Here is a 57,671-nt window from a genome sequence, read left to right on the forward strand (position 1 = left end):
GTTACTACGCGTCTCGTGGGCTGGGAGATGTGTATAAGAGACAGGCGCGGGTTAGGTTTTCAAAAGGCTGCTTGGAACGTAACTGGGGTCTTGGTACTCGAACAATTGGATCCTTCCGACCGAAGTAAGTTGCTGGCCGAGAAAGACCGAAAGTGCGAACGGCCCATAGAAGAACAGCCTGGTCGTGCGGAGCTGACGGACCTTCAGCAGCTTGCCAAGCTCTTCCCGGACGGCCATTGCCATAGCGACGGCGTCGCCATCGCCGCCGATGGACTGCGCTCCCTGGCTCGGCGGTGCCATGAATACGAACGCATTAGGCGTCTGACCGGTGGACTCAACGTACCGCATGACATCCATGCGGCCATCGCCACGAATGTTCAAGCCAAGAACGAGATCGGCACCACTTGGGTCGGCCTCGGTGATTTCCGTCTGCAGGACGTAACCGGGCGTCGGCGTCGCGTCCGAGCGCCAAAAATCCTTTGCGGGCGGCTGCGGGATTTCGAACGCCCAGCTGCCCACCGCCGGGAAGGTTGCGCCGAGAGCGATGCCGGTTGAGAGGGCACATTTTCCGCGGAACCGTATGGTACGCACGGCGCCCGCTGCCATAATCTGTTTCCTCAAGGCATCGAGTTGCGGGACAAGTTCATTTGTCCAGGCATTGGGCGAAGGCACTTTGCGCGACCCGCGGTCAAAGAGAGGCGTCCAATCCAACTCGTAGTCCGCTGGCGGTGTGAATGCTTCCTTCGTCCAGTTGTGGACCCAGAGCGTAACGCTGGCTTCTGCGGACAAGTCAGTGAGAACCGCAGAACGCAACAAAGTCTCGAGCGACGACTTGTCCAGGACGACGCCTTTGCTGGCGCCAATCTTGCGCAGCAAAGCATCGTAAGCGGGCAGAACCATCGCTCGAATCTTACTTGCGAATTCAGGGTGGTCGAGGATCCTGCCGATGAAGTGATCAAGCGCCTTCTCATCGTGCGCCAGATAGCCATAGCCGACGTCGATGTAAACTTTCGCGTGGATGAAGGCGATGTCCTCGTCGCTCAGACCCACGTTCCGCATGCGCTCGTCGACGCCGTGCTGAGTCTGCGCGAGTGCCGAAGGCTCGTCGTCATAGAAAGGCTTGGCGTTCCGGAGGCGAGAAAGTCCCGTTTCAACAGGCCGCATCTGCGGCGAAAGACTTGGGCACGCCAGCCGGAATTCCTGATAGACGCCCGGCATATCCGCCTCAAAACCACGAAACGTCGCGATGACCTCCTTGAATTCGGCGGGCGCGACGTCGTGGTCCTTGGTCTGAATGTGCTTTCGGCGCGACTTTCCGTTTTCAAGATAACGGATGTCGATGTCGCCCGTACCTTCCGTGAAGAGCTGGTGAAAGGTGCCATCCTGTAGCCACATCGGCAGGTGGCACACCGTATAGCGGGTCTGGAAATCAAAGCCCTTACCAGCATTAATCCCGCCCATCGCCTCGGGCGAGAGGAGCGATCCCTTATCATCCGGCGATCCAGAGGTGGTTTTGCCCATTCGCCACTCCGCCTATTACTTGTCGCCGCGCAATCTCGATACCATCGCATCAGCCATTATTAACTCCGAGCCGATTGTGCGTCATGCAATCTCACGAGATCGGGAACTTAGGACCAAACAATGCTCGCCAAGCCTTTAGCGAGTCGCCCTGGCGTCCTTTGCGACTCAGATCAATAGCAAATGCAGCATCCCGTTCGGCTGCACGCAGGAGCGTACGTGCGCGCTCCTTTCGGGCCTGGTCCATGCCGTCGCTAATCGGCGGCCCCAGCCCTGCCGGATCCGGCCATGTGTCGAAGATGCGGTCGGCGAGCGTCGCGAAGAAGCCTTGAATCTCGCGGTCGAAGCTCCCACCGAAACCGCCGTGAAGCACTTCGAGGGCCATCACCTCGATCAAGAAAGACGGCTTAACCGGCTTCTCCCCGTGCTTGGGGTTGTTGTTCCAATACTTTACCATGCGAACGAGGCCCTTCCACTCGCTGGAATAGGCTTGATGAGCCGCTGTGGCTTTTTCAGCATGGGTCTTTGGGTTGGTCTTGATCCACCTGCCGAGATCGTTATCCGGAATCTCGTAATCGCTACCGGCCTCAAAGGCGGGCACGGCGTCCACGCTCATAATCCGGTAGTCGGTGTTGTCCTCCGCGTCAACATGCACACCGAAGTCGATATTGATCGAACGGCCTTGCTTCTTTGCGGCTTTATCCCCGTATTTCGTGACAAGCGCGTCGTGGAAGTCGGCGAGCACGACTGAAGGCGACTTGGAACGATAGTCGTGCTTATTCGGGTTAAGCACAAAGAAAATGTCGACGTCCTTGAGCGGCTTAGTCTTGGTCCAGCGCGCGTAGGAACCCGTTAGGAAGTCGCTGCTGATGGAAAACTTCGTGTCCAGGTAGTTGCGGACTTCCTTTTCACGAGAGGACGCATTGTCCTGTTCGCGCTGGTTCAGCTCCAGCTTGCTCTTGAACTTGCGAAACGCTTCGTTGGTCGTGAGCATCAGGCCCTCCTCAAATACGACGTGCTGCCGCTAAGGCCGCTATGCTCGACGGTCGTCCCCACACTTTGGCGAATCATGCCTTCGGTAGACCGCACGGTCCCCTTGCCCCAGCCGGCGATGTCGTGCCGGCCCGGCTTGTTTTGTAGCCATAGCTCGTACTTCGCTTCGCTCGGAGCCAGCCCAGCTTTGCGAATTGCGTATTTGAGTGCTTCCGCGTCAGTCCAGAAGCTCCCATCGCCGCCGGTCCAGCTATAGGAAATCTCGATCTTCCATTGGAACAGGAGTTGGCCATTCTTGGGGTTATAGATGTCAAGCATCACGCTTTGAAGATCACCCGACTGCAGCCAGCCATTGACCCCGCGCATATACAAGTCCCAGTCCTCAACAAAGGCGGCCGGGTCGAGCCCGCTAAGGCGAATGATGTCTTTGAGGCTTTTGAGGATATTTTCGGCCACATAAGTGACCGAGTGCGTGTAGGAGTAAACGGATACGGCGACTGCGGTCATGATTCGAGCAATCCCTTGAGGTCAGGCACAAGCGAGACCTGTGCGGTCACCGCCGCCGGCTCGTCTTGGTCAGCGGCTACGCTGGCGTTGAGTTCACGCGCGGTGATACGCGAGCTATGCTTTTTGAGCGCGCGCTGCACCCAGTCGAGTTCGTCGGGATCGCACGGCAAGGAAACCGCCCAATCGCCCTTCAGGGCATCGTAGCCGAGCGCGGCTTCGTTCGCGTCCGAACCATCCACGGCATCATCATCGAAAAGGCAGTAAACGCGTGTGCGTGGCCCGTCGCAGGTCGCGACGATCGCGTGATCTTTCGGCGACCGATCCGAGATGATACTGGCAGCGATGCCCACAACATCCAGCAATTCCTTGCGTGCGGGGTGCGTGGCGCCAGGCGCCAACAGGTCGACGACCGCATGCCAGGTTTTGGTAGAATCGCGCGCCGGTGTGCTGACAAAGGTGCGGCGGGAAACGGTACTCATGGGTCAGCACTCCGCGGCCGCGCGGCTCGCCTTCGCGGCTTTGGCAGCCGCGAGGATTTGCGCGAGCGTCAGGTTCCCGGGCGCGGTAGCCGTTTCAAGGTTCGTGGCAATGGCGCTACCCACCATCTTGCGGATCGCCCGGCCATCCAGGCCGACGCATGCCGCTGCGCAGTCCGCAAATTCCGGCGCGTTCACCAGCTTGCCGATCGCGGGGTAAACGGCGCCGAGGCCGATGAGACAATCCTTCAGGATGTCGGCACAGGCTTCCTTGTTTGGCAGCGGGATTTCGAGGATCAAGTCGCAGCGGGAGGTAAACGCGCTATCTACCGCACGCGGGAAGTTGCTCGTTGCGACAAACAGGAGGTTCGGATAGCGCTCGGCAAGCGCATCGAGTTGAACTAGCACCGCATCGGTGGCACGGTGCACGTCGACGGGGTTGGCATCCATGCTCAACTTGGCGCGATCGGCGGCCAGGGTCTCGACTTCATCCAGGAGCACAACAACAGGCCCGCCGGCAGCAGCTTCGGCGATGGCTTGCGCGAACAACTCGGTCACGGCCCGCTGGCTCTTCCCCAGCGATGAGCTCGCGAGCTGGTGCGGCTCGACCTCCATCAGCCGGAATTTGTCGTCGGGGAACGCTTTGGCCACCCGATGCGCAAGGCCGCGCGCCAGCGAGGTCTTGCCCGTGCCGGGCGGCCCCACCAACAGAATCACCCCATGCAGCGGGAGCACGTTGCGGCTGACTTTGCTCCGCATCGAGAAATTCAGGACGGCCTGAGCCAACAGCTTCTGCTTGACCGCCGGATCAAGGATGATCGAGGTCCAAAGCGCGCCGAGGCCGTCGTCTGGGAGAGGAAGTATGCGCTGGATACCCTTGGGCAGCTCGATTTCAGCGGCGAGAATTTTCAACTGGGCCGTCACATTTGCCTCCGGTTGCGGTTGCGGGTTCTCGCAAGCGAGAGGGCCCAGTTGGGAGTCGCCAACCCGTCGAGGGTCAGCCCAAGGCTCGTATTGACGCATAATTCGAACAACCCGCTCCCAACAAATCTGCTGGGAACCATAAATCGCGAGTTCTCGATTCGCAAGGCTTGCCAACAGATTTGCTGGCATGTATTCTCCGTGCAGTGTGCACCGAACCGTGGGAGCGCATAAAATGCCCGCCAGTTCAGTCACTTAGATGCCATCGACGTACAGATTCAATCCCGGCTTCCAATCGGACGACGAGTCCGTTCAGAACTTCATTGTACGCAAGGCAGACCTCGCTCAAGTCCTCGGGCCGCTTCGGGAAGGCGCGACAATCCCGCCTCGCGTGATGATCGTGGCGCCGCGCGGCGCCGGCAAAACCACCCTGTGCCGCCGCGTGTTGGCAGAAGTAAATCGGGATCCGGCTCTTCGCGCGCGCTGGCATCCAGTCTTCTTTGGCGAAGAGAGCTACGCCATTACAACACCGGGCGAGTTCTTTCTCGAATGCCTTTTTCACCTTCAGGATCGATCGGATGATCGGACCATAAAGGATGCCTACGAGCAGGCTCTGTCTCCCCAAAGCGAGAAGGATCTGATCGATATTGCACTAAAGACATTGCGTGCTTTTTCTAAGCGCGTTGGAAAGCGCCTTTTGATCATCGTCGAAAACTTCCAAACTATCCTTGATGATCAAATTGGCTCCGGCGCGAAAGATTTGCTGAAACGTCTCTCCGACGCAGATTGTTTTGGTGTTCTCGCAACTTCGGTTTCCCAACTTGTTACGGAAGAAAACGTCGCCCTACCGAGAGATTTCCTGCGACTGGATTTGAAGCCTCTCTCGCGCGAAGAGTGCCGCGCGCTTTGGAATGCACTTACTCGGCAAGACATAAAAACAGAGCGCATTCGCCCGCTGGAAATCCTAACTGGCGGCAGCCCGCGCCTGCTTCACATTCTTGCGGATTTTATGCGATCGCCTTCGCTTCATAATTTGATGGAGAACTTAAATTTCCTTATCGACCAGAATACCGAATATTTCAAAAGCCAGCTTGATAGCCTCCCTCCAACCGAGCGAAAGATTTTTGCGGCGCTATTAGAAGCGTGGGACCCAGCCACTGCAAAACAAGTTTCTGATGCCGCTCGCGTGACGACGAATACGGCATCGGCGATGCTCTCACGTCTAACAGAGCGTGGCGCCGTCATTAAGAGCCCTGGATACGGCAAAACGGCGCTCTATTCAGCCTCCGAGCGTCTCTTCAACATCTATTACCTCATGCGGCGCCGAAGCCACCCCTCCAGCCGCGTGCGTGCGCTCGTGTCATTTATGACGGATTACTACGATCGAGATGAGCTCATCGACACGGCCACTACCCTCGCCCGCGAAGCTTGTTCGGTTGGTCCTGACAGCCGAATGGACTACCACGCTTTTTATGATGCCATCCTTGCACGCGCACCGGTTTTAGTCCGCACGAGTATTCTAGAGCGAACGCCTCCCGATTTTCTAACTTCTTTTACTGCACATCAAAAAGCGACGGCGGAAAGCGCCCGGGCGAATGCAGCGTTGCCCGCAACTGAATACAGGGGCGTCGACAACGCCCTGCAGGCACTCTTAGGCAGAGCTCAACAATCCACGGATGACGGCGACCTTGAGAGGGCCATTGAGCTTTACTCCGAAGCCACTCAACTCCGTCCAGAGGCTGTTGCGCCCTGGATGAAGCTTGCTGTTCTCTACATAAGCGAAGATCGAGCAGAGGAAGCGATTAAAGCATCTCAGGAAGTCATCCGGCTGCGCCCCAAGAATCCGTGGGGGCCCACGATCAAAGGCATGGCTCACGTTATCGCCGGCGAGACGGATTTGGCTGAAGCTTCTTTTGCGATGGCTCTCGATATTGAACCTGAGTATGGCATGGCCATTGCGGAGCTCGCCGCAATTAAAGAAAAAAAGGGCCAGCGCCAATTAGCGCTTCAACTTTATGAAAAGGCCGCCACGCTCGATGCGCTGACAGACACTACTCGCGCCGGTTATGCACGTTTCTTGCAGGAGGAGAATCGCGCCAGGGAAGCCGAAGAATTATTGCGCGCGGCTATCGACGAGGACGAGGAATTCGTAAGCCGACGGGCGCTCGTCGAACTGCTGAGCGATAGTGGCCGGCAGCAGGAAGGTTTCGACGTGCTTCGTCGCGTCGCCATGCGGTCGCAGGATTGGCGCCACTGGGCTGATCTCGGTTCCTTCCTCCTTGCGCGGGATAGCCGCGACGAGGATGCTGCCGAGGCGCTCGCGAAATCCATCGCGTTCGGTGCAGAAGATCCTATGGTCTTCGTTAGTTACGCTCGTGCACTGCAGCGGAGCGGCGAACCGCCCGCACGCATCATTGAGGTAGCCAAGGACCTTGTGGAGCGGCTCCACGACGATCGCGATGCGTGGACAAGTGCGGGCTTTCTTGCAAGCGCGGCTGGTGACAAGACGCTCGCGGAAGCCTACGCGCGTAAGGCAATCGATATTGTTGACGATGCTCACGGCTGGCTCACATTAGCCGTACTCCTCCAGGAACAGCCCAAGCGTTCCTCTGAAGCCGAAGAGGCCTTCCGCAGGGCCGTCGCGCTTGTTCAAAAAGATCGCTTCTGTTCGCCCGTACGTCTCCTTGCCGAATTTCTCGTCCACCGGGGCGAAGAAACTGCTGCCCAAGAGGAAATTTCGAAGTGGTTTGCTGGCGATACACGCTGCTACTGCTGTTCCGTGCTTGAGGGCGACATCGCGGCACGAAGTGGCAACTCGGACAGCGCGAGACGCGCCTATCGAAGCGCACTCGAACAGCGAGAGGATGGGATTCACGCGCTTACCGGTCTGTCGCGCTTCGTAGATCGGGAAGAGGGTGAAGACCTTATCGCTCGCGCGATGGCATCTGATCCGTCCGATCACCGTTGCTTGCTAGCGCGCGCGCGCCTACGGCAGGATGACCTAGAGAGTCAGATTGAAGACGCGTCGGAAGCAATACGTTTGTCATCGTCCTACGCAGAGGCTCACCTTTTTCTAGCCCGGACATTGCTCAGCCATAACGAGGCAAATCGAGCCCAGATGCACTTGGAACTTGCTTTGAAAGAGCTGCCTAAGCAGCGCGAGCTTACCCCCATGTTCGTAGACGCGGCCATGGCTGTGGCCGAGGCTGGTCACGGGGATCGCGTAAGAAGCATTCTTGAGAATGACGAGTTTGGGTCAACCATGGAACCTTTGATTGTCGCGTTGCGGATCAGGCGCGGTGATACTCCCATTGTGGCCAAGGAAGTGATGGAAGTCGCCATGGACATCGCGAACAATGCGCCAGCATCGAAACGTATAGCGGCCAAGCTCAATCCCAATTGAAACTCGTGACTGAGCACACAGCCGTGCCCAAAGCAATTCTATCGGGCACGCGCCGTTCGGGCGTCGAAATCGTGAAAACAGTTCCGACGACCGTTCGATCGCCCGACTGTCACTGCTCCCTTGTGCGCAGAGGATCGCCGTACACGCTCATGGCCATGCAATCACGAAGCTCCGAGCTGAACGCGTCCCGGACGCGAGCATTGGCATCGAACGCAGCATCGATCACCGGCGGGAAGGTTGGGAGCCAGTAGGACGGATTCGGGAATCGATCGGCCACGGTGAGGCGATGACGGTCGTGCACCCCTTGCCGAGGGCTTGCCGCGCGAGACCTAGCGTCGTGTTGGCCATGGGATGCGGATCGAGCCTGCCACCGCTGCATATGAATAGAACGGCAACACCGACGTTTTTCAACGCGGAGCCAAGGTCTGCCCCCGCCATCCTTAGCTCGGCATCGTCTCGGACCACTTGAAAATACCGGTTGCCGGGCACCAATCCGCCGTGGGCGGTGACAATGACCAATTCGGCTCCTTCAAGATTGGACGGCACGACCGAGGCCGTGTCGAGGCTTACGCCATGAGCGGCGAGCGGCTCGGACACACGATCCACGACGGTTTGAAGTGTCTGTCCACCTTCATCAGAAGCCTCCTTCGGCCCGCCGATCGGTCGATTTACGATGTCTCGCCGCACTCAGCCAGGCAAGCGAGGGAGCTGCGGCTAGCTTGCACGTTTGGCCCGCAAACCCGCCCCCGAGACGTATGAGGTTTGGCGGCCAATGCTGAATGTTCGCGGCCGTCACCAGGATCGCGCGCGGGGGTAGCGCTTCGACACCGAGGCCTTCGGTGCTGGTGTGAAACAGGTTGAGCGCATCTTCGTCAACGCCATACCGAAAAGGAAACTCCCTCGACCAGCGCCTGAGGCGCTCCTCCGAGAACACCTCAGCGCTTTCCTTCAAAGTTGGACCGAGCTTTCCGTTCTCGGCGACACAGCGAACGAGGTGTCCTTCGGCATCGACCCCCATCAATACGACAGGCAGTCGCATCGATCGCGACAATTCGACGGCACGTTCGCCGGAGGACTCGATGGTCGGAGGTATCCAGCCCTGATCGGGCGCCACGCCAAGCGATGGGATCGCGTGGTCCGCCAGGATGTCGATGGCGAAAGCGGCAATATCTAAATTCGTTTGCGCTTCCGCGCTACCGAGCAACTGCCGCGCGAGCACGGAGATTTGCCGGACATCGTAGCCGACGTCGTTCGCATCTCTCGCTTGTTCTATCTGCTTCAGGACTTCGAGGACCTGTGCCGCGGTTGGGTGTGGCAGCCGGCTGGCCGCGATGATCCCTCGCAGAGGCGCATGTGCTTCGTCGAGAAGACGTTCGAAGGCTTCGATCGCCTCGGGAGGCGGCGTGACGCCCGCAAGTTCGGCTGCCCGGAGAGCTTCCGCCATGCTCGCGGCGGCAGGAGCAGGCTCATCTCCCTGCGTCAGTACCGTGGGGGCGTTCTGGATGAAGTCGGGGATCAGCGCTTCCAGCCGTTCGCGCGCGTGCGCGGGATCCTGGCGGGCCTGGATAAACCGGGCCTGCAATTCAAGTGTCTGAATCCGGTGAACGTATTGATCACGTGCACCGAAGCTTTGAAGAGCCTTCCGCGCCGCATCAAGAAATGACAGTCCGGCATCAATCATGCGAAGATCGCGCATGAGCCGATAGAGCAACACGCTTTCGTAGAAGACCTGATCCGGCATAGCGCTGTTGTCCGCTGCGAGGCAGCAAAGGGCGCCGACCATGCCGTCGATTGTATTGCCGGTCCGCTGGTAGACGTCGCCATAACAGAGCCAGGCGAGACGCGAACGCGCTTTGGACTCGCCTGCGACCTGAAGCGCATGTTCCGCGTAATCCCGGGCCGCCTGGAAACGGCTCGCCAAGGCCAATCGTACCGCCAGCACGCGCACCAGCGACAAATCCGCATCCGGCACTGAACCATGTCGAGCGACTGCCATGCCTATCGCAAGGATGTTTCTGACGTTCTCGATATCGGCGGGCGTGTCGAGCGGTTCGTAATGCTCCAACAGCTTCCGTATGCCAGCGACGAGCTTGTCCGCGTCTTGCGTCAAAAGCTCCTTGGGGATGTCGATCCGGCCGACAAACACGGGGCTCGCGGACTGAAGCCAAGGCAACGCCACCAGCAAAAAGGCAGCGAGTCGTCCGCAGGCGGCGCCGTCGTCCATGCATCGAGCGCTTCGATCTCGCGCAGGGCAAGGGGCGCGCTGGCGAGCTTCAAGGCCGTATCGACCAGGAGAGCTATCCCGAACAATCCCATCGACTCGGCTGATAGCGCATCGACCAGACGCACACGCACCCGGGCGTCCGCAGGATGGCTTGTGAGGTATCGAAGGCCAAGCAAGACAGCGGCTTGCAAAAGCTGAGGCTCGATGTCGGCTGCCTTGTCACCTCCAAGAACAGCTCCCTCCAGTGCCGTGAGCATGGCAGTGACCATGCTCGCCGTCACATCGGTCTCCGCATCCTCCGTTATGACCGAAAGCGCGTCAGCATAGCGTTGCGCACGAATGGCCTCCCTCGCAATGAATACCCTGGCACGGACCGTCTGCCGCGGATGAGCAGCGATCACCGCTCTTGTCAGGACCTGATAGTCCAATTCGGAAGAGGCGAGGCCTGCGGCCAACGTTTCGTAGAAGCCCGCCATCCGGCGGTCGTCCTCAACTGGCGAAGTTGCCAGGAGCCGGGCCAGCTGAATGAATTCGCCGGCCTCGAGCATCGCGTCGCCACGATGGTGCATGAGCGCCAGGGAGGTCGGGTGTCTCTCCTGAAGAATTTCCTCGCATTTTTGGATCGTCCTCGGCTCGCCAATGCGTTTAGAGAGCGTCAGCGCAGCTTCGATGGACTCCAGCGGCAATCGATCGAAGGCGATCTTCTGCACCAAGTTGCGGGCGATGTCCGTCGCACCGGCTTCCGCGGCCATTTCGGCCACCTGCAGGGCAGGCACGGGCGCAAGATTTTCGATCAATCCCAGTTCGGCTCGAAGCGCTTGCTCCACCATGGGCTGCAGGCCCGCCTTGTGCATCATCTGCACTTGGAGAAGGGGTTTTATTCCGTCCAGCGAGCTTGGAAGCGTATCGATCTCGGCGAGGATCGGTCCCATGACGCCGCGCGCGATCGCTGTGGACCATTTTGCCAGATGCTGCGCGAGGATTGCATCCGGGGCGTCCGGATCGCCACCGGCGAGCACAGCCATTCCGTCAATCGCAAGAAGCCGCTCCTGGTTCGCCTCCTTGAGCGGCCAGTCCTTGTTCGCATCAACGGCAACGTAGCTCGTCGAGGCTCTTGCAGCCAAGACGGCCCCCTCGCACAACGCCGCAAAATGCGGGACCTAGGAATCTTCGACCATTCCAAGAACGGGCCGGGCTCCATAAGGGCCAGGCTCCACGCCGCGATAAAGAGCTCCCTGATCTACAACGACAGCGGCATGCTGCTTGGCAGCTTCAACGATCGAACAAACGGACGCTACCTGAAGGTCTGGCGAGACGGCGATGTTGATGCGGCGCGACAGGACGTCGAGTTCTGCGGTCTCCAGCGCCGTGCCCCGGGATCGAACCACCGCCTCGCCAAGATGGTGAAACAAGGCACTCTTCCGCTCGTCAGGGCCGGCGCTTCCAGGCGGCTGAACGACGATGATCTCGGAAAAGACAGGCTGGCCGTCCTCAGTGTACGAAGATGCGAGGATGGCCAAAATCTCCGCGATGCGAGTGGACGGATTCCCGCCGGCCACCACGAACATGTCGCCGGCTCCCCGGGCGAGCCCATTTTTCCCATACCATTCATGGAAATCGACACCCGAAGATGCGTCGATCGATGATTTCATCTCGCTCAAGCCGTTCACCCTTTCCGTCGTCCTGAACATCACTCTTGTCGGCAGTCAGGTGGTGATGCAACCTGACTCAAGCAACGCGCCGCCCATATCTAGCAGAATGGCAGCGATGTCCATCGAGGCCAGCGACAGGCCGGCCTCTTGGCCGGCTTAAAAAAGAAGGCACCCGCAGGAGGGGCAGCATAGCGCCGCCGGGACGGCGTGACCCGGGACCGAGTGCAGTCACGAGACCGATTAACAAGGCACCCGCGCTATGGGCAGTGATAGCGACGCTGGAATGGAATGACGGCGGGCCCCTCGCGCGAGTGCCTCCGGCGAGCGACACCTTATTGTTCGCATTTCCAAGGCGAAGGCAGCAGCGCTAACTCATGCGATAAACGTCGTCTCGCCGTCGTTTATGGTCTCTCAAGCCGCCTCCTGACGGAGCCGTTTCATGTTGGTGCCGATGAGGCGATCGAGCGAGTCAAGCGCCGGGCTCACCTTTTGGCCAAGGAGCACGAAAAAGGAAATGGTGTTTCGCATGAGGGGGCCAAGGAGCCGTCAAACTCGTCTCACCCAGCCCGCCGCCGTGCGTATTTTCGCCCGGGAAGCGTATCGATATCCACCTTCCCGCGTCTTTTCCCACCGAGCTTCACCCACGTTTTCTTCCGCTTCTTCACGGCCAGCAGGGAAATCCGCATCAGATGCGCAACGGCCATCTCGGACTTTCCAAGATCAAAGAGCCGATAGCAGATTTCAGCGCCGCGCTTGGCGAGGCGTTTCGTCGTCTTGATGGTTGCGGGGATGACCGGGAGCATATTCGTCTTCAAGGCCGGTCCCCGTTAGAGACATCTCCGCATTGATCTTCTTCATGGCGGCGTTCCGCTTCCTGAGCTGCCGCTTAATCTTGCCGTCGAGCCGCTTGATCTCCGTGAGAAATGTCTTTTCGGCCGCACGGAACAGCATGGAGTTGAAATTCACTGTCATGATGTAGTGGTGCGTCCGGTACATCTCATCGAAGAGCTTGTGATAATGCTGCAGCCGCTTGACGGCCTCATAGTTATATTTCGGAGCGTTTGACCCGAACAGGGCGAGGTCGCGCGTATATCGTGTCGGACTGAGGTCGCCCAGCATGTTGTGCATTTGATGCGCGACCATGTTGCGGTAATCGATGAGTTCAACGATTTCTTTCTTCTCGCTAGGCTTGATTTCGCCATCGGCAATAAGGGCGTTCGGCGCCTTGTCGACCGGGTTCTTGATGCCTTTCGGGACACGCTCGGCCTGTCCCTTCACCAGCCATCCGTCGGTGGCCTGGATGCGGTCTAGAATTTCCCGCTTCAACTCCTCGGCATAGAACATGACGAGCAGCATCTGTATGGCCCGGTATTTCAGGATGTTTTGTTCAAGGGCTGGGAGGGCTGAACCAAGAGGATCGGTGAAGCGCGGCTTGTGCATGAGCTCGATTGCCCGAGTTGAGGGAGTAGCCGGATGCAAGCATAGGTGATTGCAATAGCTGGCGAAATGCGGTCGGAGGCGCGGCTCTTTCGGGGAAAAATCCGACATTGCCTGCTTGTGGTTGGAACATATCGCTCGGCGCAAGCGAGGTGTGGCTGCTTTATAGTGAGGGCCTGGGAACGGGCGAGGGATTAGTTGAGACAATGCGCTTTGCAACACTGATCGTCGAACAGCTTGATCGCGCAGTGACGGAGATTGCGGTCGATCATCCGCTGAACGCACGTATTGCGCTCATTCTCATTGATAACGCAGCTGAGCTAATCATCCATCGGCGATGCGAGCATCTCGTGCGGGCAGATCAGAGACGTGGCGCTCCAACATTGAGTGCCGCAAAGCGCCGATCCATCCTTGGGCATTATTTTGCGGAGAAGATCAAGTTTCTCGAAAAAGCCTCTGACCTGTCGGCTGAGGAGCGGCATTTCATTGGCGAACTGCACAACCATCGCAACACGCTGTATCATGTGGGCTTGGAGAATGATGATATCATACGCGCCTTGGCTACGGCCTATTTCCAGTTAACCTGCGACTTGTTGGTCCGGCTTGACAACAGGACCCTCGGTTGGCCCAAAAACTTGGTCATCGCCGCTTCACTTCATCAGTATTTCCCCGAGGCGGCCAAGGGGCTCCGCTTCCCCGGCTTCGATACGGGGCATGTTGCGAAAGAGCTTATCGACCATGTCCCAACGGATGCACCGGCGCTTCCGGCGGCGCTCAGCCAACACAGCATGGCCGCTGTCGATCGATTGGAAGCCATGTTTGAAAGCATCAAGCTCGGTCTCGATCGAAAGAACGATCCGGATGATACGTTCCGGCAGCTTCAACACGACATGGACTTCCAGGTCATCGTGCGTGAGCGGATGCGCCAGGCTAACAGGGAGGATGATTTTGTTCCGTTCGGCCATCCCGCGTTGCGGGAGCTTGCCGCAAAGCTCATGCCGGACTGGAAGCCCCGTTATCGTTCGCGGCCCTTCGCCAAATGGCGGACCAAGGCCAAGGCCATCGCAAGCTGTGCTGATGCGCTCTCGGCCGTCGGTAAGTTCACAGATTTGCGTGGCGAGATGTCATATCTGACCGAGGCGGTAGACGACGCTCATGAGACCTTCTGTGGCTGGGTTCAGCAGCAGGAAGACGCGGCCCAGGACGCGCGGGGGCGCTAGTCCGCCAATGGGCGCAGAGGAGCGGAGCCATTTCTGCGGTCGGGAATACTGCCAACGGTCCATTTGAAAGATGCCGGCGACTCAGCAATAGTGGATGCAGCGAGGGTTCGGGCCAGCGTATCGCCGCTGGAGTACGACCGGGCGTCCTGCCGACGAACCACGCGTTAAAGCGGATTTTCGATTTCAATTGGCGTTCTGACCGCGAGATCGACTGGCGTGTAGATGTCGAGATCGACATTGGCCGTCTTGAGCGTGACGACCAGCCCATACCTCGTCATACGGTTACATATGGTCCGGTTTGACCGCTTGCGGCACCAGCCGTTCACGGGCTTGATGCAAAGCCATTCGCGCTGGAGCAAATCCACAGCCCGTCCAGTCCACACATCACAATGTAAGGACCCTGCTGAAATGCTATCGTCTCCCAAGATCCATCTTGGGTCCGAACCTTCATGCCTCAATTTTCCGCCCCCTTTGGGACGCTCCGCTGCATTAACTCGCAATTTGAACCGGCCAAATGACTCGTTGCGCCGTTGCAGGTCGAACCGCAAACCGTGCGACTGATAGCGCTGCGGGTCCACATTGGCAGACAATCCGGGGTTCGGATCGATGAAATATGACAACGTAACCTTCAGCTCGACCGGTTCGTTGTCCAGTTCTTCAAGCATCGCAGCCGGTATCGGCAGACGATAATAGTGGCACTGGTTGAACTCCCGACCACCTTCGAACTGATACGGCTGAATTTCCGCCTGAGCGACCATCGCCAAGTGATTTCGAGCGCAGGCCGTCGCGCGGTCATAGCTGGCGACGCCATAGCCAAAACGGCGGACCAACGCATAGCGATCGCGCTTTGCTGGCGTGCGGTCGATAAGCTCCCGCATCGGGGCGGTCCATTCAGCGCTGTGGACCATCAAGGCGCGAATGGTTTCCGGCCAGCAGTCCGGATGATCAGCTATAAGCTGCGCGGCCAAGCGTCCCGCTTGGGCCGTGGCGGCACTCGTCGCGTCAAAGGCTACGAGAGGCGCGTTGCCGACATCCTTACCGGTTGTCAGGAGAGACAACGAGTCGACTGTCAAAATCTCTGTACGCGCCGGGTTGACCGCGCGATTACCGCCTTCCATCAAGATTTCTGGCTTGATTGGCGCGATCCCGTGTTGCCAACGCGTGCTGTTGCGGGAGTGCGGGCTGAGTTCTCCTGCCTGCACCGCAGGCGACCAGTCAGTGTAGCCGTCATCGGTGATGTTAACGAGATCAGTGTACCCGCCGACTGTGAGCGCGTTCCAAGCCTGTGCCGGATCCTCAATCGGGTATTCGTCTTGCGAACGGAGCGCTAGGAAGTCGGTATCGGCGGGAACATTTCCCGCTGATACGATGACAAGGCGCTTGGGACGCTGGGCATCATCTTCCGCATTGTCATCGTCGGCAATCATCCGCCCAACGGCGGCTTGGTCGATGGCCGCGCTCCACAGGGACGCGAACGCACCGGAGATGTTGTCGTTCGTCACCGCCATGCAATAGACGCGCTGGCGTTCCGGAACCTCGATTTCCGGGAGCACAATGGCGGCTTGCGTAAATACGCCGTAGCTTTGCGGTTCGTTGGGGTCGAATCCATCCGGTGGCAGAACCTTTACTGACTCTAGCCGGTGGGTCAGAACCTTCTCAGACCTGTCTGACAGCGCCGCCGTTAAATCGCCGTGTAATGCCAATCCTGCCATAGCCGTGCCGTGACCATCATCATCGTGATCGTCCACGCCCCATTCGTCAGGCTTCAGCGCATGCATATCCTGCGGCGTGAGTGCAGGCTCGATAAGCGAATGACCGCGATTGATACCCGCATCGAGTATGCATACCGCCGGAGCTTCAGCTCCCGGCCATGTAATACGCTCGGCAAGCCCATCCACCCAGTCGTGCTCTTCGCCTTCGATATCGTCGATGAAGAACGTTGGGGTATCATTGGCCAAACGCAGCTCGGCAACGCCTTCGCTTGCGAACATCATCAGCTCGATGGTCACGCGGTTCGCGAGCACCGGTACTACGGTGACTTCCGGAAATTTCATGCGCCGTTCTTCATCCGCGACGCGCACATTCAACCGGGCACAAAGATCTAGAACGCTGTCGACGCTGTCGGCATGACACCACAACGCCCACCACATCATGGCCTGGGTATCCGCCGGGATCGGTTTGGGATCAGTCCATCGTGTGCCGATATGAGCGACGCGGATGGATTCAATCGCCTCGACCTTTGTCTTGTTTTTCGGCTTCTGGCCTATGGGCGTCAGTTCGCCATTCAAATACTCATCGAGTATTTGCTCGAACGCAGGCCGAGCATGGTCAGGGACATAGAGTGAGATGGTACGACGGTTGGCGGCATCGACCTTGGAAGCGCCCATCCGCACCCCTTGGGTGGATGAGTCGAGAATATCCGGCTTCTTCCCCCGATCCAGTTCGACTTCCAGATACAGCCCGGTGGCCTGAGGCAAGCGCGGGTCCTGCGGCCGCAGGCGCTCCGCCGCCTGGAGCGCCACCCGCAATTCATTCTGTACGCGCCTGCCGTGCTCTATGCGGTCGCGCGGGGTGCCCTGAATATTGGATGAATCCCCTTTGTACCGTTGCGAGGTGGAACGCGCAGTGATGTCAATGTGAGGGAGCGTAAACCGTCCAGGCATTCATCAGGAGCTTTCCGCATGAAGAAATGCCGTCCGCATCGCATGCCGCTCTTGCAGACGCTCAATTATATCTTTGCTAGTCAATTGTCTGCGCTCATCGAGAATTGCTGTTTTCACGGCATCATCCGCGGCTCGCACAATCTCGGATTGGCTCAGCCCCTCCGCGACATGCACAATCTCGGACCATGCCGGGCGAACAATCTTCATCGGCCCGACATTGGCGTTGATAAGCCGTTTGACTTGATCCGCTGACGGTGTGTCGAATTCCAGCACCTGATCGTAGCGGCGCAACAGCGCGCTATCGAGCAGCTTCGGATGATTGGTGGAGCAGATAATCACACTGTCGGTCGAATTGGGTTCTTCCATGAATTGAAGAAAGGAATTCAGCACCCGTCGCATCTCTGCAACGTCATTGGTCGCCGTGCGGTGGCCGCCAACGGCATCGAACTCATCGAACAGGTAGACGCCACGGCGCTTCGCCGTTTCGTCAAAGATCAAACGCAGCTTCGCCGCTGTCTCACCCATATACCGGGTGATCATGGCTTCGAGCTTGATGATGAACAGCGGCAAATGAAGCTCCCCCGCCACTGCTTCCGCTGACATTGTCTTTCCGGAGCCCGGAGGCCCAATAAAGAGAATGCGCCTGTTGGGAATCTTTCCGTGCTCTCGCAACCAGTCGCGCTTACGCTGCTGGCGTAGTATGTCCTCGAAACGCGCGAGCAGCCGTGGATCGAGCACTACATCCTTAAGCTTGTAGCGCGCCTCGCGCATCTCAAGGAGACCTTCGAGACTACCGCGCGGCGCTGAGAAGGCGATTGGTACGGATGCGCCACGCGAAAAACGTGCTCGGGCCTTGTTTATTTCGTCACGCATTTCCTGCGCTGTGTCCCGGCGACCTTGGCGCGCTTCCGCAGCCGCCACCTGAAGGGCGATTGAGAAGAAAGCGTCTTCATCACCCTCGGCGCGGCTTCTGAGCATTGCCAGAATTTGTTTAGCGTTGGACACAGCAGGCCTTTCCGTACGTCAAAATCTTACACCGGCGCCGGTTGCAGACGAACGGGTTTATGGAACCCGCACGGATCTGTCCCCGCATATCTCTAAGACAACGCTCGTTACAGGCAGGTTGACGCGGCGCACAAACCAAACGGCGGCTCGGCCCGCCAGCCTCTCGGGATTTCCCCAGAAAGATCAGGCTTTACAACAACGGGCCAAGCGTCGAATATTTGTAACAGAAATTCGGTGGTGACGCTATGAAAAATCAATGCAGAGGACCGGGAAGACCAGCAGGTGAACCGACCGTCGTGGTTCGCCTGCCGGTACCCATTGCCGAGTTGGCAAAGCGCTTCGCGCGCCGTCCCGTTCGCGCTGGCGACATCAACGAATTTCTCGATGTACAGGTCCGCGTGGCGCGCAGCGTCCCCCTCGTGGGCGCGAAAGTCCCGGCAGGCTTTCCATCGCCGGCCGACGACTACTTGGACCGCGCCCTCGATTTTAACGAGTTGTTCATCCAGAACCCGGCAGCGACATTCGCCGTTCGCATCGCGGGCGACAGCATGATCGGCGCTGGAATTTTCCCCGACGACATCGCCATCGTGGACCGCTCACGCTCGCCTGTAGACCGCAACATCATTCTTGCGCTGGTGGACGGTGAGTTCACACTTAAGCGCTATCGCCGCCGCAGTGGGCGGGTTTGGCTTCAAGCAGAAAATCCAGCTTACAAGGACATCCAGGTTACCGAGAAGATGACATTTGAGATCTGGGGTGTCGTTTCAAAATCAATCCGTATGCTCTAGACCACATGCCTGCGCCCGTCGCCCTTGTCGATTGCAATAACTTCTACGCGTCGTGTGAGAGCGTATTCCAGCCGCAGCTTCGTGGCGACTGCGAGCTTGCGAACGTGCTGAGCAACGCCGCGCTTGGGCGACGCCCAGTCGAAGGCTGGAGCGCGAACGCCTATGAACAGTTCACCCTATCGCTCGCCGACCTTCGTCGGAAGTTATTCGGGCTTGCATTGGCGAATGACGCGCAATCGCGACTGGGGGAAGCATGCCTGGTTGAGATCGAGGAACTGCGGGATGAGCATGGCCGGATCGATGACGAACCGCGGCACCCCGATATCTCTTCGGTACAATCTTGGCTGATCGTCCGGTAGGGCTTACGATGCAGCCACCGCACCAGTTTCGCACCAGAAACAACCTGAACGAACCACCACAAACGCGATCGAAATCAAACGGAAACGCAGCAAAATCAACCAAGGCAACCAATATTCGGCCGCTCATAACGGTCTGGTTGCAGGTTCGAGTCCTGCCGGGCCCACCACGCTTCGCCCTTCGGGCTACGCGCGGCCCAGCCAAGCGGAGAACGAGGGGCGAAGCGCGGTGTCGTAGCCGGAGCGCAGCGGAAGCAAAGACGGACTGGCGCGGCAAGCTTCGGCTCGGCAAGCCAACGCCACACATCAAAGTAAGCATGCGAAGGTATTTCTCGCGTCCGTTCACTCGACGGTGCACTCTCGATCTTTCGCGAGCAGGCGAAAGCGCTCCCCGCTCGTTCAAGGTGAAACCAGCCGCTTGCGGACAGCATACCGAACCAGCTCGGCGGTGGAGGACATCCTGAGCTTGCGCATGGCCGAGGCGCGGTGTGTCTCGACCGTCTTGACGCTCAGATTCAGGATCGCGCTTATCGACCTGTTGGTGTGCCCCTCTGCGATCAGCTGGACCACGCTCTCCTCGCGCGAGGTCAGCAGCATGTCGGCCCGGTTCTGCTTGTTCGCCTGGTAGTCGCGGAGCAGCTTCTCCAGCAGAACACTCGTGAAGTAGGGTCTGCCGTCGAGCAGCGCTTCGACCGCGGAAATGAGATGGTTGCGAGCGTCGGACTTGAACAGGAAGCCGCGGATTCCGGCCAGAATGGCCTCTGTCAGCAACTCCTCGCTTTCATGCATCGTGAGGATAAGCACCTCGGTTTGAACGTGAAGCGCTCTGAGGCGGCGGCTGACCTCCAGGCCGTTGATGATCGGCATGGAATAATCGACGATCACGATGTCTGGCCTGGTTTCCAGCGCAAGCGTGACCGCCTGCTCACCATTGGTCGCCTCGCCGCTCACGATCCAGTTGGACCGCGTTTCAACAATCGCGCGAAGTCCGGAACGCACGATTTCATGATCGTCCGCAATCAAGATGCGTTTCACGGGTCGTTCCCGTTTGCCTACCCTCGGCCAAGCCAGGTGGACTAGAGCGGTCATCGGCGGTCAGGTCGAACGATGATACGGCGTCCCACAAGAACGGTTATCCAGCAAAACCCTGAGAGATGCAGGCGAAGGTACTGACAGCCACGGATCGCCACGGCTTGCGATCAGGCCTCGACGAGTCCGCTCCGCACCGCGTAACGCACGAGGCCCGCCGTCGAGTTTACCTCCAGCTTGCGCATCGCCGCTGCACGATGAGCCTCCGTCGTCTTAACGCTCAGGTCGAGGATCGCGCTAATCCCTTTGTTGCTGTAGCCCTCGGCTACCAGCTTGACGACGAGTTGCTCGCGCGAGGTCAGCCCATGGTGGTGTCGTTCGCCGTGGGGGCCCGGCCCGCCATCGTATTCGATAATGCTATTCGTACAGAAGAACGGCCTATGCATCAGCAGCGACTCGACAGCCGCCAGCAGCAGCTTGTTCGCATCAGACTTCACCAAGAAAGCGCGGGCGCCGGCCTCGAACGCCTGCTGCGCTATCAGACCCGAATTGTGCACGGTGAAGATCAGGATCTCGGTTTGCAGCCGATAGTCCCTCATACGCCGCGCCACCTCCACGCCGGTCATCCTCGGCATCGAGAAGTCCAGGATGGCGACGTGGGGCTGGCTCTGGATCGCCGCGGCGACCGCCTTGCCCCCGTCAGTGGCCTCGGCCACCACTTCCCAGTCCGCCCGCTGTTCGAGGACCGCCCGCAAACCCGATCGCACCGCTTCGTGATCGTCGGCTATGAGGATACGTTTCATGCAGCACACTCCCTATTCTTGACGGCGGTTCGGGTCACACTTTCGACCCGCCGCCGCTGGCTAGTGTTCTTTCGCTGATTGTGTGCCGGTATCGGCCCTCGTATTGGTCGTGGTCCTTCGTCGATTGCGCCTATTTACTGCAAGGACGTGCGGGAAGACCGCGGACAGAACGGTGCCGGAGTGCGGTGCCATCCCGTTGGACTGGATGGCCAACGTACCTCCGATCCCGTGCAGCCTCGCGCGCATCGCGGGAATTCCGACGCCGCTCGATAGCGTCCCGGCACCCGGCCTGCCAGGGTGGGGAAGACCGCGTCCATTGTCGCTGATCATCAATTGGAAACGACTGTCGACAACATCGATGACGATTGCCACCTCCGTCGCTTTTGCGTGACGGAAGACGTTCGTCAGAGCCTCCTGAACAACGCGCAGCAGCGAGCGTTGGGCCTCATAAGGTAACCCATCGACCTCCGGCACGATGTTCACCCTCACATGCAACGAGGTGCGCGCCGCGAACCCTTCCGCGTAGCCTTCGATCGTGGCCTTCAATCCGTCACCCGTCAGATCCCGCGGATGCAGCAGATAGGCAAAAGCCCGGAGCTCCCGGAGCGCTTCATCAATCGACGCGTCGATTTCGTCGCAGATCCGTTCGGCGGCTTGTGTGCCGTCAAGCTGGCCGCGGATCCGCATCAAGCCGAGACTCGCGGCAATCAGATGTTGACAGGTCGAATCGTGGAGATCGGAAGCGATCCGCTGCTGAATGCTCTCCTGAAGCGACAGCAGGCCAGCTTCGACATCCAGCCCGTTCCCCCATGTGGTGGGGTCCTCGAAGCGAACGTCGCGCGCCTCGCGATGGCAGCCGATCAATCGGACGACACCGCGGGTCGCGGGATCCAGGATCGGCGTGACCGTCGTTTCCCTCGTGCGGGATGAACCACCAAACGCCAGCCGCTGCCGGATCCTGATCTCAGCCTTCTCCGCGAGGCTCGCCCGAAGTGCTTCGCAGACAGATCTCGCGTCATCCGCGCTCAGGCAATCGGATACATCCATGTCGAGCACGTCTCGCGACGATACGCCGAGCCGGGACTCGAATGCCGGATTGATGCTCTCGTAGACGAAATGTCCGCAAAAGGAGGGGCGCGCGACGAAGAGGAGATCTGCAGAAGAGTTCCAGTAAAGCTCCTCGGTCGATGGTTGCAAACCTACGCGCAGCCAGCGCTTGGGACTGGTTTGCCTCGACTCTCTGGCGGGGGAGCCATGTGGCTTCACTGTACTACTCACTCTATTCCGGCGACTCCCGATATTGGCCACGACGACAATAGCGGGGTCTCTCCCCACCCTGCCGGCGAGAAATCCTCCACCTAATTCGGAATAGCGCACCTGCGGGGTCAATCAACTATACACCCAGCGAACCGCTCATTCAACATGAGGTAGTATTCGTGAGGGATTGAAATCTTGGCCTTCGTCAAGGGCCGCCGAATCTCAAATCCGATGCAATAGAGAGTAAAAATGGCGATGCGCGGCGAACGAGCCCGAATGGCATCGTCGCGCCGCCATTCCGTGGTCGCCGGGCGTCCTCCACCGTTCCCCCGCCTAATGCGCTGACAGGTTCGCCAGGGCTATCGGCTACTGCTCGTGTCCGACTTCTTCTTTCTGGTCGCCTTCGCGGGCGGTGCCGCCGGGGCCGGCGCAATTGCGAGCGGGTGAGATGGTTGCTCCAGACGGCGCGTCGCGGCATCATCCCGAAGTGCATCGGTATCGAGTCGATGGCTACGATCGACCGCATCGCGAGGATCGGCCAGCACGACCGTCGTCATCATGCTTGAGATGATGAGGCAGGTCAGCATTAGAAGGCGTCTTGCCGGCATCTCTCGAGCACCTCTAAAAGGCAAAGTCCAGGCGAGGCCCGATCCGAACGTCCCTGTATCGCCGCAGCGGGACGTTCGAGGTTCGTGCCTCGTAGAGCACGGTCGTCGTGAGCGACACGTTGTTGGCAACGTTGTACTTCAGGCCGAGGTCAACCGAATAGAGCTGATCCTGGCGACCGGTATTGAGTCCATCGGTGAACCAATAGGCTTCGAACAGGGGCGTACTGACGATCGACCATCTGGGATCAAGCTTGACCTCGATTCCGAGCACGGCGTCAAAGCGCCAGCGGCGCGCCTCGGCCAGATCGGAGAAACGGTAGGTCAAAAGCACCAGTGGCGAGAACGTCGCGTTGCCAACCCGGAAATCGCGCGCGACTGAGCCCATCACGTCGTGGGACGTGAAGGCGAGATCGCGGTAGATGCCATCGAAATCATATCGATTTTCGTAAATGCCAGACAAGCGCCAGCCGTCCCAGTTCTCGGTCAGACGCGCGCCCATACGCGCGACGGCGAAATTGCCGTCCTTTTCCCGCGAAAAGGCTTCGTATTGAGCCCGCGCATAGAGCCGGTATGACAGATCGTTGGTGAGGTTCCCGTCGAGCCTGACGCTCACGTCTGGCGCGTAATAGACGTCCGACCTGCGGTTATCGCGGGTGAAGAGCGCGTTGTCGGTGAAAGTCGGCGAGATGGAACCAACGACGCTCCAGGACGGGGCTTGGTAATAAGGAACCGCGTAGGAGGATGTAGCGGCTCCGCTCGATTTGAAGTCGGTGAGATCGAGGTCCGCCGCCCAAGCCGTACTACTGCCGAGCAGTGCGGCAACCGGCAGAAAAAATCCAGACGGTCGCATAGGTCCCCTCCGATGCTGCAGCCGGACACCGGGATTCGTGTCACACTGCGCGCCGATTGTGGCGTGTTAATGTTCAGATGATAAATCACAGGTTGATCTGGGTCGATTCCTCCGCCGGCTAGTAGTCGACCGGATCCCTGGTAATCGGGCAGGTCATGCAGTGACCACCGCCGCGGCCGCGGCCGAGCTCCGCGCCGACGATGGTAATCACTTCGATTCCCTCCTTGCGCAGCAGCGTATTGGTGTAGGTGTTGCGATCGTAGGCGAAGACGACGCCTGGAGAGGCGCAGACCAGATTGGCACCGCTGTCCCACTGAGTTCGCTCTCGCAGATAGGCGTTGCCGCCGGTCTCCACGACGCGGAGCTTCTTCAGGCCGAGCGCTTCAGCTACGACGTCCACGAAAGGCTTCTCGTCCTTCCGCAGCTCGATACCAGCGGAATTGTCCGCCGGCCGGTAGGAGAACGCCGTGATGCCATTGACGATATCGGGGTAAAGCAGCACGCAATCCCGATCGGCGAACGTGAAGACCGTGTCGAGATGCATCGCCGCGCGGAGCTTGGGCATGGCCGCCACAATGACGCGCTCGGCAGCCTTTCTCCTGAAAAGAGCGGCAGCAAGCTGACTGATCGCCTGTCTCGATGTCCGCTCGCTCAATCCGATCAGGACATTGCCCTTCCCGATCGGCATCACATCGCCACCTTCCAGAGTGGCAAGGCCGTGATCCTGAGTCGGATCGCCCCACCAGACCTGGACCTTGCCGGCGAAATCCGGATGGAACTTGTAAATGGCGGCGGCGAGGATCGGCTCCTCGTGACGCGCCGGCCAGAACAGCGAATTCAACGTTACGCCGCCATAGATCCAGCAGGTGGTATCGCGCGTGTACAGCGTGTTCGGAAGTGGCGGCAGCAGATACTCGGTCATGCCGGCCGCCTCCCGGATCAACCGGAGCATTTCACCGCCATGTGCGTCGGGGAAATCGTGGGTCGACAATCCGCCGATCAGGGTTTCCGCCAGCTCGCGGGGGGCGAGGCTTTCCAGATAGCCGCGGAGCTCGTCAATCAGGCCGAGACCGACCTGGTTTGGGACCACCTGATTGTCGAGGATCCATCGCCTCGCCTCCGGGATGGCGACGGTGTCCGCGAGCAGATTGTGCATCTCGACGACCTCGATGCCGCGGTCGCGCATCTTCTGCACGAAGTCGAAATGGTCGCGCTTGGCATTGTCGACCCAAAGGACGTCGTCGAACAGCAGCGTGTCGCAATTGGTCGGAGTGAGACGCTGGTGAGCGCGGCCCGGCGAGCAGACCATTACCTTGCGCAACTGACCGACTTCCGAATGAACGCCAAAAGGAAGCGCTCCGTTTGATGTCTGTTGTGTCATGAGCGCAACCTCCGCAATCGATCCGCCTAGATCGTGATGTAGCCGGTGGCGAGGCCGTGAATGCCGACGGCCGCGCCGATCGCAGCCACGATGAAGATGACCCACTCCCACGGTGCAAAAATCCGCGCCTTCTGTTGGACCCGCGCCCAGACATACAGCGCCGTGCCGGGCACGTAGAGCAGCGCGGATAGCAGCAGGTATTTCATTCCGGCCGCGTAGATCAGGAAGAGTGTGTAGATGACGGCGATGCCGGTGAAGATCAGGTCTCGTCTGTGCTCGCCCGCGCTCTTCTCGTACGTCTCGCCGCGCTTCACCAGCAGCAATCCGTAGGCGGCGACCAGGAAGAACGGAATGAGGTTCATGACGCTCGTGAGATTGAGCATCAGCGAGAAGGCATCACGGGACCAGTAGGTGCTGATGACGAAGAGCTGCACCACGATATTGGTCAGCCAGAGCGCGGCAGCCGGCACCTTGTTGGCGTTTTCGGTACCGAACACGCGCGGCATGTCCCGGGTCCGACCGGCCGCCGAAAGCACCTCGGCGCAGATCAGCGACCAGGCGAGATAGGCGCCGAGCACCGAGACCAGGAGCCCGATGCTGACGAAGACGGCACCCCAATGTCCGACCACTGCCTCCAGCACCGTGGCCATTGACGGTTGCCGCATGTCTGCAATCTCCGCACGCGGCAGCACGGCATAAGGCAGCATGGTGACGAGCACCATCAGGCTCGTGACGACCAGGAAGCCCATGATCGTCGCCGCGCCGACGTCGGACCGCTCCTTGGCGTAGCGGGAATAGACACTGGCCCCCTCGATCCCGAGAAAGACGAACACCGTGACCAGCATGGTCGCGCGGATCTGCTCGAAGAGTCCCGTGTCCGGCATGCCCTCGCCGCCCCAGAAATTGGCACGGAACAGGTCGGCCTTGAAGGCAAGGATCAGGATGACGATGAAGATCAGGATCGGCACGATCTTGGCGATGGTGACGATCGTATTGATCGCGGCGGCCTGCTGCACCCCGCGCAGGATCATGAAGTGGAACAGCCAGATCCCGATCGAGGCTACGACGATCGCGATGACCGTATTGCCGTCGCCGAACACGGGAAAGAACGCGCCCAGGGTCGATTTGATGAGGACCCAGTAGGACACGTTGCCGATGCAACTTCCCATCCAGTAACCGAGCGCCGACAGGAATCCGGGATAGTCGCCAAAGCCCTCTTTCGCATAGGCATAAACACCGGCATCCAGACCAGGCTTTCGCTCGGCCAGAGACTGGAACACGCGCGCCATGGTGTACATGCCACCGCCTGCGATGCACCAGGCGAGGATGGCGCCGAAGGGACCGGTTGCGGTGCCGAAGGTTCTGGGCAGAGAGAAGATGCCGGAGCCGACCATGGAGCCGACGACCATTCCCGTCAGTGCGAACAATGAGAGCTTCTGGGCCGATGTCGTCGCAGTCATTGAATGGCCTCGAAGAGCGAGCGAAGACCGACGCCGTCATCGATGTCTCGAACGATGCGTTGCCGACCTCCTCATTGCGAGATCGAACCATGCGCCGTGGCCTCGGCCCGGCCCATCAGGTGATTACCTAGTCGCTGTCCGGGATTACCCTCGCGCCGGGCTGGAAGCATCGGAAGCTGGCGCCATTTCTTTCCCGCCGAACCAGGCGACATACAAGGTCGGCAGCAGCACCAGAGTTAGAACGGTTGCGACGAGCAGGCCGCCCATGATCGCAAAGGCCATCGGCCCCCAGAAGACGGTCGGCGCTATCGGGATCATGCCGAGTACGGTTGAGACGGCCGTCAGCATGATCGGACGAAAGCGGGAGCTGCTTGCATCCACTGCCGCCTGCCAGGGCCCCTTTCCTTGCAAGCGCTCCGCCTCGATTTGCCCGATCAGGATCACCGCGTTCTTGCTAATCATGCCAAGCAGCGCCAACACGCCGAGGATGGCGACGAAGCCCAGCGGCCGCCCGGACACGAGCAGCGCCGCGACGACGCCGATCAGGCCGAGCGGCGCGACGCTAACGACCATCAATAATCGCGGGAAGCTCTGCAGCTGCACCATCAGCACCGTAAACATGACGAACAACATCATCGGTACGACTGCCATCACGGACGACCTCGAATGTCGGCTCTCCTCCACCGTGCCGCCGACCACGACATCGTAGGAACGCGGCAGAGTGGCCTTCAGCTTGGCGATAGCGGGAGCCAGCCGATTGACCACCGTCTCCGGCGGCATCTCGTCGGGAACGGCGGCCCGCACCGTCAGGGTCGGCATGCGATCGCGCCGCCAGATCAGCGGAAACTCCTGACCGTATTCGAAGGTGGCAAACTGGCTCAGCGGAACGGTCTGCCCTCCCGGGATCGGCACCTGCAGCGTCCGCAAGCTCGGCAGCGAGACGCGCTGCTCGTCCGTTGCGCGGGCCAGCACATCGACGAGGTAGATATCGTCCCGCACCTGGGTCACGGGCAGGCCGGAGATCACGGTGTTCAGAACGATTGAGATCGCCTGCGAGTTCAGGCCGAGACGGCGCACCTCATCCTGATTGACGCGAACGCGGATCTGGCGATCCGGCTCCATCCAGTCGAAATTGAGGCTCTTGGTCCTCGGATCGGAGCCGACGATCCGCGCGACTTCGACCGCGATGTCGCGCACGAGCTCGACGTCGGGACCGCTGACGCGATACTGCAGCGGCCATCCCACGGGGGGACCGAGCCCAAGCGGCGAAACCGAGGAGATGGCGTTCGGGAATTCTTCCACAAGGAACCGTTCCAGCTTGGCATGAAGGCGCTCGCGTGCCGCGACGTCTTTGGCCACAACGACCGCCTGGGTGAAGAAGTCATTCGGCAGCTCGACGCTGAGCGGCAGATAGAAGCGGATCGCACCGCGCCCGACATTGGTACTCCAATGACCAACGTCGGGATCACCGGTCAGTACTTGATCGAGGCGCTTGGCCGCCGCCTCGCTGGCGTAAATCGATGCATTCTGCGGCAGGCCGATGTCCACGAGAAGTTCCGGCCGGTCGGACAATGGAAAGAACTGCTGCGGAACCAGCGGAAGCGCGAGCACGGAAGCGAGAAAAAGCGCAACCGTCGCGCCGATCGTCAGCCATTTGGCGCGGATCGCCAGGACCAGAAAGCGCCGGTACAAGCGAAAGGCCATTCCCGGCGCATCGGCTGTGGTCTTGGGCGGCGCGAGGATAGCGACGCCGAGCAGCGGCGTGAAGATGACGGCGACGAACCACGACGCCAGGAGAGCGATCGTAACCACCACAAACAGCGAGAACGTGTATTCGCCGGCCGCGCTGGCTGCAAAGCCCACCGGAATGAACCCGGCGATCGTTACGAGTGTGCCCGTGAGCATGGCGAATGCATGCGTGCGAAAGGCGTAGGCCGCGGCCGCGATCTTGCCGTCGCCCAGCGCCAACCGATTAAGCGTGGCGTCCGTCGTCGTCATGGCGTCGTCGACCAGCAGCGCGAGCGCGATGATAAGAGCGCCGAGGGAAATTCGCTGCATATCGATGCGAAGAAACTCCATCGTCGGGAACACGATCGCAAGCGTGAGCGGAATAGCCAGTGCGATGATGAGGCCCGGCCGAACGCCGAGGGTGATGAAGCTCACGACGAGGATGATCGCGATCGCCTGCACCAGCGAGGTCATGAACTCGCGGATCGCTTTGTCCACCACGACGGCCTGGTCGGCCACGAGGCTCGGTTCGATTCCGATCGGCAGATCGGCCGTGATCTCTGCCATCGCCGCCTTGATGTTCCTGCCGAGAACGAGAATATCGCCGCCCTCGCGCATCGCGATCGCGAGCCCGATCGCTGGACGACCGCCGACCCGGAACAGCGGTTGCGGCGGATCGGCATAGCCTCGCCGTACCGTCGCGAGATCGCTCAGACGTAGCGTGCGACCGCCCGCGCTGAAGTTGATGTCGGCAATGTCCTGCTCCGACTGGAACGCGCCGGACACCCGAAACGAAATTCGCTCGGTCCCGGTCTGGATGGTGCCGGCCGGGCTCACGATATTCTGTGCCTGCAGGGCGGCGATCAGAGCCGTGCGATCGACCCCGAGACTTGCGAGTTGCCGTTTCGAGAACTCGACGAAGATCACTTCGTCCTGCGCACCCAGCAGTTCGATCTTCGCGACATCGGGCACGTCTAGAAGACGCGAGCGGACCGCCTCGACCCGGTCACGCAGCTCGCGCTGGGTAAATCCATCACTGGTGAATCCATAGATGATCCCGAACGTGTCGCCGAAATTGTCATTGAACGCTGGCCCCACGATGCCCGCCGGCAGCGTGTGACGGATGTCCCCGATGGATTTCCTCACCTGGTACCAGGTATCGGAGACGTCCCTTGCGTTGGCGCTCCCCTTCAAGTTCACGAAGATAGTGGTGAGACCGGCCCGAGTGAAGCTGCGCAGGAAGTCCAGATGTGGCGTCTCTTGCAACCGCCGCTCGAGCCGTTCGGTCACCTGCTTCATCGTCTCTTCGGCCGTCGCTCCAGGCCAGGCCGCTTGAACAACCATAGTCCTGATGGTGAATGCAGGATCTTCGTTCCGGCCCAGCCGCAGATAGGACAGCACGCCGGCGATGACGGCGGCAATCATCAGATAAATGACGAGCGAGCGGCGCCCGAGCGCCCATTCCGAGAGGTTGAGCCCGGTCATGGCTCCGACCCAAGGACGCGCACCCGCTGACCCGGATGAAGTGCCCGGACGCCCGCGGTCACCACGACCTCGCCTATGTCCAAACCTTGCGAGATGATCACCTGCGCCTGATCGAACCTCAAGACGTCGACATTGCGGATGGCGACCGTCTTCGTCGCGGGATCCAGGATCCAGACCGCCGGCTGGCGATTCATCCTGGTCAGCGCCGTTGCCGGAATGTCGATCATTGGTCCGGCGCTCATCTCGACGCGCCCCGTGACAGTCGCCCCCAGCCGCATCGCGGCAGGGGGATCGCGAAGTCCTATCTTGATCTCAAAGGTTCGCGTGACCGGATTGGCCTGCGCGGCAACCTGCCGGATACGCCCTTCCGCAGTCACCGCTGGATCGTCGGTCAGACTGACGCTCACCTGCAGATTGGACGGTGCCGCGCGGACGAATTGAGCCGGCATGTCGAAGACCGCGTCTCGGCCATCCTGCCGCGCGATCCGCGCAATCGTCTGTCCGGCCTGGACGACCTCTCCGGCGGCGGGCCCCGTTTCGGTTATCTTGCCAGGTGCATCGGCCCGCAGCTCGGTGAAGCTGACCTGGTCGTGGGCGGAATTCAACTGAGCTTCGGCCATTTCAACATTCGATTGCGCAGTCTGTTGCGCCTGCGTCGCGGCCTCGAAGTTGGCGCGCGTGGTCCATCCCTGCGCCAACAGAGTCTGCTGGCGTTCGAAATGATTGCGTGCCTGAGTGAGCTGGCCCTGAGCTGCGGCAAGGGCGGCCTGCGCCTGCCGCAACGCGCTGAGTTGGTCCTGCGATTCAAGCTGCGCCAACAGCTGGCCGGCCTCGACGCGCTCACCGAGCCGGATGTCGCTCGAGTGCAGCCGACCGGAAATTCGAAATGCCAGATTCACTTCGTCTTCGGCTTCGATGCGGCCGGAAAAGGTGAGGGGCGTGAGTTGATCCCGCTTCTCGACTGTCATGGTGCGGACGGGACGCGCCGGCGTCGGCAGGGAGACCGTCGCCGCCTCCCTCTCACAGGCGACCAGCAGCAACGCAGAAACCCCTGCAACAAGCGTCGTGCTCAGTGACCGCAGCTGCATGAATCGACCCGTCCGTGCCGCTGAGGATTTTGCGGAGAATTCATCCCGCTTGTATCGGTAAATCTACTGAGCATCCGCGGGTGCAATCGTGAACGAACATCCGGCGGAGCCGAAAGATTCCGGCAGCGAAGTCAGGCGATCACCCGACAGCCCAAGCGCGCAGACGGTGCATAAGCCTGCAGCTGCCGCCGTTGCGGCGCAAGCGATCCCTTCGTCAAAGCCGCGGCGGGTTTGACGAGCCTGCGATCCGCGGCTCGACGTGATTGCTCAACGACAAGGAGAAACCAAGATGACAAAGCTGGCTTTGCTCTCCGCTGCCGTATTCATTGCGCTCGGTGCCATGGGCTCGTGGACGCCAGGACAAGCGCAGAATCTGGCATGGTGCAGAAAGTTCAGGGGAACGCTGACCTGTATGTATGACACTCGTGCCCAATGCCGCGCGTCGGTGAGCGGGCGGTCCGGCACCTGCGTCCCCAATCCGCGCCGCTAGATGCCGCAATTGATCGCCGAGGTAGCATCGATCGGGCGGCGCCAGCAACTTCACTTTGCGCCGCCCCTTCGGGACACAGTCTACAGCGTCCAATCTCATTCGGAACATTCCCCACCGGGACCGAGGGTTTTCTCCGATCCCCTGAGGCAGCTCTCGCGCGGTAGCTTCCTCGGGTCCGCTTGCATGCTCCAACGGGAGGTCTTCATGTCAGATCTGGTCGCCATCGTATATCCGTCCGAGGCGAAGGCCGAGGAAGTGCGTCAGCGATTGCTCAAGCTGCAGAAGGAGTATCTGATCACGATCAGTGACGCCGTGATCGCCGTAAAGACGGACCAGGGCAGCATCAAGCTCAACCAACTCGTCAACACGACCGCCATGGGCGCGGTGACGGGAAGCTTCTGGGGCCTTTTAATCGGTGTCCTCTTTCTCAATCCGATCCTCGGAGTTGCCGTAGGCGCAGCGTCGGGTGCGCTCGGCGGCGCTCTTTCGGACGTCGGCATCGACGATGCCTTTATGAAGGGTCTCTCCGCCAGCCTTCAGCCCGGCAACGCCGCCCTGTTCGTCCTGATCAAGCACATGACCGCCGACAAGGTGATTAAGGAGATCAAGGACGCGGGCGGCGTCGTACTCAAGACCTCCCTCGACGAGACGAAGGAAAAGGCGTTGCGCGATGCCCTCGCCAGCACGGTGGAGCGGCCGGCGGCCTGAGCCGCCGCCCTTCCCTTCTCAACGGCGGCCGCCCGCAAGACGCAGCAGCATCAGGAACAGGTTGAGGAAATTGAGATAGAGCGACAGCGCGGCAAGGACCGACTTTCGCCCCGAAGCGGTTTGGTCATCCGCGCTGTCGTACATCGCCTTGATCCGCTGCGTATCATAGGCCGTCAAGCCGGCAAACACGCCGACTCCTACGATCGAGATCAGCCAGTCGAGCGCAGTCGACCACAGGAACAGGTTGACGACGCTCGCGAAGATGATCCCAATCAGCCCCATGAACAGGAAGGTACCCAGTCCCGAAAGGTCGCGCCGGGTCGTGTAGCCGAAGATGCTGAGCCCGCCGAACATTGCAGCAGCGATCACGAAGACGCGGGTTATCGACGAACTGGTGTAGATGTGTAGTAGGATCGAGAGCGAGATACCGACCAGGGCAGCATAGAGGAAGAACAGCAGGCGCGCGGTTGGCACCGACAATGTCTCGATGCGCGAGCTGAGGAAGAACACCAACCCAAGCGGCGCCAGGATGAAAACCCACATCAGCGGGCTCTGCAGCAGCGCGGGGCCGGTGACCTGATAGGTCAGGCCGGCGGCGACGGCGGTCAGGGCGACACCCGCGGCCATATAGCCATAGATCCGCAACATGTACTGGCGCAGTCCGGCATCCACGGTGATCCGGCCGCCGACGACGTCTGTCGCCGCCAAGTTCTGATCGAGATTCGACATCGCATCCTCCTGTGCAGCCCCCTGAATTGCGACCACGCTAGGCTCTGCTTCGACGGAACAACATCGGACAATCACCCGAAGACATCAGGTGAAAACCACTCTTGCCCGAATGGGGACGGCATGGCGCTGATTGCCGATCCGTAAGACTGGAACCTGCTTCGGGGTCGTAAGACTTTTGACTGAGGCACCTTGCGCTTTTGTCACTGGAGACCGGAGGCGCAATGACCTAACCGGAGGCATGCGCTTCTTCTTCCATATCACCGATCGCTACGGCGTCTCGCCCGACACGATCGGATGCGATCTTAGCGAGCAGGATGCGGCCGTCCTACATGCCAGACGCCTGGCCGCCGAACTCGCCAAGTCCGGCGAGTTCTTCCGTGGCAGCGTCGTGCTGGTCGCGCGGGATACGTTGCCGACGTCCTGGCACAAGGGCGGGGACGACACCACCGCTTCCCGTGGCGATATCTGAATCGGCGGCCACCGATTTCCTGCCTCTCTTCCTACAGACAATCCCTGATGTGCGCACGCGGGAGGCGGCTCTAAGGTTCCGGGAGGGAGGCCGCGAATGCAGCCGCCTCGGATCGGAAGGCATCCATCATGGCTGCTTCGACAAGCGAGGCCGATCAGAAGCTTTCGCGCAATGCGCTGATCGCCCTGGTGATCGGGTCGATGGTCGGCTCCGGCATCTTCGCATTGCCGGCTCAGTTCGGGCGCACCACCGGCGCTTTGGGAGCGATCATTGCCTGGATGATTGCTGGCACCGGCATGTTGACTCTGGCCTTCGTGTTCCAATCGCTATCCCGGCGCAAGCCGGAGCTCGATGCGGGCATCTACGCCTATGCCAAAGCCGGTTTCGGTGACTACATCGGCTTTGCGTCCGCCGCCGGCTACTGGATCGGCTGTTGTCTAGCCGACGTCGCCTGCCTCATCCTGATCAAGGCCACGCTCGGCCAATTCTTCCCCGTGTTCGGCGACGGCACCACGCCGGTAGCCATCGCTTCGGCCTCCGTGCTGCTGTGGAGCGTCCATATTCTGGTGCTGCGCGGCATCAAGGGGGCTGCCGCGCTCAACACGGTCACAACTTTCGCGAAGATCATCCCCATCGTGCTGTTCATCGTGGTGGCTGCGGCCGCCCTGAACCGCGGGCTTTTCTCCGACAATTTCTGGGGAACAACCGAGCCCGACGCCGGGCAGGTGTTGAGCCAGGTCCGCAGCACGATGCTGCTCACGGTGTTCGTCTTCGTCGGCATCGAGGGCGCGAGCGTGTATTCGCGTTACGCACGAAGGCGCGACGACATCGGTATCGCGACGGTCACCGGCTTTCTGACCGTTCTCTGCCTTCTCGTGCTCGTGACACTCCTGTCCTACGGCATCCTGCCGCGGAGCGGGCTCGCGGACCTGCCGACACCATCGATGGCAGGCGTGATGGAGGCCATGGTCGGCCGCTGGGGCGGTGTGTTCATCAGTATCGCATTGCTGATCTCGATCCTCGGCAATTACCTGTCATGGTCCCTCCTTGCGGCCGAGATCCTGCACTCAGCGGCCATTCAGCGCACGATGCCGGCCTTTCTGGCGCGCGAGAACGTTCACAAGGTTCCTGTCGGTGCGCTTTGGCTCACGAATTGCGTGATCCAGACGTTTCTCCTTGTGAGCTGGTTCGCCGAATATGCCTTCACGCTCGCCCTGAAGATGACGAGCGCAATGACGCTGGTCCCCTATCTTCTCGTGGCGGCCTACGGCCTGAGGCTCGCATGGACCGGTGAGGCCTATGCTTCCGGCGAGCGCGCCCGTACCCGCGAAGGGATCTTCGCGGCCGTCGCGACGCTCTACGCGGCGGGCATGATCTACGCCGGCGGGACGAAATTTCTCCTGCTGTCCGCGATCCTCTATGCACCGGGAACGCTGCTGTTCCTGATCGCCAGGCGCGAACGCAAGGAACGGCTTTTCAAGCCGGCCGAGTCCCTCCTGTTCGGCGCCGTGGCCATCGCCGCAGGAATCGGAATCTACGGCCTGGCTGTCGGAGCCATCGCGATCTGACCGATGTCGCTGACCGCATGGAGGCGAGGATGAAGATGTGGATCAACTATCGTACCCTGTTCCTCACCGCAGTCGTAGCCGCCACTCTGCTGTCAAGCATTTCCCCGGCTCAGCCGAAGGACGATACCGTGGCCGCGCCGAAGCAAACCGGCACGACCGCCCCGGGCGATGCGAGGCCCAACATCAACACCAACACGAATCCATTCAAGCATCGCTATTGGCGTCATCGCGGCGGCAAGCATCCGCATTTTGGCAGCCGCCGCGTTCGCTCGTGAGGCGTGACCACATGACGGCGGACCGATCGATGAGCGACGCCAGGGTCGGATCCGAGCGGGTCCGCGGCCTCGTTCGGAATGAGAGCCCGATCGACGAGTCGGTCCAACCCGGACGACCGAGCCTGCTTGCGATCGGCCTCACCGTGCTCGTCGTGGCCGTGGCCCTCTTCCTGGTCTGGCAAACGGTGTCGAGTCTCTTGATCGTGTTCGCAGGCGTGCTTTTCGCAGCCTTTCTCGATGCCGCAGCCCGGGCTCTGGCGCCGGTTCTTCCTCTCAGCCGCCTCTGGCGTCTGACGCTCGTTCTCCTGCTGCTGTCGGCGCTGGCAGGCTTCGGGCTGGCCTGGGGGACCGGTAAGCTGCCGGAGCAGACGCGTGTGCTGCTGAAAGTCATGGATGCCCAGGTCGACATCCTGCAAGAGCATTTGTTGTCTTATGGCGTGGATCTGCTCGGCCCGGAATGGGGGCGTGACTTCGCGCAGTGGCTGTTCGCCGACCAGGGTCGGTTCCTCAGCCATGCGCAATTCCTGCTCGGCGGCGCCTCGAGCCTTTTGACCGCCGTGCTCGTGATCTTGTTCCTCGGCATTCTCTTCGCCTTCGATCCCATCAGCTACCGCGACAGCGTGGTCGTGCTGGTCAGGCAATCTTACCGGGCCCGCGCGCGCGAGGTGATGGACGAGATGGGCACCGTGATGCGACTGTGGTTCGTCGGCCAGTTGATCCGCATCATCCTGATGACGCTCTTCGTCTGGCTTGCCCTTTATCTCATCGGCCTGCCTGGCCCATTCGTTCTCGGATTGCAGGCAGGATTGTCGAACTTCATCCCCTATCTTGGGCCAATCGTCGCCGCGATCCCGATCGCGCTCGTTGCGATGCCGCTCGGAGCCTCGCCGCTGATCTGGGCGGTCGCGGTCTACACCATCATCCAGTCGATCGAAGGTTACGTCATCGGCCCGCTGATTCAGCGGCATGCGGTCGAGACCCCGCCAGCCTGGACCCTGGTCGCCATCGTCCTGCTGGGCGCCTTGTTCGGCGTCATGGGCATTGCGCTCGCGATGCCGCTCGTCGCGGTCGGACGGGTGGCGATCATCAGGTTGTATGTCGAGGATTATCTCGGAGACAGGATCGAACCGGCAACGACCGATCCCCCAATCCTGGGTGAGCAGCCATGAGCGAAACGGATGCACAGCAGCGTGAAGACCACGTGCCTCAACAGGCTCGCTCGGGAATGGGGCGTCTTGTCTGGCAGCAGCTTCCGTACGCCGTCGCGCTGCTGCTCGCCATCGCAGGAGTTGCCTATACCAACGTCTCGCACCAGCCGCTGATCGGCTATTGGGAATTCCTAGCGCTGGCGATCGGGGTGGTCTGCGTCATCACCAAATGGCCGGAGATCGAAGGCAGGGAGGGCCAGATTCGTCTGATCTGGACCCAGGCGCTGCACTGGATCGCCGTCCTGATCACGATGAACATCATCCTGGTCTCCGGCGTTCAGCAACTGCTCCCGACGCCGGCAACCGGTCTCGTCCTGCTGACGCTGCTCGCGCTCGGCACATTCCTCGCAGGCATCAGCCTGTTGTCATTGCAGATCGCTTTTCTCGGCCTTGCAATGGGCGCAGCCGTCCCGGCGATCTCGTGGCTGAAGCAATCCATCTTCTTCTTCCTGCTCGGCGCCGTGCTGCTGATCGGGCTGGCCATTTCGTTCTGGCTGCGCCGGGACGGCGGCCCGCCGCGGGCGCCGACCGAAACAAAGCACCACGCGGAGGCTTGAATGCGACAATTGCCATATCTCGCGGCCGTCGGCGCAGTGGCGGTGCTGTTGACGATTCCCTCGCCCGCAGGAGCCGAGAGATTCAGAATAGGCAGGCTGCTATGCTTCTCGGAGCCACGCGTTGGACTGGTGCTCGGATCGACGCAGTCGCTGCGCTGCGTGTTCGATGGGGTGCGCCCTGCCCGCCGCTACATCTACGAGGGACGGATCAGACGCCTCGGCCTTGATCTCGGCGTGACCAGCGCCGGCACGCTGTCCTGGGCCGTGTTCGCCAGGACTTCGCGGATTGGTGCCGGCACTTTGCGCGGCAGCTATGTGGGCGCGAGTGGCAATTTCGCTCTAGGCCCCGGCCTCGGCGCCAACGTCCTGATTGGCGGCTCGCGCAGGAGCATCATGCTCCAGCCGATCTCGATCGAACGCTCGATCGGGCTCAATCTCGCGGCCGGCGTGACCCATCTGACACTGGGCCCGCGCGGACCGCGATGAGCCGTGTCCGCTCAGGAAAGGTCGCAACAAGTTGGAATGAGAATATTCCCGCCCCTCAACTCCGGGTTTCGTCCGATGTTGGACCTGCTGGTTCAAGTCTAGGATCGAAGGCGTGTCGATCGGAGCGTAAGCACCCAGGAGGTTCGCATGACCGTCTACGACAGCCGCGACGATCTCAACACGCTGGGTGCCCCACCGCTATGGGCTTGCGCTCTCCTCGGAATTGTCCTGATCGCCGCCGGCCTCCTCGCCCTCGGCGATCTCGCCTTCGCCACGATCATCAGTGTCAAGTTCATTGGGCTCACCGCAATCGCTGCCGGCGCCTTCGAGATCGCGCATGCGTTCTGGACAAAGGGTTGGGGCAGTTTCCTGTGGCGGATCATTCTCGGTGCGCTCTACCTCGCATTCGGCCTGATCCTTCTCACCCAGCCGGTGTCGGGTGCACTGATCCTGACCTATTTCCTCGGCGCGCTGCTATTCGCATCCGGCGTCGTTCGATGCGTGCTGAGTTTCGCCTATTGGCGACAGAACGGCTGGATGATGCTGATCTCTGGCGTCTTCGCCATGGCCGCCGGCGTGCTCATCCTGTTTGGCTTCCCGGATATTAGCGTCTGGGCGCTCGGCTTCCTGCTCGGCGTCGACCTGATCTCACATGGCCTCGCATGGCTGCTCTACGCCCTGCAATCGCTGCGATCGACTGCGTGACAGAGGAGGACGACACATGGTTGGTTCCAGCCGCCGAGCCTTCCTAGGCTTTGCAACGAGCGCCCTTGCCGCTGCCGCGCTCGGCGCCACCGGCGTTCGCTTGATCGACGTTGCCGAAGCGCTGCCGATCGATCCAGATCCGCGACGCGCCACCACGTCATCAGAACTGATCAAGACGCAGTGGGGACCGCCTCCGCGACCCGGCTGGGGCCCTCCACCGCGCCGTCGCCGGCACCGGCGCTGGGTCTGCTGGTGGCATCGCGGCCGGCGCCGCTGCGGATGGCGTTGGGTCTAGGCGGGTCTCCGAAGCCTTGCGAGCTGATGGAGGTAACGATGCGCGACAGGAACCAATGGGCGATCGCCGCCTTGCTGGCCGGTCTGCTGGTCGGGGCGAGCTGGTTTTGCGTGTCGGTCTGGCGATCGACGCCGATGCCCCTCTATGGAAACGTCATCCTGACCGGAGCCGTGATTCTCATCCTGATCCTAGGCTGCGGCCTGATCGCGCTGATGTTCTACAGCCATCGCAAAGGTTACGACGAACCAGCCCGCAGCAACAGGACGCAGCGCGAGTAATGCAGTCCGCCAGACGCCGAACGAAGTGACGTCGGCGTTCGGAGCTCTGGAACACGGAGCGGACCATGAACCTTGCTGACGTCGCGACGAGACTGGCGGCAGGATTGGTTACGGTCTCGATCGGCGGGACTGTCCGGACCCAGCCGACGCCTTCCACGCCTGCCGTCGGCGTTGTGGAGGCAACGCGCCGGCTGATCACCGAAAGCAACGAGTTCCTCGGCCGAGTTGAGGCGGTCAACCGGGTCAACGTGACGGCCCGTGTCACCGCCGCTCTGGAGCAGCGGCTGTTCAACGAGGGTGCCGAGATCAACAAGGGCGACCAGCTCTATCGGCTGGAGCGCGGCCCATTCGAGGCCGATCTCGCAGCCAAGCAGGCGCAGGTGGCGCAACTCGAGGCGATGCTGGAAAACGCCAGGCTGACGACGGAGCGCGCGCACACCCTTCTCGGCGGGCCGGCCGGGCAGCAATCGACCTATGACGCCGCGCTCGCCACCCAGCGCAGCTTACAGGCCCAGGTCCAGGCTGCCCAGGCGCAGGTCCAGGCCTCCCAAATCAATCTCGACTACACCGTCATCAATGCTCCGATCGACGGCAAGATCGGTCGCACGGCGGTAACGGAAGGCAACATCGTCGGGCCCTCCTCCGGCGTGCTGACCACGATCGTCAGCCAGGACCCGATGCACGTCACGTTCCCGGTGCCGCTGCGAGAGGGGCTCGAGCTGCGCGAGCGGTACCTCCCACAAGGCGGCCTCGAGGCGGTGACGATCCGATTGCGGCTGCCCGATGGCCGTATGTACGGTCAGTCCGGCAGACTGAACTTCGTCGACAACAGCATCGCCCAGAACACCGACACGATCACGGTCCGCGGCGAGATTGCCAACCCGATCTTGCGCGCCCCGTCTGCCGCAGGCGTGACCGCGCACGAGCTGACCGACGGCGAGTTGGTCACCGTTCTGCTCGAAGGCGTCCAGCCGATCGAAGTACTTGCGATCCCACGCGCGGCGGTGTTGTCCGACCAGCGCGGCGACTATGTTCTCGTCGTCGGCAAGGACAATAAGGCAGAGGAGCGGCGCGTTCAGCTCGGACAATCGACCGCAACAATTGCCGCCGTCATCGGCGGGCTTGCTGCCGGCGACAAGGTGATCGCCGAAGGGTTGCAGCGGGTTCGCGCGGGTCAGACCGTCGCTCCGGATACAGCAAGCGCACTCCTGCGGTCGAGCATGGACGGCGTAGCGAGCGAGGCGCCACCGCGGAGCGGCCGCGGCACTCCGATCCGGCCCCACGCCGCGGACCGCACTCCATGATATCGGGCGTCTTCGTCGATCGGCCGCGCCTTGCGATAGTGATCGCACTTCTCATCACCATTGCCGGCGCGTTGGCACTCACGCAAATTCCCGTGGCGCAATTTCCGGATATCGTGCCGCCGCAGGTGACCGTCTCCGCGACCTTCCCAGGCGCGTCCGCCGAGGTCGTGGAAAGCAGCGTCGCCCAGCCTCTCGAAGCACAGGTGATCGGCGTCGACCGCGCGCTCTACATGAAATCAACCAGCGGCAATGACGGCAGCTACACGCTCACGATTTCTTTCGCGCATGGCACCAATGCCGACATCAACACGGTCAACGTCAATAATCGCGTGCAGAGCGCGCTGTCGCAGTTGCCGACGGAGGTGCAGCAGCAAGGCGTGAGGGTGCAGAAGCGATCCTCGTCGATCCTGCAATTCCTCGTGCTCTACAGCGCCGACGGCCAGCAGGATCCCCTCTTCATCACCAACTACGCCATCATCAACGCGCTGGACGCGATCGCGAGCACGCCGGGCGTCGGCCAAGCGAACCTGTTCGCAAAGATGAACTATTCGATGCGAATCTGGTTCGATTCGCAGCGGCTCACCAGCCTCAGCTTGACCCCGTCGGACGTGATTGCCGCCATCCGCGCGCAGAGCGTCCAAGCTGCCGTCGGCCGCATCGGCGCGCGGCCGATCAGCGACGATCAGCAGTTCCAATTCAACGTGCAGACCCTCGGCCGACTCGCCAGCGCCGATCAATTCGCCAACATCGTGCTACGCGCCAATCCCGACGGATCCTCGCTGCTGGTGAAAGACGTCGCGCGCGTCGAGATCGGTGCGCAAAACGTCGACAGCGAGGCGCGGATCGACGGGCGCGCCGCCGTTCCGATCGCAGTCTACCTTGCGCCGGGAGCGAACGCGGTGACCACGGCGCGAGCGGTGGCCGAGACGATGCAACGGCTGTCAACGCGATTTCCGCCTGGACTGAGCTATCTCGTCCAATACGATTCCACGAGCTTCGTTCGGGACACGATCGCGGAGGTCTTGCGGACACTGGCCGAAGCCTTCGTCCTCGTGATGCTGGTCGTCTATATCTTCCTCGGTAGTCTCCGTGCGACGGTGATCCTGGCCATCGCAGTACCGGTGAGCCTGATCGGCACGTTCGCAGTTCTGCTCGCGTTCGGCTATTCGGCCAATACGGTATCGCTGCTCGCGATGGTCCTCGCCATCGGCATCGTCGTCGACGATGCCATCGTCGTCGTGGAGAATGTCGAGCGCGTCATGGCGGCGGAACCAAGCCTGGCTCCAGCCGAGGCCACCAAGAAAGCCATGACCCAGATCACCGCGCCGATCATCGCGATCACTCTGGTGCTGCTCTCCGTGTTCGTGCCGATCGCGTTCATTCCCGGCATTTCGGGCACGTTGTTCCGTCAGTTCGCCGTGACGATCAGCGCCGCAATGTTGATTTCGGCGCTGAACGCCCTGACGCTATCCCCTGCACTGTGCGCGCTGCTGATGCGCCACGGCAGACGGCCCCGCGGCATCATCGGACGTGTACTCGGCGGCATCGACTGGTTGCGCGAGCGCTACGGCAACGGCGTCCGCTACCTCGTGCGCCGGGCCGCGCTCTCGCTGCTGCTGGTTGCCGTCTTCGCCGCCGGCGTCTTCGGTGTCTCGATCATTACTCCGACGGGATTCCTGCCGGAGGAGGACCAGGGCGCCTTCTTCACCTCGGTGCAGCTCCCGGACGGCGCGTCGGTCGCACGCACCAGCCAGGTTACCCGCCAGATCGAAGACGTCCTGAAACAGATGCCGGCCGTCGATCACGTGCTCGCGGTGATCGGCTTTTCACTGCTCGATGGCGTCTCCCAATCGAACAGCGCACTGGTGGTGGCGCGGCTCAAGCCATTTTCCAACCGGACAGCGGCCGCAGACTCGGCGCAGGCGCTAATCTCCAGGACATTCGCAGCCGGTGCCCAGGTACGACAAGCCAATGTGCTGCCGTTCAACCTGCCGCCGATCATCGGCCTCTCCACCGGCGGCGGATTCGAGTACCAGCTTCAAGCTCTGGAAGGACAGGGCCCAGCCGCGATTTCGAGCGTGACAAACGCCCTGATCGGCGCCGCCAACGCCGATTCGCGGCTCACGCGGGTGTTCTCGACCTTCACCGCGACCAATCCGTCGCTCTATCTCGACGTCGACCGGCGAAAGGCCCAAGCGCTGGGCGTCGCGGTCAATGACATCTTCATTGCGCTGCAGGCGACGCTCGGCGGCGTCTACGTCAACAACTTCAACCTGTTCGGACGCACCTGGCAGGTCAACATTCAGGGCGACGCATCCGATCGCGCCCACGTCTCGGATATCTGGCGGATCTACGTGCGCAACAACAAAGGCGAGATGGTGCCGATGCGGGCGCTGGCCGACGTCATGGTCGTAACCGGGCCGCAGGTCATCACTCGCTACAACAATCATCGTTCCGTGACGGTGAACGGCAGCCCTGCGCCGGGGACCTCTTCGGGCACCGCGCTATCCGCGATGGCGCAGATCTCCGACGCCGTTCTGCCGTCCGGCTACGACTTCGCCTGGACCGGCACCGCCTTTCAGGAGCAGGGAGCGGCAGGTCAGACCGGAATCGTGCTCGCGCTGGCCGTGATGTTCGCCTATCTGTTCCTGGTCGCACTTTACGAGAGCACGGTGATCCCGATCCCGGTGCTGCTGTCGGTGGTCGTCGGTGTGCTCGGATCTTATTTCGGCATCATGATTGCGCGCCTCAATCTCGACCTCTATGGCCAGATCGGCCTCGTTGTGCTGATCGCTCTTGCCGCCAAGAACGGCATCCTGATCGTCGAGTTTGCGAGGGAACAGCGGGAGGCGGGTATTCCGATCTGTGAGGCCGCGGTTCAGGGTGCCCATATGCGTTTTCGTGCGGTCATGATGACGTCACTTGCGTTCATCCTCGGCCTTCTGCCGCTGGTCATTGCGACCGGAGCTGCCGCGCTGAGCCGCAGAGCAGTGGGCACCGCTGTCTTCGCTGGTATGCTCGCAGCAAGCTCGATCGGGATCTTCCTGGTGCCGATGCTCTACGTCACCTTCCAGCGCATACGGGAGCGCGCGAAAGGCACAATCAAAAGCGGCTAAGAATGCCCGATCCTAACAAAAACATAGAACGTAACGAAAGAATGTCGTCTGGCTTAGATGAGCTACTTCGATGATTGAGGAATACGCTGCCGGATTACGAGAGATTATTAGTAAGCTGCGCAGAAAATTGAACCAAGTTTACCCGGGTAGAGCTTTCATAGAGCGCTATTTCCACAGTTGGCACCCCGATTCCTGCTCCGCCGGTGTACAGAGAATCCCTAATGTACGGGACAGATGGCGTCTCTAAGCTGGCGGACTGGAAGGCTCGGGAACCCCGCTCAATCCGCGGGACGTACTTCTATGCGGGTCCTTTGGTGCAACGGAGCTCACATCAAGCGGAAGCTGGCGCAAGTCGAATGTAGCAGCATAGGGACCCGACCTTGCCACGAATGTTCTGATGCATGGCTCTCGCCAAATGGTCACGGCCCGATGGTTGTCGGTCGAGCGAATCGGAACGAACTCGTGTGCGGCGCGACAACTTCTGCCGGGCTCCGCGCCGCTGGCGAGAGAATACGACATGCTAGGAAGGAACACTGCAAATGCGGATAGCCGAGTGTGCCACGATCATTGTTGCGACGTGCACCTTTCTCACGCCGGCAGAGCCGCAAGAGCGGATTGCAGTCACCGTCTTCGAGAACGTGCGCATCTTTGACGGGAAGAGCCAGACGCTTTCCGTCCCATCGAATGTCGTCATCCGCGGAAACATCATCGAGCGGATCGTGACCGCTCCCATTCCAACCGATCGTCGCGTGGACGCCCGCGTCATACAAGGCGGTGGACGCGTGCTGATGCCCGGGCTCAGCGACATGCATTGGCACGCGATGATGGTCCGTCCGACACCCGCGCAGATGCTGTCGAGCGACCTCGGATATACGACGCTGCTGGCGAGCGCGGAAGCGACAGCGACACTGATGCGCGGATTCACGACAGTCAGGGACATGGGCGGCCCCACCTTCTCACTCAAACGCGCGATCGATGAAGGTCTCGTCCCGGGTCCTCGCATCTATCCATCGGGAGCCGTCATCACGGTCACCGGCGGCCATGGAGACTTCCGCGAGCTTTGGGAGCTGCCGCAAAGTCAGGGCGGAACAAGCCGCGTCGAACAGCTCGGCGGAAGCATCATCGCGGATGATCCCGACGAGGTCCGCAAGCGCGTGCGCGAACAGCTCATGCAGGGCGCGTCCCAGGTCAAGCTGACGGCAGGGGGAGGCGTCGCCTCGCCTTTCAGCCCACTTGATGTGACCACATTCAGCGAAGCGGACTTGCGCGCGGCCGTCGAAACCGCCACCGATTGGGGGACGTATGTTGCAACACACGCATATACACCGAGCGCAATTCGACGTTCCATCGCCGCGGGCGTCAAAGTGATCGAGCATGGTCATCTCATGGATGAACCGACTGCACGCCTCATCGCCGAGAAGCAAATCTGGCTGAGCACTCAGCCGTTCGTAGACCTCGGCGGCGCAGCCATGCTCCCGCCCGCCCAACAGGCGCAGATGCGCCAGGTTGTTGCGGGAACGGACACCGTGTACGGGTTCGTCAAGAAGTTTGGGATCAAGACCGCCTTTGGAACAGATATCCTCTTCTCGAAGCCACTGGCCGAGCATCAGGGTCAGGGCATCGTAGACCTCACGCGGTGGTTCACGCCGGCGGAAGCGCTGACGATGGCGACCTCAACCAATGGAGAGCTGCTCGCGCTTTCCGGAGCGCGGAATCCTTATCCCGGCAGGATCGGAGTGGTCGAGGAAGGCGCATTGGCCGATCTCCTGCTCGTCGATGGCAATCCGCTGGAAGACATTCGCCTCATCGAGGACCCCGCAAATAAGCTTGTCGTCATCATGAAGGACGGGATCATCTACAAAGACACCAATCCCAAGTGACCTATTCTCACGGCTGCGCCTGTGACCGAAAGTGATGGCCTGTCACCATGCCTGACGGACGTCAAACCGGATATTTCGACAAACAGCGCAGACCTTTCGCTTGGGTAAGCCGAGATGTGATGGACTCCAAGGGCCTGACCGACTTCATGAGCTCCGAGTCCACGAAGTGGGCCGGGATCATCAAGAAGATCGGCATCGAGCCGATGTAGCGATGCTTGGCGAAGACCTTTCGTTCCAATCCGCTTGGCGCCTCCAACCTGACCGCATCATGATCTAGATGCTGCGCGGTTGCGTTCCTCTGCATGCCGGCCTCGCAATACGCGACCGGCACCGTCGTCGCCATCGATGGCGGCTTTCTGGCAGGATAGTCAGCCGTCTCCGATCGGCCGCAGATCGTGCCAGAGTTGAAGATGCGGAAGCTCGACAAGGATGCGGTGCGTGGTCCTCTCGCCGCCCTAGGAGTGAGCAGGCCCGGACGGCGCCACATCCAAGCGGACCGCGATCCCGTCCAGATCCGGGGTCGGCGCTGGATAATGCATCATGACGAGCGGATCGTGACCTGGAACGATGTGGTCCGCATCCGGCGCTGCGGCGCGCAGTTTGTCGAACCCCGCCAGCATGTCGCCGACATGAAACGCCGTCGTAAAAGGACGCTCGCTGGTCAGGTTTTCGTAGAAATGACTGACGTCGGAAGCGAGCACGACCGGACCGCGGCGCGTGTTGACCCGGACGAATTGAAGCCCGGCGGAATGTCCGCCCGCCGCATGGACCGTTAGCCCGGGAGCGATCTCAGCATCGCCATCGTAGAACAGGACTCGGCGCGCATAGTTCAGCCGCACGATGCCGCAGACGTCCTCGACCTCGAAAGAATGCGACAACCTCGGATATTGCATGTAGCGGCCGGTGGCGTAGGCAAGCTCGCGCTCCTGGAGATGAAATCGTGCGTTCGGAAAGCGGTCGAAATTGCCGGCATGGTCGTAGTGCAGATGCGTGAGGATCACGTCCTCGATTTCGGCCGGCTCGATATCGAACGCCCCAAGAGCCTCCACCGGGCAGCGCAGGAATGTCCGCCTGCGCTGCTCCGCAATTTCGGCGTTGAACCCGGTATCGATGACGAAGGTGCGCCCACCTCCCCGCGCCAGCCACATGAAATAGTCCATCGGCATCGGTCCGTCATGCGGATCACCGCCGATGAAGTGGTCGCTCCGCTGCGCATCCCGCGTTGCGTAGCGGATGGCGAAGAGTTCGTAGATCGGGTCAGCCATGGATTTGCTCAGGAGCCGGCCGCGTCGACCTCGTTGAAGGCCTCGCGCGCATTGCGGAAGGCGTCGATGCCGGCGGGCACGCCGCAATAGACCGCGACCTGGAGCAGGATCTCCTTGACCTCCTCCTTGGTCAGCCCGTTCTTCAACGCGCCCTTCACGTGCAGCTTCAGCTCGTGCGGCCGGTTCAGTGCGCCGAGCATCGCCAAATTGACGATCGAGCGCGTGCGACGGTCGACGCCGGGTCGCGTCCACAGCGCGCCCCAGCAGAATTCGGTGGACCATTCCGCCATCGTGCGCGTGAACTCGTCGGCACCGGCGATCGATTTGTTGACGTAGTCCTCGCCGAGCACCTCCTTGCGGACTTTGAGGCCCTTTTCGAACAGTTCGGTCTTGGTCATGATCGTCCCTTTCACGTCTTGCGAGAGTCTAGATGGAAGTTGTTCGGCGCATCGCCGAGGGCGGCCGCAACGATCGCAGCAGTTCGGCGACGTCAGCCACCGCATCGAGACGCCAGACGGCGTCGATGACACCGTCCGCGTCCCAATTGCTCTGGCCCGTTCGCACGCTTTCGCGCAGCTTGGCCTCGAGATCGCGATCTTCAAGCGGCGCTGCCCGGCTGCCGCGCGGCGAGATGACGGTCTCGGTGAAAACCTCGCCGGACGACAGGCGCACGGTCACGCGTGCCGCACCATCCGGCATCCCGTCATCCCACTCCGCCCTCACCTTCTGCCGCAGCTGCACAATATCGGGCCGGACGACCGTCTCGCGTGCAAACTCGGCGACGCCGGCTCTGCCGAGCAGCAATCCGCACGCCACGCAATGATGGATGCTGACGCGCGCATCGCGCTCGTTGTTGACGGGGCGGTCGCCGCGCGCAAGCAGCAGCGTCGAGCCTTGAACGGTCACGGTGTCGATCTGGTCGAATCGCCGACCGATCCGCTCTCGCAACCGAAGGCAGGCATCAATGACCGCATGAAAAACGATGCCGGCGGGATAGGGCTTGTAGGTGTTCTTGGCGATCTCAAAGGTCTTGCCGAGACCATCAAGCAAGCGGGCAATATCCGGCTCGTCACCCATGGTGCGTGCCCAACCGAGCGGGCCTTCAATGGCGTGGGGGGCCGCCTCATAACCCTGCTCTGCAAGCAGCGCCGCAAACAAGCCGTTGCGCGCCGCGTTACCGACGCTGACATTCTTCGCGGCACTGGGCAGGTTCTCGACATTGCCTGCCGACTGGCTCGCCGCGAGCCCGATGGCATTCGCAATACCCTCCGCCGGCAGGCCCAATAGTTTGGCGCAAGCCGCCGCGGCGCCAAAGATCCCGCATGTCGAAGTGATGTGCCAGCCGCGCGCATAATGGCGCGGCGAAACGGCGTTGCCGATGCGACATTCGACATCCACGCCGAGGATGAACGCCGTCAACAATTCGCGTCCAGACAATTTATGCGTCTCCGCGAGTGCGAGGACTGGAGCTGCGACCGGTGCCGCCGGATGAATGATCGTCTCGGGATGGGTGTCATCGAAATCGAGCAGATTGGCCGAGATGGCGTTGAGAAACGATGCGCACATCGCGTCCATCGGCTGCGAATGACCGATGACCGTCGCGGTCGCGGCGCCGCTGAACGGCGACAGGGTTCGCATCGCCGCCATCACCACCGGATCGCGTGCGGAGCCGAGTGCCGTGGCGAAGAAATTCAGTATCGAGCGTCGCGCCTCGCCGCTCTGCGCCTCCACGTCCGCCCACGATGTCGCCGCGACGAAATCGGCGAGCGTCCTGCTCACGCTGGGAATTGGGTCTTGCGGCACGCGGGGCGTCTTCCTCGTTTTTCGGACCTTATGCCGATCCGCGGCAAACTGTCGACCCCAAATGTTATGCTTGACAGCTTGTCTGACAATCATAACAATCCGGCACGCTGGCACGGGAACCCGCCGCCGCAACGACGGCGTCGTCAGGGCCGGCCGGCGAACTGACAACGACAAGATCAAGACGGCGCGCCCCGCGTGGGATGGCGCGACAGGGAGTTAACGATGGCGGGAGAGACGCTCGGTGTGATCGGAACGGGCCGCATGGGCGGCCCCATGGCGGGGCGGTTGATGGACGCGGGCTATTCGCTCGTCGTCTACGACACGCAGACCGACGCGACGCAGCCGCTGGTCAAGCGCGGCGCCTTGGTCGGCAAGTCGCCGGCCGACGTCGCCTCGCGCGCCGACATCGTGCTCGCCAGTCTGCCGACGCCAGACATCGTCAAGGCCGTCACTCTCGGCGAGGACGGCATCAGCAGCGGCAACCGCGCCAAGATCGTCGTTGATCTCTCGACCTCTGGTCCCGGCGCGGCGAAGCTCGTTGCGGAAGGGCTGAAAGCCAAAGGCATGACGCTGGTCGATGCGCCCGTCAGCGGCGGCATCAAGGGCGCCGTGAACGGCACGCTCGCCGTTATGGTATCGTGCCCGCAAGCGACTTACGACATCGTGCAGCCGATCCTGAAGAATTTCGGCAAGCTGTTCTACACCGGCGACAAGCCCGGCGTGGCGCAGACCGCCAAGCTCGCCAACAATCTGATGGCGGCGGCGGCGCTGGTGATCACGTCGGAAGCGGTCGCCATGGGCGTCAAGGGCGGCGTCAACGCCAAGGTGCTGATCGATATCATCAACGCCAGCAGCGGCCGCAACAGCGCCTCCGAAGACAAATTTCCCCGTTCGGTGCTGCCGGGCACGTTCGATTTCGGATTCGCCACCGGCCTTTCCTACAAGGACGTCCGTCTCTGCGTGGACGAGGCCGAGGCCATGGGCGTGCCGATGGTCTGCGGCGCAGTGGTACGGCAGATGCTGGCGATCACCAACGCCAAATACGGCCCGTCATCCGATTTCACCTCGATCGCCAAGGTGCTCGAGGAGTGGGCCGGGGTCGAGATGCGCGGCTGAGCGCAAGAGCCTTTGGGAGAAACACTTGCGATGACGAACGGCCCGACCGGATCAGGCAAGGTATCGCTCGCGCGCCAGATGGCGCGGAGCGCACTTGCCGTTGATCTCGGAGATTTCGGGCCTGAAGTGGTCGCCAAGGCCAAGCTCTGCCTGCTCGACTTCCTGTCCTGCGCCTTCGAGGCGGGTCATCATCCCTGGAGTCGTCAGGCAATCGCGATCGCACAGGGTGGCGGCAGCGCAACCATCGTCGGAATGTCGCGACTCTCCTCGCCGGCCGATGCCGCCTTCGCCAATGCCGTGATGGGGCACGGACTCGTGCGGGAAGACATGCATGCCGCCAGCATTGCGCATCATGGCGTCGTGATCTGGCCGACCTTGCTCGCGCTGTCCGAACAGTCGCAGCTGCACGGCTCAAGGCTGCTCGCAGCCGCGATAATCGGCTATGAGACCGGCGCGCGGATCGGCCGCGCGTTGCTGACCTCCGATCTCGCCCGGCTCTATCGTCCGACCGGCCTCGTGGCCCCTCTGGGCGCGGCGCTCGCCGGAAGTTTCGCGCTCAACCTGTCCGAAGACGCAGCGACCAGCGCCATCGCGATCGCAGCCAACACGTCCAGCGGTCTCAACGAGTGGCCGCATGCAGGCGGCTCCGACATGTATTTTCATCCGGGCTTCGCCGCCAGCAATGCGATCAAGGCAATCGGCCTCGCCGCAGCCGGCGCTTTCGGCTCCGAAACGATCCTCGAAGGCGAAGCGGGCCTGTTCGCCGCCTATCGTCGCCGGGCCGCGCCCGACAGCATCGCGCTGTTCCCGAATGGCGAATGCGAGATCATGGCGGTCTACAACAAGCCGGTCCCGGCCTGCAATTTCGCGCAGACCGCCGCGCAAGCGGCCCTTCGCGTCTCGCACGAACTCGCCGGCACCGAGGAGATCGACAGCGTCGTCGTTCGCGCTCCCGATGCCGCCGTGCGCTATCCTGGGTGCGCCTCCACCGGCCCGTATCGGAACGCGCTCCAGGCCAAGATGAGCATTCCCTTCAGCGTCGCGGCCACCCTCGTGAGAGGCGAGATCGAGGAAGGCAACTACGCCGAACTCGATGATGTCGATATCATCCGCCTGGCTGCGATCACGAAGCTTGAGCCGGATGTCGGCTTCACCACCGCGTTCCCCGACAAGCAGGGCGCGGATGTGACCGTGCATCTGCAGAGCGGCCGGACGATCCGGCACGCGCTACCCGACGTCATCGCCGCAACGCCTTCAGATATTCGCACGCGCTTTCGCACGGCCGCTCAGGGAGTCCTCGGTGAGGACCGCACGTGCCAGTTGGAGCAACTCATCGAGAGCTGCGAACGGCTCGGCAACGCCGGCGATATCGCAGCACTATGCCGCCTGGACACGGCGGAACGGGTTTTACGATCGGCATCATAAGAAGTGCCGGAGAGTACGGGGGAAACATGGTCGACTTCGAGACCCGCTTAGGTTCGTCAGCCGCGCGGAGGCGAAGCTGATGGAAGGATTTCTGCAAGCGCTCGCCGCGGGCCTTCTGATCGGCGCCGTCTACGGCCTGATGTGCGTCGGGCTCGGCCTGATCTTCGGCGTCATGCGCGTCATCAACTTCGCCCATGGCGATTTCATGATGCTCGGCATGTACACTGCCTTCTATCTGTTCACCGCCGCCGGCGTTCAGTCGTTCTTCGGCAATGCCGTCGGACCGTTCGTCTCCATCCTGCTGGCCGGCCCCGTGCTTGCCGTATTCGGCTACTTCGTCCACCGGGCACTGATCTCGCACGTCTCGGGGACGCGCACCGCCTCGCTCGAAGGCGAGGGACACTACGCCCAGCTGATCCTCACGCTCGGGATCGCGCTGATCCTGCAGAACGGCGGCCTCATCGTGTTCGGCTCGGTGCTGGCCTCGATCCGCACGCCGCTGTCGAGCTCGGCCTGGGAGCTCGGCCCCTTCTTCGACATGAGCATCTTTCTCAACAAGGCGCGCAGCATCGACATGATCGTTTCGCTGATCATGATGATCCTGCTTTCGCTGCTGATCACGCGCACGCGGATCGGCAAATCGCTTCGCGCCGCCGCGGATAATCCGACCGCCGCGACCTATATGGGCATCGACGTCGACCGCGCGCACCGAACCGCCTTCGCGCTCGGCTGCGGCATCACGGCGATCGCCGGCGGCCTCCTCGCTACGAACTATCCGTTCCACCCGTTCGTCGGCCTCGAATACGTCATCGTCATGTATGCGGGCGTCGTGCTCGGCGGCATGGGCAGCATCATCGGCGCGTTCTGGGGCGGCATGACGATCGGGCTCGTGCAGCAGATGTCGACGCTGATCCTGCCGACGCAGCTGCAGAACGCCGCGATCTTCGCCGTCTTCCTCCTCATCATCTTCTTTCGACCGCAAGGCTTCTTCGGACGCATGGTGGAGAGGACGTGATCATGCTCCGGATACGCTCCTTTCTTCCTCCCCTGCTCTTCACCATCGCCTATGCCGCGCTGTCGCTCGGCGTCACCAATTCCTATTACCAGCTGATCCTGACGCTGGTGCCGGTGTGGGCGGTGTTCGGCCTGTCCTGGAACCTGCTCAGCGGCTACACCGGACTGATCTCGTTCGGCCATGCTGCCTTCTTCGGCATCGGCGCCTATGCCACCGCGCTTGGCCAGATCTATTTCGACATATCGCCCTGGCTGCTGATCCCCATCGCCGCCGTGCTCGGCGGCATCGCCGGGCTGCTGATCGGATTTCCCACCTTCCGCCTCCAGGGCCACTATTTCGCCCTGGCGATGCTCGCCTACCCGCTTGCCATCCTCTACGTGTTCGAGTGGCTCGGCTTCCAGGAGGTGACCCTTCCGATCAAGCGCGACGCGCCGATCGCCTACATGCAATTCGCCGATCCGCGCATCTACACGCTGCTGGGACTCGCAATCATGCTTGCCACCATCGTGCTGACGCAATTCATCGAGCGCTCCCGCTTCGGCATGGCACTGCTCGCAATCAAGCAGAACGAGGCCGCCGCCGAGGCGGCCGGGATCAATACGCTCGCCTGGAAGCTGCGCGCGATCACGCTGAGCGGGGCCATTGCCGCGGCGATCGGCGGCTTTTACGCGCAGGTGTTGTTGGTCGTGACGCCGCAATCGGTGTTCGGCATGCTGGTGTCGGCCCAGGCGCTGACGGTCGCGATGTTCGGCGGCGTCGGCACAGTCTGGGGGCCGGTGATTGGCTCGGTGATCCTGATCCCGCTCGCCGAGATCCTGCATGCCGAAGCCGGCGCGCGCTTCCCCGGCATCCAGGGCGTGATCTTCGGCTTCGCCATCGTCTGCGTCATCCTGCTGGCCCCGGAAGGCCTGTTCTGGAAGCTGCGCGATCTCCTGCGCAAACGGATCGCGCCTAAGGCGCCTGCCTCCGACCTGCCCGAAACATCGGCTGCCAACGTCACCACGCTGAAGCCCGCACCGCGACAGCGGGCTGCCACCGGGGAAGTCATGCTCGAAGTCAAGAACCTGTCGCGGTCCTTCGGCGGCCTCAAGGCCGTGCAGGATGTCAGCTTCAAGCTGCACCAGAACGAGATCCTCGGCATCATCGGCCCCAATGGCGCCGGCAAGACCACGCTGTTCAATCTCCTCAACGGCTTCCTGAAACCGAGCGAGGGCGAGGTCTTGATCGATGGCCGCAACATGTCCGGCCAACGGCCGCACGTGATCTGCGAGGCCGGCATCGGCCGCACCTTCCAGGTGATGCGACCATTCCTGCGCATGTCGATCCTCGACAATGTCGTGATCGGTGCCTATGTGCGCGCGCGGTCCGACGACGAAGCCCGCAAGCTTGCCGCCGATGCAGTTGCCCGTGTCGGGCTCTCTGCCGTCGCCGACCGCGTCGCCGGCGAGCTTTCGACCAAGGAGCTGCGGCTGATGGAGCTTGCCCGCGCTATCGCCGGCCAACCGCGCATCCTGCTGCTCGACGAGACCCTCGCGGGCCTCGGCCACGGCGAGGCGGACGAGGTCGTCGCCGTGATCCAGCAGCTCGCGCGCGACGGCATGACCATCGCGATCATCGAGCACACGATGCAGGCGATGGTTCGGCTGGTCGACAGGTTCGTCGTACTCGACCACGGCGCCGTCATCACCGAAGGCCTGCCGGAAGTGGTGACGCGCGACAACCGGGTGATCGAGGCCTATCTCGGCAAGAAATGGGTGGGCCATGCTGCGAATTGAGGGATTGAGCGCGGGCTATTCCGCCAAACCCGTGCTGAACGACATCTCGATCAATGTCGGCGCCGGCCAGTTCGTCGCCATCGTCGGGCCAAACGGCGCCGGCAAGACCACGCTGTTCAAGACCATCTCCGGCATCGTCAAGCCGAGCGGCGGGGCCATCACCTTCGACGGCGTCGACCTCCTCGCAGTGCCGCCGCCGCAGCGCGCCCATCTCGGCATCGCCCACGTCCCCGAGGGCCGCCAGGTCTTTCCCTCGCTGACCGTGATGGAGAATCTGGAGATGGGTGCGATGACGGAGAGCGGTCGACGCGACTGGCAGAGCAACATCGAGCGCATCTTCGAATGGCTTCCGGTGCTGAAGGAGCGTCGCAGCCAGTTCGCGGGCACGATGTCAGGCGGCCAGCAGCAGATGCTCGCGATCGGCCGCGGCCTCGCCTCCTCGCCGAAACTCTTGATGCTGGACGAACCCTCGATGGGGCTGGCGCCCTCAACCGCCGACTTCATCTTCGATCGGCTGATCGAGATTCGCCGCCAGTCCGGGCTGACCATGCTGCTGGTCGAGCAGCGCGTCGCGGAAGCGCTGGAATCCGCGGACCACGGCTACGTCCTCGAAGCCGGCCATGTCGTGCTCGAAGGCAACAACGACACGCTGCGCGCCGACGACCGCGTGCGCAAGGCCTATCTCGGCATGTGACAACCATAAAAAAGACCAGGGAGTAAACAAAATGAACAAGACATCGGAGGGACTCTCGCGACGGACCGTGCTGTCCGGCGCCGCCGCCGTGGGCCTTGCCGGCGTGGCACGCGCGCAGACACCGGCCGAGATCAAGGTCGGGCTGATCGTGCCGCTGTCGGGCATCTACACCCGCCCCGGCCAGGTGATGAAGATGGGCGCCGAGATGGGTATCGAGCACATCAACGCGCAGGGCGGCATCAAGGCGCTCGGCGGCGCCAAGCTGAAGCTCGTCGTGATCGATTGCGGCGACACCACCGAGAAGGCCAAGAACGCGGCGCAACGCATGGTGGCGCAGGAGCCGGATCTCGTCGCTGCCACCGGCTCCTATCTCTCGTCCTTCACGCTGGCGGTCACCGAGGTGACCGAGCGTGCCGAGCTGCCGGTGCTGACGCTGTCCTATTCGGACCTTCTGACCGACCGCGGTTTCAAATACATCTTCCAGACCGCCGCGACCGCGAGCCGCCAGTCCGAGCTCGGATTGCCGACTCTGATGAAGCTCGCGGAGAACGCCTCGGGCAAGAAGCCGAAGACGGTCGCGATGCTGATGGACAACACCGCGACTTCGGTTGCCACGGCCAAGGCGCTGAAGGAGAAGCTGTTCGCGCAGGAAGGCCTCCAGCTCGTCGTCGAGGAAGTCTGGACCCCGCCGCTGTCGGATGCGACGCCGCTGATCCAGAAAGTCCGCTCGGCCAAGCCCGATCTGCTGCTGTTCATGCCGAACGCGGTGTCGGACGCCAAGCTGGGGCTCGAGAAGATCAGCGAGTTTGGCCTTGGCCAGGGCAAGATCCCGACCGTGTCCTTCAGCATCACCATCGCCGAACCGGACATGCTGCAGAGCGTGAGCCCGGAGACAGTGCAGGGCATCATGACCATCGTCGCCAATTGGGGCTCGAAAGGTCACGAGGCGCTGATCGCCGAGCTCAAGGCGAAATACAAGGAGCCCTGGATGACGCAGAACGTCATCTCGACCTATGGCGACATGTGGCTGATGAAGGAAGCCTTGGAAAAGGCCGGTAAGGCCGACCGCAATGCGGTCGCGCAGGCCTTCCGCACCATGGATGCCGGACCGTCGAAATACTATCCCGGCGGACAGCTCAAGTTCGACGAGAAGGGCCGCAGGGTCGGCGCCGGCGTCGTCATCGTGCAATGGCAATCGGGCGTGCCAGTCACCGTCTATCCGCCCGAGCTCGCGCAGGCGCAGCCGTTCTGGCCGAAGAAATAGCATCGCACGCTTTTCAGGGAGGAGGATTGTCATGAGAACAACGAGCAAGATCAGGATCACCCGTCGAACACTGCTTGCGGGCGCGTCCGGCACGCTGATCGCATCCCGTGCCTGGGCACAGCAGCCATCTGAGGTGAAAGTCGGCCTCTTGGTGCCGATCTCCGGCATCTACGCCCGTCCCGGCACGGTGATGCGTCAGGGCGCCGAGATGGCGGTCGAGCACATCAACGCGCAAGGCGGAGTCAAGGCGCTCGGCGGCGCCAAGCTGAAGCTCCTGGTGCTCGATTCCGGCGACACAACTGAGAAGGCCAAGAACGCCGCCCAGCGTATGGTGGCGCAGGAGAGCGACCTGGTCGCGGCAAGCGGCGCCTACCTGTCATCCTTCACGCTCGCGGTCACCGAGGTCACGGAACGCGCCAACTTGCCCGTCCTCACCCTCTCCTACTCCGATCTGATCACGGATCGCGGCTTCAAATACGTATTCCAGACCTCGGCCACGGCAGCCTCACAGGCCCGTCAGGCCTTGCCGCAAATCATCAAGCTGGCCGAGACGGCATCGGGCAAGCGGCCGAAGACGGTCGCGATCCTCACCGACAACACGGCCGCGTCGATCGCCTCGGCGAAATCGATGCGCGAGGGCCTCTTGGCAGAGAACCAGCTGCAGCTGATCGTGGACGAGACCTTCACGCCGCCGCTGGCGGACGCGACGTCGCTGGTTCAGAAGATTCGCTCGGCCAAGCCCGACCTGCTCTTCTTCCTGCCGACGGTGATCTCCGACGCCAAGCTGCTGCTCGAGAAGATGAACGAGTTCGGCCTCGGCCAGGGCAAGGTGCCGACCATCTCGTTCGGCATCGCCATCGCCGAGCCTGACATGCTGCAGACCGTGAGCCCGGAACTGCTCCAGGGAGTCCTGACCTGCGTTGCGAGCTGGGGCGCCAAGGGCCACGAGGCGCTGATCGCCGAGTTGAAGACCCGCTACAAGGAGCCGTGGATGACGCAGAATGCGATCTCCACCTATGGCGACATGTGGGTGATCAAGGACGCGCTGGAGAAGGCCGGCAAGGCCGACCGCGTTGCCGTCGGCGAAGCGCTGCGCACCATGGATGCAGGCCCCTCGAAATATTACCCGCTCGGCGAGATCAAGTTCGACCAGAAAGGCCGCCGCGTCGGCGCCGGCATGACCATCGTGCAGTGGCAATCCGGCGTGCCGGTGACGGTGTTCCCGCCTGAGCTTGCGCTGGCCAAACCGTTCTGGCCGAAGACCTGAGAACGCCCGAACGAGAAACGGAGAACAGAATGGACAAGGCGACCTACGACCGCGGCCTCGAAATCCGCAAAAGCGTGCTCGGCAGCGAGTTCGTCGACAAGGCGATCGCGTCCGCGGACGAGTTCAACCGCCCGATGCAGGATCTGACCACCGAGTATTGCTGGGGTTACGTCTGGGGCCGCGAAGGGCTGACGCGAAAGACGCGCAGCTTCCTCAATCTGGCGATGCTCTGCGCGCTCAACCGTCCGCACGAACTGAAGACCCACGTCCGCGGCGCCCTCGCCAATGGCGCGACCAAAGAGGAGATCCGCGAGGTCTTCATGCAGGTCGCGATCTATTGCGGCGTGCCGGCCGGCGTGGACGCGTTCCGCAACGCGAAGGAAGTCTTCGCCGAGCTCGACAAGAAATAAGGGCGGGCGGGCTGCGATGAAGGGCAAATGGGCACTCGTGACCGGCGCGACCGCAGGCCTTGGCCTCGCCATCGCGGAAGGCCTGGCCGGCGCGGGCTGCAACATTGTCCTGCACGACCTCGTTGCGCCGAAGCAGCCCGCGGACGACCTCAGCGCCCGCTTCGGCATCGAGGTCATCCCCGCCGCTGCCGATCTGTCCGGGCGCGACGACATCGAGAGCATGATGGTCGGCCTGCTCGACCGCTGCGGAGTCATCGACATCCTTGTCAACAACGCCGTTGTCAGGCATTTCTCGACGATCGAGCAGTTTCCACCCGATCGCTGGGACCAGGCGCTCGCTGTTAACCTGTCGGCGCCGTTCCACCTGATCCGCCTTGCGCTGCCCGCGATGAAGCAGCGCGGCTGGGGCCGGATCATCAATATCGGCTCGATCTATTCGAGCCGCGCGGTCGAAGATCGCATCGACTACGTCACGACCAAAGCGGCAATCCTCGGCATGACCCGCGCGGTGGCCATCGAGACCGCCCGTAGCGGAATCACCTGCAACGCGCTCTGCCCGGGTACGCTGCCGACGCCGGCGATCCTGAACAAGATCGCGACGATGGCAGCGAATAGCGGACGCCCCGTCGATGACGTGACCCGCGAATATCTTGGCGAGCGCCAGCCGACGCAGCGCTTCGTCGAAATGGATGCGGTCGCCGCCATGGTCATCTTTCT

At 61.6% G+C, this 57,671-nt stretch carries 52 protein-coding genes (1 of these 52 running past the window's edge); 27 read left to right on the top strand and 25 right to left on the bottom strand.

Translation table 11 applies throughout. The annotated features are described in order from the left end of the window. Positions 1-51: 51 nt before the first annotated feature. The 5 genes from I6F36_RS29145 to I6F36_RS29165 form a co-directional block, all read right to left on the bottom strand. Positions 52-1,521 (bottom strand): dsDNA nuclease domain-containing protein, encoded by a 1,470-nt coding sequence (locus I6F36_RS29145; protein ID WP_225144779.1) that lies wholly within the window; start codon positions 1,519-1,521, stop codon positions 52-54. Between the two features lie 91 nt (positions 1,522-1,612). After that, complete coding sequence (locus I6F36_RS29150) at positions 1,613-2,512, bottom strand: CBASS oligonucleotide cyclase (protein ID WP_225144778.1); 900 nt, start codon at positions 2,510-2,512, stop codon at positions 1,613-1,615. Next, positions 2,512-3,018, bottom strand: coding sequence for an HORMA domain containing protein (locus tag I6F36_RS29155; RefSeq protein WP_225144777.1), 507 nt, complete (start codon positions 3,016-3,018; stop codon positions 2,512-2,514). The genes I6F36_RS29150 and I6F36_RS29155 overlap by 1 nt, the downstream gene beginning before the upstream one ends. Further along, on the bottom strand, positions 3,015-3,497 hold the full coding sequence (locus I6F36_RS29160; RefSeq protein ID WP_080134656.1) for a hypothetical protein: 483 nt from the start codon (positions 3,495-3,497) through the stop codon (positions 3,015-3,017). Before I6F36_RS29160 ends, I6F36_RS29155 begins: the two co-directional genes overlap by 4 nt. Before the next feature lie 3 nt (positions 3,498-3,500). After that, positions 3,501-4,418 (bottom strand): AAA family ATPase, encoded by a 918-nt coding sequence (locus I6F36_RS29165; protein ID WP_225172673.1) that lies wholly within the window; start codon positions 4,416-4,418, stop codon positions 3,501-3,503. Between the two features lie 256 nt (positions 4,419-4,674). Between I6F36_RS29165 and I6F36_RS29170 the strand changes: the two genes are divergently transcribed. Continuing rightward, positions 4,675-7,818 carry a tetratricopeptide repeat protein gene (locus tag I6F36_RS29170; RefSeq protein ID WP_225144775.1) on the top strand — a complete coding sequence of 1,048 codons (3,144 nt, stop codon included), beginning with the start codon at positions 4,675-4,677 and terminating at the stop codon, positions 7,816-7,818. A 634-nt stretch (positions 7,819-8,452) separates the two neighbouring features. On the opposite strand, the gene I6F36_RS29175 is transcribed toward I6F36_RS29170, so the two are convergent. The 5 genes from I6F36_RS29175 to I6F36_RS29195 form a co-directional block, all read right to left on the bottom strand. Then, positions 8,453-10,042, bottom strand: a complete 1,590-nt coding sequence (locus tag I6F36_RS29175; protein WP_225144774.1) for a hypothetical protein — start codon at positions 10,040-10,042, stop codon at positions 8,453-8,455. Continuing rightward, entirely contained in the window at positions 9,925-11,166 is a 1,242-nt protein-coding gene (locus I6F36_RS29180; protein WP_225144773.1) for a hypothetical protein, read from the bottom strand. Before I6F36_RS29180 ends, I6F36_RS29175 begins: the two co-directional genes overlap by 118 nt. A gap of 36 nt (positions 11,167-11,202) precedes the next feature. Next, a complete protein-coding gene (locus tag I6F36_RS29185) occupies positions 11,203-11,703 on the bottom strand; it encodes a hypothetical protein (protein ID WP_225144772.1) in 501 nt (166 codons plus the stop codon). Positions 11,704-12,251: 548 nt separating this feature from the next. After that, entirely contained in the window at positions 12,252-12,497 is a 246-nt protein-coding gene (locus tag I6F36_RS29190; protein WP_225172674.1) for a hypothetical protein, read from the bottom strand. Further along, complete coding sequence (locus tag I6F36_RS29195) at positions 12,436-13,134, bottom strand: hypothetical protein (RefSeq protein WP_225144771.1); 699 nt, start codon at positions 13,132-13,134, stop codon at positions 12,436-12,438. Before I6F36_RS29195 ends, I6F36_RS29190 begins: the two co-directional genes overlap by 62 nt. Positions 13,135-13,337: 203 nt before the next feature. On the opposite strand from I6F36_RS29195, the gene I6F36_RS29200 reads away from it, so the two are divergent. Beyond that, positions 13,338-14,351, top strand: a complete 1,014-nt coding sequence (locus I6F36_RS29200; protein ID WP_225172675.1) for a hypothetical protein — start codon at positions 13,338-13,340, stop codon at positions 14,349-14,351. A 164-nt stretch (positions 14,352-14,515) separates the two neighbouring features. On the opposite strand, the gene I6F36_RS29205 is transcribed toward I6F36_RS29200, so the two are convergent. After that, positions 14,516-17,014, bottom strand: coding sequence for a S8 family peptidase (locus tag I6F36_RS29205; protein ID WP_225144769.1), 2,499 nt, complete (start codon positions 17,012-17,014; stop codon positions 14,516-14,518). Positions 17,015-17,017: 3 nt separating this feature from the next. Beyond that, positions 17,018-18,019 (bottom strand): ATP-binding protein, encoded by a 1,002-nt coding sequence (locus tag I6F36_RS39575; protein WP_225144768.1) that lies wholly within the window; start codon positions 18,017-18,019, stop codon positions 17,018-17,020. 296 nt (positions 18,020-18,315) lie between these two features. Here I6F36_RS39575 and I6F36_RS29215 point away from each other — a divergent pair, with 296 nt between their 5' ends. Both I6F36_RS29215 and I6F36_RS29220 read left to right on the top strand, forming a co-directional pair. After that, on the top strand, positions 18,316-18,807 hold the full coding sequence (locus I6F36_RS29215) for a translesion error-prone DNA polymerase V autoproteolytic subunit (RefSeq protein ID WP_225144767.1): 492 nt from the start codon (positions 18,316-18,318) through the stop codon (positions 18,805-18,807). 5 nt (positions 18,808-18,812) lie between these two features. Beyond that, positions 18,813-19,166 (top strand): hypothetical protein, encoded by a 354-nt coding sequence (locus I6F36_RS29220; RefSeq protein ID WP_225144766.1) that lies wholly within the window; start codon positions 18,813-18,815, stop codon positions 19,164-19,166. A gap of 396 nt (positions 19,167-19,562) precedes the next feature. Here I6F36_RS29220 and I6F36_RS29225 read toward each other — a convergent pair whose 3' ends face one another. The 9 genes from I6F36_RS29225 to I6F36_RS29265 all read right to left on the bottom strand — a co-directional run bounded on the left by I6F36_RS29225 (position 19,563) and on the right by I6F36_RS29265 (position 30,852). Next, the gene (locus I6F36_RS29225) at positions 19,563-20,198 is read right to left on the bottom strand and encodes a response regulator transcription factor (RefSeq protein ID WP_036035698.1); all 636 of its coding nucleotides are present in this window, start codon (positions 20,196-20,198) and stop codon (positions 19,563-19,565) included. Positions 20,199-20,362: 164 nt separating this feature from the next. Then, positions 20,363-20,995 (bottom strand): response regulator transcription factor, encoded by a 633-nt coding sequence (locus I6F36_RS29230; protein WP_036011473.1) that lies wholly within the window; start codon positions 20,993-20,995, stop codon positions 20,363-20,365. Between the two features lie 60 nt (positions 20,996-21,055). Next, the gene (locus tag I6F36_RS29235; RefSeq protein ID WP_225172676.1) at positions 21,056-22,192 is read right to left on the bottom strand and encodes an ATP-binding protein; all 1,137 of its coding nucleotides are present in this window, start codon (positions 22,190-22,192) and stop codon (positions 21,056-21,058) included. 419 nt (positions 22,193-22,611) lie between these two features. Continuing rightward, positions 22,612-22,839, bottom strand: coding sequence for a hypothetical protein (locus I6F36_RS29240; RefSeq protein WP_141697668.1), 228 nt, complete (start codon positions 22,837-22,839; stop codon positions 22,612-22,614). Between the two features lie 34 nt (positions 22,840-22,873). Beyond that, positions 22,874-23,710, bottom strand: a complete 837-nt coding sequence (locus I6F36_RS29245) for an outer membrane beta-barrel protein (protein WP_036011475.1) — start codon at positions 23,708-23,710, stop codon at positions 22,874-22,876. A gap of 118 nt (positions 23,711-23,828) precedes the next feature. Continuing rightward, complete coding sequence (arcA, locus tag I6F36_RS29250; RefSeq protein WP_225172677.1) at positions 23,829-25,091, bottom strand: arginine deiminase; 1,263 nt, start codon at positions 25,089-25,091, stop codon at positions 23,829-23,831. Between the two features lie 26 nt (positions 25,092-25,117). Then, positions 25,118-26,551: a basic amino acid/polyamine antiporter gene (locus I6F36_RS29255; protein WP_225172678.1), complete on the bottom strand. Its 1,434-nt coding sequence runs from the start codon at positions 26,549-26,551 to the stop codon at positions 25,118-25,120. 144 nt (positions 26,552-26,695) lie between these two features. Beyond that, positions 26,696-29,764 (bottom strand): efflux RND transporter permease subunit, encoded by a 3,069-nt coding sequence (locus I6F36_RS29260; protein ID WP_225172679.1) that lies wholly within the window; start codon positions 29,762-29,764, stop codon positions 26,696-26,698. Further along, the gene (locus I6F36_RS29265; RefSeq protein WP_225172680.1) at positions 29,761-30,852 is read right to left on the bottom strand and encodes an efflux RND transporter periplasmic adaptor subunit; all 1,092 of its coding nucleotides are present in this window, start codon (positions 30,850-30,852) and stop codon (positions 29,761-29,763) included. Before I6F36_RS29265 ends, I6F36_RS29260 begins: the two co-directional genes overlap by 4 nt. A 289-nt stretch (positions 30,853-31,141) precedes the next feature. On the opposite strand from I6F36_RS29265, the gene I6F36_RS40045 reads away from it, so the two are divergent. Together I6F36_RS40045 and I6F36_RS29275 are read left to right on the top strand one after the other, a co-directional pair. Further along, on the top strand, positions 31,142-31,342 hold the full coding sequence (locus tag I6F36_RS40045; RefSeq protein ID WP_074448101.1) for a DUF3551 domain-containing protein: 201 nt from the start codon (positions 31,142-31,144) through the stop codon (positions 31,340-31,342). A gap of 204 nt (positions 31,343-31,546) precedes the next feature. Next, on the top strand, positions 31,547-32,050 hold the full coding sequence (locus tag I6F36_RS29275) for a DUF1269 domain-containing protein (protein WP_225112298.1): 504 nt from the start codon (positions 31,547-31,549) through the stop codon (positions 32,048-32,050). A gap of 18 nt (positions 32,051-32,068) precedes the next feature. Here the strand turns inward: I6F36_RS29275 and I6F36_RS29280 are convergent, their stop codons facing one another. Continuing rightward, positions 32,069-32,779: a Bax inhibitor-1/YccA family protein gene (locus tag I6F36_RS29280; RefSeq protein ID WP_225128689.1), complete on the bottom strand. Its 711-nt coding sequence runs from the start codon at positions 32,777-32,779 to the stop codon at positions 32,069-32,071. A gap of 238 nt (positions 32,780-33,017) precedes the next feature. Between I6F36_RS29280 and I6F36_RS29285 the strand changes: the two genes are divergently transcribed. The 12 genes from I6F36_RS29285 to I6F36_RS29340 all read left to right on the top strand — a co-directional run bounded on the left by I6F36_RS29285 (position 33,018) and on the right by I6F36_RS29340 (position 44,920). Then, positions 33,018-33,248: a hypothetical protein gene (locus tag I6F36_RS29285; protein ID WP_225112296.1), complete on the top strand. Its 231-nt coding sequence runs from the start codon at positions 33,018-33,020 to the stop codon at positions 33,246-33,248. Positions 33,249-33,376: 128 nt separating this feature from the next. Next, on the top strand, positions 33,377-34,816 hold the full coding sequence (locus tag I6F36_RS29290) for a basic amino acid/polyamine antiporter (RefSeq protein WP_225172681.1): 1,440 nt from the start codon (positions 33,377-33,379) through the stop codon (positions 34,814-34,816). A gap of 29 nt (positions 34,817-34,845) precedes the next feature. Next, positions 34,846-35,091 (top strand): hypothetical protein, encoded by a 246-nt coding sequence (locus I6F36_RS29295; protein ID WP_225172682.1) that lies wholly within the window; start codon positions 34,846-34,848, stop codon positions 35,089-35,091. Positions 35,092-35,120: 29 nt separating this feature from the next. Beyond that, complete coding sequence (locus I6F36_RS29300; RefSeq protein WP_225157906.1) at positions 35,121-36,260, top strand: AI-2E family transporter; 1,140 nt, start codon at positions 35,121-35,123, stop codon at positions 36,258-36,260. Then, positions 36,257-36,856 (top strand): hypothetical protein, encoded by a 600-nt coding sequence (locus tag I6F36_RS29305; protein WP_036026646.1) that lies wholly within the window; start codon positions 36,257-36,259, stop codon positions 36,854-36,856. Before I6F36_RS29300 ends, I6F36_RS29305 begins: the two co-directional genes overlap by 4 nt. Then, positions 36,857-37,342, top strand: coding sequence for a DUF992 domain-containing protein (locus I6F36_RS29310; RefSeq protein ID WP_128262852.1), 486 nt, complete (start codon positions 36,857-36,859; stop codon positions 37,340-37,342). It abuts the gene before it with no gap. A gap of 147 nt (positions 37,343-37,489) precedes the next feature. Next, positions 37,490-38,047, top strand: coding sequence for an HdeD family acid-resistance protein (locus I6F36_RS29315; RefSeq protein WP_036026649.1), 558 nt, complete (start codon positions 37,490-37,492; stop codon positions 38,045-38,047). A gap of 16 nt (positions 38,048-38,063) precedes the next feature. Continuing rightward, the gene (locus I6F36_RS40050) at positions 38,064-38,342 is read left to right on the top strand and encodes a twin-arginine translocation signal domain-containing protein (RefSeq protein ID WP_157784060.1); all 279 of its coding nucleotides are present in this window, start codon (positions 38,064-38,066) and stop codon (positions 38,340-38,342) included. A 38-nt stretch (positions 38,343-38,380) separates the two neighbouring features. After that, positions 38,381-38,620: a hypothetical protein gene (locus tag I6F36_RS29325; RefSeq protein ID WP_063822473.1), complete on the top strand. Its 240-nt coding sequence runs from the start codon at positions 38,381-38,383 to the stop codon at positions 38,618-38,620. Between the two features lie 65 nt (positions 38,621-38,685). After that, positions 38,686-39,924, top strand: a complete 1,239-nt coding sequence (locus I6F36_RS29330; protein WP_225172683.1) for an efflux RND transporter periplasmic adaptor subunit — start codon at positions 38,686-38,688, stop codon at positions 39,922-39,924. Then, positions 39,921-43,040: an efflux RND transporter permease subunit gene (locus I6F36_RS29335; RefSeq protein WP_225172684.1), complete on the top strand. Its 3,120-nt coding sequence runs from the start codon at positions 39,921-39,923 to the stop codon at positions 43,038-43,040. Before I6F36_RS29330 ends, I6F36_RS29335 begins: the two co-directional genes overlap by 4 nt. A 539-nt stretch (positions 43,041-43,579) precedes the next feature. Further along, positions 43,580-44,920: an amidohydrolase family protein gene (locus tag I6F36_RS29340; protein WP_109145134.1), complete on the top strand. Its 1,341-nt coding sequence runs from the start codon at positions 43,580-43,582 to the stop codon at positions 44,918-44,920. 455 nt (positions 44,921-45,375) lie between these two features. Here the strand turns inward: I6F36_RS29340 and I6F36_RS29345 are convergent, their stop codons facing one another. The 3 genes from I6F36_RS29345 to I6F36_RS29355 are packed head-to-tail and all read right to left on the bottom strand — an operon-like array spanning position 45,376 to position 47,988. Then, positions 45,376-46,185, bottom strand: coding sequence for an N-acyl homoserine lactonase family protein (locus tag I6F36_RS29345; RefSeq protein WP_225112288.1), 810 nt, complete (start codon positions 46,183-46,185; stop codon positions 45,376-45,378). Positions 46,186-46,193: 8 nt separating this feature from the next. Continuing rightward, on the bottom strand, positions 46,194-46,583 hold the full coding sequence (locus I6F36_RS29350; RefSeq protein ID WP_225172685.1) for a carboxymuconolactone decarboxylase family protein: 390 nt from the start codon (positions 46,581-46,583) through the stop codon (positions 46,194-46,196). A 28-nt stretch (positions 46,584-46,611) separates the two neighbouring features. Next, on the bottom strand, positions 46,612-47,988 hold the full coding sequence (locus I6F36_RS29355; RefSeq protein ID WP_225172726.1) for an MmgE/PrpD family protein: 1,377 nt from the start codon (positions 47,986-47,988) through the stop codon (positions 46,612-46,614). A 222-nt stretch (positions 47,989-48,210) separates the two neighbouring features. Here I6F36_RS29355 and I6F36_RS29360 point away from each other — a divergent pair, with 222 nt between their 5' ends. The 9 genes from I6F36_RS29360 to I6F36_RS29400 form a co-directional block, all read left to right on the top strand. Further along, on the top strand, positions 48,211-49,104 hold the full coding sequence (locus tag I6F36_RS29360; protein ID WP_225147727.1) for an NAD(P)-dependent oxidoreductase: 894 nt from the start codon (positions 48,211-48,213) through the stop codon (positions 49,102-49,104). A gap of 30 nt (positions 49,105-49,134) precedes the next feature. Beyond that, positions 49,135-50,529 carry an MmgE/PrpD family protein gene (locus tag I6F36_RS29365; protein WP_225172686.1) on the top strand — a complete coding sequence of 465 codons (1,395 nt, stop codon included), beginning with the start codon at positions 49,135-49,137 and terminating at the stop codon, positions 50,527-50,529. A 79-nt stretch (positions 50,530-50,608) separates the two neighbouring features. After that, the gene (locus I6F36_RS29370) at positions 50,609-51,544 is read left to right on the top strand and encodes a branched-chain amino acid ABC transporter permease (protein WP_036011532.1); all 936 of its coding nucleotides are present in this window, start codon (positions 50,609-50,611) and stop codon (positions 51,542-51,544) included. A 2-nt stretch (positions 51,545-51,546) separates the two neighbouring features. Further along, positions 51,547-53,319: an ATP-binding cassette domain-containing protein gene (locus I6F36_RS29375; protein ID WP_225172687.1), complete on the top strand. Its 1,773-nt coding sequence runs from the start codon at positions 51,547-51,549 to the stop codon at positions 53,317-53,319. Further along, the gene (locus tag I6F36_RS29380) at positions 53,306-54,013 is read left to right on the top strand and encodes an ABC transporter ATP-binding protein (RefSeq protein WP_036011537.1); all 708 of its coding nucleotides are present in this window, start codon (positions 53,306-53,308) and stop codon (positions 54,011-54,013) included. The genes I6F36_RS29375 and I6F36_RS29380 overlap by 14 nt, the downstream gene beginning before the upstream one ends. A 31-nt stretch (positions 54,014-54,044) precedes the next feature. Continuing rightward, entirely contained in the window at positions 54,045-55,277 is a 1,233-nt protein-coding gene (locus I6F36_RS29385; protein WP_128262831.1) for an ABC transporter substrate-binding protein, read from the top strand. Positions 55,278-55,308: 31 nt separating this feature from the next. Continuing rightward, entirely contained in the window at positions 55,309-56,544 is a 1,236-nt protein-coding gene (locus tag I6F36_RS29390; protein ID WP_225157900.1) for an ABC transporter substrate-binding protein, read from the top strand. A gap of 29 nt (positions 56,545-56,573) precedes the next feature. Then, positions 56,574-56,954, top strand: coding sequence for a carboxymuconolactone decarboxylase family protein (locus I6F36_RS29395; RefSeq protein ID WP_036011548.1), 381 nt, complete (start codon positions 56,574-56,576; stop codon positions 56,952-56,954). 16 nt (positions 56,955-56,970) lie between these two features. After that, positions 56,971-57,671: the 5' portion of an SDR family oxidoreductase gene (locus I6F36_RS29400; protein ID WP_225151588.1), read on the top strand. 70 nt of this gene lie beyond the right edge of the window; the window shows 701 of its 771 coding nt (coding positions 1-701); its start codon is at positions 56,971-56,973; the stop codon falls past the right edge of the window.

This window comes from Bradyrhizobium sp. BRP19 (assembly GCF_020194195.1).
GTDB classification, from domain to species: Bacteria; Pseudomonadota; Alphaproteobacteria; order Rhizobiales; family Xanthobacteraceae; genus Bradyrhizobium; species Bradyrhizobium yuanmingense.

Excerpts from the sequence above, each read along its gene's own strand:
- I6F36_RS29145 (WP_225144779.1), bottom strand. The coding sequence starts at position 1,521 with ATGGGCAAAACCACCTCTGGATCGCCGGATGATAAGGGATCGCTCCTC.
- I6F36_RS29150 (WP_225144778.1), bottom strand. The coding sequence starts at position 2,512 with ATGCTCACGACCAACGAAGCGTTTCGCAAGTTCAAGAGCAAGCTGGAG.
- I6F36_RS29155 (WP_225144777.1), bottom strand. The coding sequence starts at position 3,018 with ATGACCGCAGTCGCCGTATCCGTTTACTCCTACACGCACTCGGTCACT.
- I6F36_RS29160 (WP_080134656.1), bottom strand. The coding sequence starts at position 3,497 with ATGAGTACCGTTTCCCGCCGCACCTTTGTCAGCACACCGGCGCGCGAT.
- I6F36_RS29170 (WP_225144775.1), top strand. The coding sequence starts at position 4,675 with ATGCCATCGACGTACAGATTCAATCCCGGCTTCCAATCGGACGACGAG.
- I6F36_RS29175 (WP_225144774.1), bottom strand. The coding sequence starts at position 10,042 with ATGGACGACGGCGCCGCCTGCGGACGACTCGCTGCCTTTTTGCTGGTG.
- I6F36_RS29190 (WP_225172674.1), bottom strand. The coding sequence starts at position 12,497 with ATGCTCCCGGTCATCCCCGCAACCATCAAGACGACGAAACGCCTCGCC.
- I6F36_RS29195 (WP_225144771.1), bottom strand. The coding sequence starts at position 13,134 with ATGCACAAGCCGCGCTTCACCGATCCTCTTGGTTCAGCCCTCCCAGCC.
- I6F36_RS29200 (WP_225172675.1), top strand. The coding sequence starts at position 13,338 with ATGCGCTTTGCAACACTGATCGTCGAACAGCTTGATCGCGCAGTGACG.
- I6F36_RS29205 (WP_225144769.1), bottom strand. The coding sequence starts at position 17,014 with ATGCCTGGACGGTTTACGCTCCCTCACATTGACATCACTGCGCGTTCC.
- I6F36_RS29220 (WP_225144766.1), top strand. The coding sequence starts at position 18,813 with ATGCCTGCGCCCGTCGCCCTTGTCGATTGCAATAACTTCTACGCGTCG.
- I6F36_RS29230 (WP_036011473.1), bottom strand. The coding sequence starts at position 20,995 with ATGAAACGTATCCTCATAGCCGACGATCACGAAGCGGTGCGATCGGGT.
- I6F36_RS29240 (WP_141697668.1), bottom strand. The coding sequence starts at position 22,839 with ATGCTGACCTGCCTCATCATCTCAAGCATGATGACGACGGTCGTGCTG.
- I6F36_RS29245 (WP_036011475.1), bottom strand. The coding sequence starts at position 23,710 with ATGCGACCGTCTGGATTTTTTCTGCCGGTTGCCGCACTGCTCGGCAGT.
- arcA (WP_225172677.1), bottom strand. The coding sequence starts at position 25,091 with ATGACACAACAGACATCAAACGGAGCGCTTCCTTTTGGCGTTCATTCG.
- I6F36_RS29255 (WP_225172678.1), bottom strand. The coding sequence starts at position 26,551 with ATGACTGCGACGACATCGGCCCAGAAGCTCTCATTGTTCGCACTGACG.
- I6F36_RS29260 (WP_225172679.1), bottom strand. The coding sequence starts at position 29,764 with ATGACCGGGCTCAACCTCTCGGAATGGGCGCTCGGGCGCCGCTCGCTC.
- I6F36_RS29265 (WP_225172680.1), bottom strand. The coding sequence starts at position 30,852 with ATGCAGCTGCGGTCACTGAGCACGACGCTTGTTGCAGGGGTTTCTGCG.
- I6F36_RS40045 (WP_074448101.1), top strand. The coding sequence starts at position 31,142 with ATGACAAAGCTGGCTTTGCTCTCCGCTGCCGTATTCATTGCGCTCGGT.
- I6F36_RS29275 (WP_225112298.1), top strand. The coding sequence starts at position 31,547 with ATGTCAGATCTGGTCGCCATCGTATATCCGTCCGAGGCGAAGGCCGAG.
- I6F36_RS29280 (WP_225128689.1), bottom strand. The coding sequence starts at position 32,779 with ATGTCGAATCTCGATCAGAACTTGGCGGCGACAGACGTCGTCGGCGGC.
- I6F36_RS29285 (WP_225112296.1), top strand. The coding sequence starts at position 33,018 with ATGCGCTTCTTCTTCCATATCACCGATCGCTACGGCGTCTCGCCCGAC.
- I6F36_RS29290 (WP_225172681.1), top strand. The coding sequence starts at position 33,377 with ATGGCTGCTTCGACAAGCGAGGCCGATCAGAAGCTTTCGCGCAATGCG.
- I6F36_RS29295 (WP_225172682.1), top strand. The coding sequence starts at position 34,846 with ATGAAGATGTGGATCAACTATCGTACCCTGTTCCTCACCGCAGTCGTA.
- I6F36_RS29300 (WP_225157906.1), top strand. The coding sequence starts at position 35,121 with ATGAGCGACGCCAGGGTCGGATCCGAGCGGGTCCGCGGCCTCGTTCGG.
- I6F36_RS29305 (WP_036026646.1), top strand. The coding sequence starts at position 36,257 with ATGAGCGAAACGGATGCACAGCAGCGTGAAGACCACGTGCCTCAACAG.
- I6F36_RS29310 (WP_128262852.1), top strand. The coding sequence starts at position 36,857 with ATGCGACAATTGCCATATCTCGCGGCCGTCGGCGCAGTGGCGGTGCTG.
- I6F36_RS29315 (WP_036026649.1), top strand. The coding sequence starts at position 37,490 with ATGACCGTCTACGACAGCCGCGACGATCTCAACACGCTGGGTGCCCCA.
- I6F36_RS40050 (WP_157784060.1), top strand. The coding sequence starts at position 38,064 with ATGGTTGGTTCCAGCCGCCGAGCCTTCCTAGGCTTTGCAACGAGCGCC.
- I6F36_RS29325 (WP_063822473.1), top strand. The coding sequence starts at position 38,381 with ATGCGCGACAGGAACCAATGGGCGATCGCCGCCTTGCTGGCCGGTCTG.
- I6F36_RS29330 (WP_225172683.1), top strand. The coding sequence starts at position 38,686 with ATGAACCTTGCTGACGTCGCGACGAGACTGGCGGCAGGATTGGTTACG.
- I6F36_RS29335 (WP_225172684.1), top strand. The coding sequence starts at position 39,921 with ATGATATCGGGCGTCTTCGTCGATCGGCCGCGCCTTGCGATAGTGATC.
- I6F36_RS29340 (WP_109145134.1), top strand. The coding sequence starts at position 43,580 with ATGCGGATAGCCGAGTGTGCCACGATCATTGTTGCGACGTGCACCTTT.
- I6F36_RS29345 (WP_225112288.1), bottom strand. The coding sequence starts at position 46,185 with ATGGCTGACCCGATCTACGAACTCTTCGCCATCCGCTACGCAACGCGG.
- I6F36_RS29350 (WP_225172685.1), bottom strand. The coding sequence starts at position 46,583 with ATGACCAAGACCGAACTGTTCGAAAAGGGCCTCAAAGTCCGCAAGGAG.
- I6F36_RS29360 (WP_225147727.1), top strand. The coding sequence starts at position 48,211 with ATGGCGGGAGAGACGCTCGGTGTGATCGGAACGGGCCGCATGGGCGGC.
- I6F36_RS29365 (WP_225172686.1), top strand. The coding sequence starts at position 49,135 with ATGACGAACGGCCCGACCGGATCAGGCAAGGTATCGCTCGCGCGCCAG.
- I6F36_RS29370 (WP_036011532.1), top strand. The coding sequence starts at position 50,609 with ATGGAAGGATTTCTGCAAGCGCTCGCCGCGGGCCTTCTGATCGGCGCC.
- I6F36_RS29375 (WP_225172687.1), top strand. The coding sequence starts at position 51,547 with ATGCTCCGGATACGCTCCTTTCTTCCTCCCCTGCTCTTCACCATCGCC.
- I6F36_RS29380 (WP_036011537.1), top strand. The coding sequence starts at position 53,306 with ATGCTGCGAATTGAGGGATTGAGCGCGGGCTATTCCGCCAAACCCGTG.
- I6F36_RS29385 (WP_128262831.1), top strand. The coding sequence starts at position 54,045 with ATGAACAAGACATCGGAGGGACTCTCGCGACGGACCGTGCTGTCCGGC.
- I6F36_RS29390 (WP_225157900.1), top strand. The coding sequence starts at position 55,309 with ATGAGAACAACGAGCAAGATCAGGATCACCCGTCGAACACTGCTTGCG.
- I6F36_RS29395 (WP_036011548.1), top strand. The coding sequence starts at position 56,574 with ATGGACAAGGCGACCTACGACCGCGGCCTCGAAATCCGCAAAAGCGTG.